The organism is Comamonas endophytica (genome assembly GCF_023634805.2).
GTDB classification, from domain to species: Bacteria; Pseudomonadota; Gammaproteobacteria; order Burkholderiales; family Burkholderiaceae_C; genus Comamonas; species Comamonas endophytica.
The window spans coordinates 1967080-2023869 of the sequence record NZ_CP106881.1 but is presented as its reverse complement, the minus strand read 5'-3'; the positions used below and the strand labels follow the sequence as shown (position 1 = coordinate 2023869).

Annotated in this window: 49 protein-coding genes (2 of these 49 cut by a window edge); 26 read left to right on the top strand and 23 right to left on the bottom strand. The window is 67.6% G+C overall.

The features are described 5' to 3' along the window. The 4 genes from M9799_RS09040 to M9799_RS09025 form a co-directional block, all read right to left on the bottom strand. Positions 1–326: the beginning of an acyltransferase family protein gene (locus M9799_RS09040; RefSeq protein WP_231042780.1), read on the bottom strand. It extends 748 nt beyond the left edge of the window; only the first 326 of its 1074 coding nucleotides appear in the window; the start codon lies at positions 324–326; its stop codon lies off the left edge, out of view. Between the two features lie 546 nt (positions 327–872). Next, positions 873–1124 (bottom strand): hypothetical protein, encoded by a 252-nt coding sequence (locus M9799_RS09035; protein ID WP_231042781.1) that lies wholly within the window; start codon positions 1122–1124, stop codon positions 873–875. Positions 1125–1231: 107 nt separating this feature from the next. Continuing rightward, positions 1232–1999, bottom strand: coding sequence for a tRNA-uridine aminocarboxypropyltransferase (locus M9799_RS09030; RefSeq protein WP_250621330.1), 768 nt, complete (start codon positions 1997–1999; stop codon positions 1232–1234). Continuing rightward, positions 1984–2589 carry a class I SAM-dependent methyltransferase gene (locus tag M9799_RS09025; protein ID WP_231042783.1) on the bottom strand — a complete coding sequence of 202 codons (606 nt, stop codon included), beginning with the start codon at positions 2587–2589 and terminating at the stop codon, positions 1984–1986. The genes M9799_RS09030 and M9799_RS09025 overlap by 16 nt, the downstream gene beginning before the upstream one ends. Positions 2590–2762: 173 nt before the next feature. Between M9799_RS09025 and M9799_RS09020 the strand changes: the two genes are divergently transcribed. From M9799_RS09020 to putP, 3 genes are all read left to right on the top strand, one after another. Further along, the gene (locus tag M9799_RS09020; protein ID WP_231042784.1) at positions 2763–3356 is read left to right on the top strand and encodes a ferritin-like domain-containing protein; all 594 of its coding nucleotides are present in this window, start codon (positions 2763–2765) and stop codon (positions 3354–3356) included. Positions 3357–3479: 123 nt separating this feature from the next. Further along, entirely contained in the window at positions 3480–5912 is a 2433-nt protein-coding gene (locus M9799_RS09015) for a penicillin-binding protein 1A (protein WP_231043223.1), read from the top strand. A gap of 120 nt (positions 5913–6032) precedes the next feature. Next, a complete protein-coding gene (gene putP / locus M9799_RS09010; RefSeq protein WP_231042785.1) occupies positions 6033–7565 on the top strand; it encodes a sodium/proline symporter PutP in 1533 nt (510 codons plus the stop codon). Between the two features lie 384 nt (positions 7566–7949). Here the strand turns inward: putP and M9799_RS09005 are convergent, their stop codons facing one another. After that, positions 7950–8723 (bottom strand): tyrosine-protein phosphatase, encoded by a 774-nt coding sequence (locus M9799_RS09005; RefSeq protein ID WP_231042786.1) that lies wholly within the window; start codon positions 8721–8723, stop codon positions 7950–7952. Between the two features lie 58 nt (positions 8724–8781). After that, complete coding sequence (locus M9799_RS09000; protein WP_231042787.1) at positions 8782–11706, bottom strand: DNA topoisomerase III; 2925 nt, start codon at positions 11704–11706, stop codon at positions 8782–8784. 114 nt (positions 11707–11820) lie between these two features. Here M9799_RS09000 and M9799_RS08995 point away from each other — a divergent pair, with 114 nt between their 5' ends. From M9799_RS08995 to M9799_RS08985, 3 genes are read left to right on the top strand one after another with little or no spacing between them, the layout of a single operon-like run. Continuing rightward, positions 11821–12327 (top strand): SET domain-containing protein, encoded by a 507-nt coding sequence (locus M9799_RS08995; protein WP_231042788.1) that lies wholly within the window; start codon positions 11821–11823, stop codon positions 12325–12327. Next, positions 12324–13145, top strand: a complete 822-nt coding sequence (locus tag M9799_RS08990; RefSeq protein ID WP_231042789.1) for a biotin--[acetyl-CoA-carboxylase] ligase — start codon at positions 12324–12326, stop codon at positions 13143–13145. The genes M9799_RS08995 and M9799_RS08990 overlap by 4 nt, the downstream gene beginning before the upstream one ends. A gap of 12 nt (positions 13146–13157) precedes the next feature. Then, positions 13158–13877: an SPOR domain-containing protein gene (locus M9799_RS08985; RefSeq protein WP_231042790.1), complete on the top strand. Its 720-nt coding sequence runs from the start codon at positions 13158–13160 to the stop codon at positions 13875–13877. 222 nt (positions 13878–14099) lie between these two features. Here M9799_RS08985 and M9799_RS08980 read toward each other — a convergent pair whose 3' ends face one another. Both M9799_RS08980 and M9799_RS08975 read right to left on the bottom strand, forming a co-directional pair. Further along, the gene (locus M9799_RS08980; RefSeq protein ID WP_231042791.1) at positions 14100–15029 is read right to left on the bottom strand and encodes an N-formylglutamate amidohydrolase; all 930 of its coding nucleotides are present in this window, start codon (positions 15027–15029) and stop codon (positions 14100–14102) included. A 23-nt stretch (positions 15030–15052) separates the two neighbouring features. Beyond that, positions 15053–16018: a Bug family tripartite tricarboxylate transporter substrate binding protein gene (locus M9799_RS08975; RefSeq protein ID WP_231042792.1), complete on the bottom strand. Its 966-nt coding sequence runs from the start codon at positions 16016–16018 to the stop codon at positions 15053–15055. Between the two features lie 138 nt (positions 16019–16156). Here M9799_RS08975 and M9799_RS08970 point away from each other — a divergent pair, with 138 nt between their 5' ends. Continuing rightward, entirely contained in the window at positions 16157–17176 is a 1020-nt protein-coding gene (locus tag M9799_RS08970) for a LysR substrate-binding domain-containing protein (RefSeq protein ID WP_231042793.1), read from the top strand. On the opposite strand, the gene M9799_RS08965 is transcribed toward M9799_RS08970, so the two are convergent. The 3 genes from M9799_RS08965 to M9799_RS08955 form a co-directional block, all read right to left on the bottom strand. Then, a complete protein-coding gene (locus tag M9799_RS08965; RefSeq protein WP_231042794.1) occupies positions 17130–18569 on the bottom strand; it encodes a sensor histidine kinase in 1440 nt (479 codons plus the stop codon). The genes M9799_RS08970 and M9799_RS08965 overlap by 47 nt on opposite strands. Positions 18570–18678: 109 nt before the next feature. Beyond that, a complete protein-coding gene (locus M9799_RS08960; protein WP_231042795.1) occupies positions 18679–19353 on the bottom strand; it encodes a response regulator in 675 nt (224 codons plus the stop codon). Between the two features lie 154 nt (positions 19354–19507). Further along, the gene (locus M9799_RS08955; protein ID WP_231042796.1) at positions 19508–20032 is read right to left on the bottom strand and encodes a MarR family winged helix-turn-helix transcriptional regulator; all 525 of its coding nucleotides are present in this window, start codon (positions 20030–20032) and stop codon (positions 19508–19510) included. A 139-nt stretch (positions 20033–20171) separates the two neighbouring features. On the opposite strand from M9799_RS08955, the gene recA reads away from it, so the two are divergent. Both recA and recX read left to right on the top strand, forming a co-directional pair. Then, a complete protein-coding gene (recA, locus tag M9799_RS08950; RefSeq protein WP_231042797.1) occupies positions 20172–21326 on the top strand; it encodes a recombinase RecA in 1155 nt (384 codons plus the stop codon). 59 nt (positions 21327–21385) lie between these two features. Further along, positions 21386–21847 carry a recombination regulator RecX gene (gene recX, locus M9799_RS08945; protein WP_231042798.1) on the top strand — a complete coding sequence of 154 codons (462 nt, stop codon included), beginning with the start codon at positions 21386–21388 and terminating at the stop codon, positions 21845–21847. Positions 21848–21927: 80 nt separating this feature from the next. Here recX and argC read toward each other — a convergent pair whose 3' ends face one another. Further along, the gene (gene argC, locus M9799_RS08940; protein WP_231042799.1) at positions 21928–22860 is read right to left on the bottom strand and encodes an N-acetyl-gamma-glutamyl-phosphate reductase; all 933 of its coding nucleotides are present in this window, start codon (positions 22858–22860) and stop codon (positions 21928–21930) included. A 193-nt stretch (positions 22861–23053) separates the two neighbouring features. On the opposite strand from argC, the gene sucC reads away from it, so the two are divergent. The 6 genes from sucC to M9799_RS08905 all read left to right on the top strand — a co-directional run bounded on the left by sucC (position 23054) and on the right by M9799_RS08905 (position 28363). Beyond that, positions 23054–24214, top strand: coding sequence for an ADP-forming succinate--CoA ligase subunit beta (gene sucC / locus M9799_RS08935; RefSeq protein ID WP_231042800.1), 1161 nt, complete (start codon positions 23054–23056; stop codon positions 24212–24214). A gap of 20 nt (positions 24215–24234) precedes the next feature. Further along, a complete protein-coding gene (gene sucD / locus M9799_RS08930; RefSeq protein WP_231042801.1) occupies positions 24235–25128 on the top strand; it encodes a succinate--CoA ligase subunit alpha in 894 nt (297 codons plus the stop codon). 315 nt (positions 25129–25443) lie between these two features. Beyond that, complete coding sequence (locus tag M9799_RS08925; protein WP_250621331.1) at positions 25444–26208, top strand: Stp1/IreP family PP2C-type Ser/Thr phosphatase; 765 nt, start codon at positions 25444–25446, stop codon at positions 26206–26208. Positions 26209–26283: 75 nt separating this feature from the next. Next, complete coding sequence (locus tag M9799_RS08920) at positions 26284–26874, top strand: FHA domain-containing protein (protein ID WP_231042803.1); 591 nt, start codon at positions 26284–26286, stop codon at positions 26872–26874. Positions 26875–26897: 23 nt separating this feature from the next. After that, a complete protein-coding gene (locus M9799_RS08915) occupies positions 26898–27635 on the top strand; it encodes a pilin (RefSeq protein ID WP_318530276.1) in 738 nt (245 codons plus the stop codon). A gap of 179 nt (positions 27636–27814) precedes the next feature. Next, a complete protein-coding gene (locus M9799_RS08905; RefSeq protein WP_304505202.1) occupies positions 27815–28363 on the top strand; it encodes a pilin in 549 nt (182 codons plus the stop codon). A 128-nt stretch (positions 28364–28491) separates the two neighbouring features. Here the strand turns inward: M9799_RS08905 and moaC are convergent, their stop codons facing one another. Continuing rightward, entirely contained in the window at positions 28492–28968 is a 477-nt protein-coding gene (gene moaC, locus M9799_RS08900; protein ID WP_231043226.1) for a cyclic pyranopterin monophosphate synthase MoaC, read from the bottom strand. A 127-nt stretch (positions 28969–29095) separates the two neighbouring features. On the opposite strand from moaC, the gene M9799_RS08895 reads away from it, so the two are divergent. Continuing rightward, positions 29096–30646 (top strand): M48 family metalloprotease, encoded by a 1551-nt coding sequence (locus M9799_RS08895; RefSeq protein ID WP_231042804.1) that lies wholly within the window; start codon positions 29096–29098, stop codon positions 30644–30646. Here the strand turns inward: M9799_RS08895 and M9799_RS08890 are convergent. The 3 genes from M9799_RS08890 to M9799_RS08880 form a co-directional block, all read right to left on the bottom strand. Then, positions 30608–30955 carry a phage holin family protein gene (locus M9799_RS08890; protein WP_231042805.1) on the bottom strand — a complete coding sequence of 116 codons (348 nt, stop codon included), beginning with the start codon at positions 30953–30955 and terminating at the stop codon, positions 30608–30610. The genes M9799_RS08895 and M9799_RS08890 overlap by 39 nt on opposite strands. A gap of 89 nt (positions 30956–31044) precedes the next feature. After that, positions 31045–31503, bottom strand: a complete 459-nt coding sequence (locus M9799_RS08885; RefSeq protein ID WP_231042806.1) for a P-loop NTPase family protein — start codon at positions 31501–31503, stop codon at positions 31045–31047. Between the two features lie 102 nt (positions 31504–31605). Then, positions 31606–32337, bottom strand: coding sequence for a TerC family protein (locus M9799_RS08880; protein ID WP_231042807.1), 732 nt, complete (start codon positions 32335–32337; stop codon positions 31606–31608). Positions 32338–32778: 441 nt separating this feature from the next. Between M9799_RS08880 and M9799_RS08875 the strand changes: the two genes are divergently transcribed. Continuing rightward, a complete protein-coding gene (locus tag M9799_RS08875) occupies positions 32779–33204 on the top strand; it encodes a DUF3717 domain-containing protein (protein ID WP_231042808.1) in 426 nt (141 codons plus the stop codon). Positions 33205–33214: 10 nt separating this feature from the next. Here M9799_RS08875 and M9799_RS08870 read toward each other — a convergent pair whose 3' ends face one another. Continuing rightward, the gene (locus M9799_RS08870; RefSeq protein ID WP_231042809.1) at positions 33215–33775 is read right to left on the bottom strand and encodes a YaeQ family protein; all 561 of its coding nucleotides are present in this window, start codon (positions 33773–33775) and stop codon (positions 33215–33217) included. 268 nt (positions 33776–34043) lie between these two features. Further along, positions 34044–35423 (bottom strand): adenylosuccinate lyase, encoded by a 1380-nt coding sequence (gene purB, locus M9799_RS08865; protein ID WP_231042810.1) that lies wholly within the window; start codon positions 35421–35423, stop codon positions 34044–34046. Positions 35424–35527: 104 nt separating this feature from the next. Between purB and M9799_RS08860 the strand changes: the two genes are divergently transcribed. Continuing rightward, positions 35528–36145, top strand: coding sequence for a glutathione S-transferase family protein (locus M9799_RS08860; RefSeq protein WP_231042811.1), 618 nt, complete (start codon positions 35528–35530; stop codon positions 36143–36145). A 406-nt stretch (positions 36146–36551) separates the two neighbouring features. On the opposite strand, the gene glnE is transcribed toward M9799_RS08860, so the two are convergent. After that, on the bottom strand, positions 36552–39347 hold the full coding sequence (gene glnE, locus M9799_RS08855) for a bifunctional [glutamate--ammonia ligase]-adenylyl-L-tyrosine phosphorylase/[glutamate--ammonia-ligase] adenylyltransferase (RefSeq protein WP_231042812.1): 2796 nt from the start codon (positions 39345–39347) through the stop codon (positions 36552–36554). A 91-nt stretch (positions 39348–39438) separates the two neighbouring features. Between glnE and M9799_RS08850 the strand changes: the two genes are divergently transcribed. The 4 genes from M9799_RS08850 to M9799_RS08835 are packed head-to-tail and all read left to right on the top strand — an operon-like array spanning position 39439 to position 47113. Further along, positions 39439–43533, top strand: a complete 4095-nt coding sequence (locus M9799_RS08850) for a YhdP family protein (protein WP_231042813.1) — start codon at positions 39439–39441, stop codon at positions 43531–43533. Beyond that, positions 43530–44345 (top strand): carbon-nitrogen hydrolase family protein, encoded by an 816-nt coding sequence (locus M9799_RS08845; protein ID WP_231042814.1) that lies wholly within the window; start codon positions 43530–43532, stop codon positions 44343–44345. The genes M9799_RS08850 and M9799_RS08845 overlap by 4 nt, the downstream gene beginning before the upstream one ends. A 58-nt stretch (positions 44346–44403) precedes the next feature. Then, positions 44404–46476 carry a PAS domain S-box protein gene (locus M9799_RS08840; RefSeq protein ID WP_231043227.1) on the top strand — a complete coding sequence of 691 codons (2073 nt, stop codon included), beginning with the start codon at positions 44404–44406 and terminating at the stop codon, positions 46474–46476. A 4-nt stretch (positions 46477–46480) separates the two neighbouring features. After that, positions 46481–47113, top strand: coding sequence for a response regulator transcription factor (locus tag M9799_RS08835; RefSeq protein WP_231042815.1), 633 nt, complete (start codon positions 46481–46483; stop codon positions 47111–47113). A 260-nt stretch (positions 47114–47373) separates the two neighbouring features. Here the strand turns inward: M9799_RS08835 and M9799_RS08830 are convergent, their stop codons facing one another. Together M9799_RS08830 and M9799_RS08825 are read right to left on the bottom strand one after the other, a co-directional pair. Continuing rightward, positions 47374–48036, bottom strand: coding sequence for a YiaD family glycine zipper/OmpA-like lipoprotein (locus M9799_RS08830; protein ID WP_231042816.1), 663 nt, complete (start codon positions 48034–48036; stop codon positions 47374–47376). A 133-nt stretch (positions 48037–48169) separates the two neighbouring features. Then, complete coding sequence (locus M9799_RS08825; protein ID WP_231042817.1) at positions 48170–48307, bottom strand: hypothetical protein; 138 nt, start codon at positions 48305–48307, stop codon at positions 48170–48172. Here M9799_RS08825 and mltA point away from each other — a divergent pair. Then, complete coding sequence (mltA, locus tag M9799_RS08820; RefSeq protein WP_231042818.1) at positions 48306–49481, top strand: murein transglycosylase A; 1176 nt, start codon at positions 48306–48308, stop codon at positions 49479–49481. The genes M9799_RS08825 and mltA overlap by 2 nt on opposite strands. Positions 49482–49635: 154 nt before the next feature. Here the strand turns inward: mltA and M9799_RS08815 are convergent, their stop codons facing one another. Then, a complete protein-coding gene (locus M9799_RS08815) occupies positions 49636–51399 on the bottom strand; it encodes an MFS transporter (protein WP_422688824.1) in 1764 nt (587 codons plus the stop codon). Between the two features lie 54 nt (positions 51400–51453). Continuing rightward, a complete protein-coding gene (locus tag M9799_RS08810) occupies positions 51454–51948 on the bottom strand; it encodes an Lrp/AsnC family transcriptional regulator (protein WP_231042820.1) in 495 nt (164 codons plus the stop codon). 155 nt (positions 51949–52103) lie between these two features. Between M9799_RS08810 and M9799_RS08805 the strand changes: the two genes are divergently transcribed. The 3 genes from M9799_RS08805 to secD form a co-directional block, all read left to right on the top strand. Beyond that, positions 52104–55751 (top strand): indolepyruvate ferredoxin oxidoreductase family protein, encoded by a 3648-nt coding sequence (locus M9799_RS08805; RefSeq protein ID WP_231042821.1) that lies wholly within the window; start codon positions 52104–52106, stop codon positions 55749–55751. Between the two features lie 315 nt (positions 55752–56066). Then, positions 56067–56402: a preprotein translocase subunit YajC gene (yajC, locus tag M9799_RS08800; protein ID WP_231042822.1), complete on the top strand. Its 336-nt coding sequence runs from the start codon at positions 56067–56069 to the stop codon at positions 56400–56402. Positions 56403–56494: 92 nt separating this feature from the next. Further along, a protein-coding gene (secD, locus tag M9799_RS08795; RefSeq protein WP_231042823.1) for a protein translocase subunit SecD crosses the window boundary here: on the top strand, positions 56495–56790 show its start. 1597 nt of this gene lie beyond the right edge of the window; 296 of the gene's 1893 nt are visible here — the first part of the coding sequence; it begins with the start codon at positions 56495–56497; its stop codon lies beyond the right edge, outside the window.

Genomic DNA, 56790 nt, shown 5'->3' with positions numbered 1-56790 from the left:
GCGTCCTGATGGATGTCGTCCAGGTCCGGCCACAGCAGCGGCGCGATCAGGCAATAGGCCGCGAGGAACAGCAGCAGCGCGGGCATCAGCCGGAAGAAACGGCGGCGGTAGAAGCGCCAGTAATCGAGGCGTTCGTTTTCCTGGAACTCCTGCAGCAGCAGCGAGGTGATCAGGAATCCGCTGAGCACGAAGAACAGGTCCACACCCAGGAATGCGCCCTCGAACATCGGGACATGTGCATGGGACAGAAGCACCAGCACGATGGCCACGCCCCGCAAGCCATCGAGGGCGGGGTTGTAGCGCAGTTTGAAGTCTTGCAGAGCCAAACCCGGAGAACCTTTCCATCTTCGGGCACGGCCCGGGACAATCAATGATCAGGGAGCACAACCGGGCAGCAACAGCACTTTGCACGGACAGGCCCGGCCCGCGCTGCCGCCAGTGGAAGGGGCAGTGCAGGAAACTACGGCACAGACGGATAGCGGGTGGGAATTTGCTTCTGTCTCACAGGTCTTGCAGATGTTGCGGCCCGCGGAGGCGGTGGCACAACGTTGCTGTCTGGCGAGAGGTCCGGCCGGCTGAAATGATCAGCTGTTTCATTCTAACCACGGTTCTGTCTCAGTTCCGTGCTATGAAATTTAAAGCCAGCCGAATCCCGCAACAAGGGAAAAATGCCTACAACGCTTGTAAGCATTAGTAGGAAGTGTGGTGGTCCCTACCCTCTGGGAAGGCAGGAATTCCATGCACCGCCAGGCGCAATGGCGGCGCGAACTGTATCGAATGAAAGATGATGCAACGCGCCCGAGGGGCCGTGCGGGCGGCCCTGTGGACGCCAGGGAAATGCGGCATGGACTGCGCGGTCCACGCATCCCGGCTCAGCGCTTGACCATGGACCAGCCCGCATGCTGGTTCTGCTTGTCGTTCTCGTAATCCCAGACCGTGCCGCACTGGTCGCACTGGTAGCGCGTGATGGTCACCAGCCCCGAGGCGCGCTCCTCCTTGCGGTTGCCGCGCTGCTGCAGCTCCACGTGGCCGGGCGCGCGGCGCCAGTTGCGCTGGATGCCGGCGCAGGAGGCGCAGAGGTGCGCAGGGGTGGGTTCGGGCTTGGAGGAGCGGGCTTCGGTCATGGGATGGGGCTCGAATTTTCAGGCATGGCGGCCAAAGACCGCAGGGGGCGTGATTGTGCCGCAACCCCCGCGGCACAGCGCCTTGCAAGGGGAAAGCGCGCAGAGCCTCAGCCCGCGGGCGCGGCCGGGCGCAACGCGCGCAGCTGCCGGTGCGCGGCGCTGTCGAGGTCGGGCGGCAGCTGGTGCTTGGCCTGCAGGTAATGGTGGGTGAAGGCGTCGAAATAGGCTTCGAGCGTCTGCGCGGCGCGCGTGTCGCCGCCCAGCTCCAGGCACAGGGCCGCGACCTCGGCGGTGCAGAAGTGGTCGCCGCGGGTGGAGCGCCGCAGCTGGTAGCGCGAGACCTGCTCGGCCAGCAGGCTCAGCACCGGAAAGCGGTCGAGATACGGGCTCTTGCGAAACATCTTGCGCGCCTCGGACCAGGTTGCGTCCAGCAGCACGTACAGCGGCCGCCGTCCGGACTGCGCCGCCGGCGCCACCGCGTGCACGGCGCGCCCCTCGGCCGCATATTCACCAGGAAACACCACGTAGGGCTGCCACTGCGGATCGGCCAGCAGCGCCAGCAGGCCCGGGTCGACTTCGGTGCGCGCCCAGCCAAAGGCAAAACTGTCCTGCACGACATCCGCCACCAGCCAGCCGGTGTTGCTCGGCTTGAGCGGCTCGGTGTCGGCCATCAGCAGGCAGACGCCGGCGCGCGTCGGCTGCGTCGGGCGCAGCGCGCACAGGCAGTGGCTCGGGCGCAGCCGGCAGCCGGCGCAGCGCTCGCCGCGCGGGCCGCCGCGCGCCAGGAAGGGCTTGACGCTGCGCGCCAGGCGCGCCGCGCGCAGGCGCGCCACGGCGTGGGGAGTGGGGTCCTGGGCCATCAGCGCCCCGCGCATTCCAGCTCGAACAGCGGCACCTCGGCATCGCGGTGCAGCCAGATGCCGCCACCCATCTCGATGAAGCTCTGCGACAGACCGCGCCGGTACAGCTGCGCGCGGTGGCGGAACAGGCGCGGATCGGTCAGCGTCTCGTCGAGGATGTCGCGCTCCCAGTCCTCGTGCGACACCGCCTCGATGTACAGCGCGCCCCGGCCCAGCGCGGCGAAATTGTGCAGCGCCTGCTTGAGGTCGGCGGCGCTCAGATAGGGCAGCACGCCCTGGCAGATGACGAAATCGAAGGCTTCGCTGGCGCGGTAGTCGACCACGGAGCCGCGCTCCCAGCCAAAGCGCTCGCACAGGTAGGCGCTGTATTCGACGCCATGGAAGCTGGCCTGCGGAAAGTGCTGCGCGATGATGCCGCGCCACAGGCCGATGCCGCAGCCCACATCGAGCACCCGGCGCACCGGCACGCGCAGGTACTTGAGGTAGCTGCAGACGAAGTTGCCCAGGCGCTCCATGTGCTGGGGATCGACCACGCTGGTTTTCTTGTCGAAATAGTAGCGCTGGTAATACGCCTCGTCGAACCAGCTGTCGCTTGCAGATTTCACGCCCACTCCTCCCTCGATACCGGCATTCGAGTATCGCCCAGGGCCAGGCCGCGCGCCCGTGCCGGGTCTTTGCATCGGCGTATCGCGGTTTTTTCAGGGTTGGTCATGCGCGCTTTTCTCACAGGCGCCGCGCGCACGCGCGCCTACCCTCGAGGCAATAGCGGAGACCCGACATGAAACCGTCCAGCGCAGTGCCTCGCGCCTCCAGGTCGCACCACGGCGGCGCTGCAGCCTCGGCAGTGCGCGAGCGCCTGGCCCTGGACCCGGCGGGCATCGAGGCTGCCAGGAGCGACCTGCATGACGGCGCCGTGACCCCGCATTTCGGCCCCTGGCGCGAGGAGATCATCGGCCTGCTCAATGACGCGCTGGCCACCCAGTGGATCTGCGCGATGCGCTACCGGCGCCACCACTTCACCGCCACCGGCCTGGGCGCAGCCGCCATTGCCGGCGCATTCCTGGTGCATGCCGACGCCGAGGCACGCCATGCCGACCAGCTGGCGCGGCGCATCGTGGAGCTCGGCGGCGAGCCCGACCTCAACCCCGACACCCTGAGCCAGCGCAGCCATGCCAGCTACAGCCCGGTGCGCGAGCTGCAGGCCATGCTGCGCGCCAACCTGATCGCCGAGCGCGTGACCATCGAGGCCTGCAGCCAGATGGTGGCGCTGATCGGCAGCAAGGACCCGACCACGCGCTGCCTGCTGGAATCCATCCTGGCGCAGGAGCAGCGCCACGCCCGCGCGCTGGCCGACTGGCTGGTCCCGGCATAACGCCGCGCGGCACAGGGCCCGAGGCCTTGCGCCAGAGGCCAGACAGCCGCGGCGCAGCAGCCTTGCGTTTTTTCGGCCACACTGCGCGCTTTGGATTTCCAGCAGCCTGGCCTGCTCAGCACCGTGCGTCCTCCCGTGAATGACTTGAAGCTGCCCGCCCGCTTGGCCGCCGCGTGGCAACATGCGCAGACCCTGTCCTACTGGCCCACGCGCGAGCGCCTGGTGGCTCTGCGCGGATCCATGCGCCGTCCCACGCGGCGGCAACTGGCCTGGGGCGTGGCCGCGCTGCCGGCGCTGGGCGTGCTGTATGTGCTGGTGCTGATTCCCTTCACGCCCGGCATCCGCGACATCCGCAAGGCGCGCCTCGAGCAGCCGGCGCAGATCCTGAGCCAGGACGGCAAGGAGCTGGCCGTGTTCAAGCGCAGCAACCGCGACTGGGTGGCGCTGGACCAGATCGCCCCGGCCGTGGTCAAGGCGCTGATCGCCACCGAGGACCACCGCTTCTACCAGCACCACGGACTGGACTGGCGGCGCACCGCCTCGTCGCTGGTCTACACGCTGGCCGGCGACCGCCAGGGCGGCTCGACCCTGACCCAGCAGCTCGCGCGCAACCTCTACCCCACCGAGATCGGCCGCGCGCCCACGCTCACGCGCAAGCTCAAGGAGGCCATCACCGCCTTCAAGATCGAGGCGCTCTACACCAAGGACGAGATCCTCGAGACCTACCTCAACACCGTGCCCTTCCTCTACAACGCCTACGGCATCGAGATGGCGGCGCGCACCTATTTCGACAAGTCCGCGCGCCGGCTGAGCGTGCTGGAGTCGGCAACGCTGGTGGGCATGCTCAAGGGCACGAGCTACTACAACCCGGTGCTCAACCCCGAGCGCTCGGTGGCGCGGCGCAACACCGTGCTGTCGCAGATGGTCAAGCGCGAGGAACTGGACGCGGCCACGTTCGAGCAACTGAAGAAGCGCCCGCTGCGCATCGACTTCGAGCGCCAGGAGGAACCCACGGGCCCGGCCCCGCACTTCACGCAGCAGCTGCGCAAGTGGCTCATTGCCTGGGCTGACAGCAACGGCTACGACATCCACACCGACGGCCTGGTCGTGCACACCACGCTGGACTCGCGGCTGCAGACGTGGGCCAGCCAGGCCGTGGCGCGCCAGGGCCGCACGCTGCAGGGCATTGCCGACAGCGGCTGGAACCGGCGCGACGGCTGGAACGCCGACAACCCGCTGGTGCAGACGCTGGTGCGCGAATCCGCCGAGTACCGCCGTTCCACGCTCGACCCCGACCCGGCGCTGCAGGCGCTGCTGAGCGACAAGGCCTTCATGCGCCGCCTGCGCGCCGACAAGCTGCGGCTCGAGGCCGGCCTGCTGGCCCTGGACCCGGCCACGGGCGCGGTGCGCGCCTGGGTCGGCAGCCGCGATTTCAGCCTGGACGGCTACGACCATGTGCAGCAGGCGCGGCGCCAGCCGGGCTCGACCTTCAAGCCCTTCGTCTATGGCGCGGCGCTGCAGCAGGGCCTGCAGGCCGATGACAAGCGCCCCGACCAGGCGGTGGAAATCGCGCTGGCGGGCGGCGAGGTGTGGCGCCCGAGCGATGCCGGCCCGCCCAGCGGCAAGGACATGACGCTGGCCGATGCGCTGGCCTATTCGAAGAACACCATTACCGCGGCGCTGGCGCAGGAGGTCGGCGTGAACCGCGTGGTGCAGGTGGCGCGCGCGCTGGGCGTGCGCCAGAGCCCGCTCGAGGCGGTGCCGGCGTTGGCGCTGGGCAGCAGCCCGGTCACGCTCAAGGAAATGGTCAGCGCCTATGGCACGCTGGCCAATGGCGGCAGCTACCGCGAGCCGATGTGGGTCACGCGCATCGAGAACCGCGCGGGCGAGGTGCTGGCGGAATTCACGCCCACGAAGCCGGAGCAGGTGTTCGACGGGCAACTGAGCTACGCGCTGGTCGACATGCTGCGCGGCGTGGTCGACAAGGGCACGGCGCGCGCCATCCGCCAGCAGTACGGCATCCGCGGCGACGTGGCAGGCAAGACCGGCACCACGCAGGCCAATACCGATGGCTGGTTCATCCTCATGCACCCCGAGCTGGTGGTCGGCGCGTGGACCGGCTTCAACGACAGCCGCATCAACCTGCGCAGCGACCACTGGGGCCAGGGCGCGCGCAGCGCCCTGCCGATGGTCGGCGACTTCACCTCGCGCGCGCTGCGTGCCCGCGTGATCGACGCCAAGGCGAAATTCAGCGCGCCCGAGGAGCACCACTGGTGGAGTGGGTTGGGCGCGGCCTGGCAGCGCCGCTGGGAAAGCTGGTGGGCACCGGCGCCGCCACAGGCCGCGTCCAGGCCCCGCGCCGCGCCGCCGCAGCCCGAGCCCGAACCCGTGCCGCAGGAGCCGCGTGCGCCGCAGCCCGTCACCGTGGTGCCTGCCACGGGCCTGCCGATGCCCGGAGAGGCCATCGAGGAAAGCACGCCGCTGCTGCCGCTGACGCGCGGCAGCCTGTATTCGGTGCCGGCGGATGCGCCGCAGGAGGTCTGGATCGCACCCTAGGCCTGCCCTGCTTGCAGCCCTGCTGCGGAAGTGGCCTGCACCGGAATTGAATGTGAGTGCCTACAATCGTTTCGCACACCCACTGCCCGGCGGTACATGCCGCGCAGGCCAGGAGACGCCATGAACGCCGATCTGCCCACCACCATCACCTTTGCCATCTACCTGCTGGCCATGCTGCTCATCGGCTGGCTCGGCTGGCGCGCCACGTCCAACCTGTCCGACTACATCCTCGGCGGGCGCAGCCTGGGCAGCGTGGTCACGGCGCTGTCCGCGGGCGCCTCCGACATGAGCGGCTGGCTGCTGATGGGCCTGCCGGGCGCGGTCTTCCTCTCGGGACTGTCGGCGTCGTGGATCGCCATCGGCCTGTGCATCGGCGCCTGGCTCAACTGGCGCTTCGTCGCGGCACGGCTGCGCATCTACACCGAGAAGGTCGGCAACGCATTGACCCTGCCCGACTACTTCACCAACCGCTTCGAGGACCGCAGCCACCTGCTGCGCATCGTCACGGCGCTGGTCATCCTGGTGTTCTTCACCATCTACTGCGCCTCGGGCGTGGTGGCGGGCGCGCGGCTGTTCGAGAGCATGTTCGGCATGGATTACCGCCTTGCGCTGTGGGTCGGCGCCTTCGCCACCATGGCCTATGTGTTCATCGGCGGCTTCCTGGCCGTGAGCTGGACCGACACCCTGCAGGCCTCGCTGATGATCACCGCGCTGATCCTTGCGCCGCTGATGGTCATCCACGCCGACGGCGGCGTGGCCGCCAGCAGCGCCGCCATCGATGCCGCGCGGCCGGGCGCCTTCGACATGCTGGCCTCGCTCGACACCATCGCCATCGTCTCGCTGCTGGCCTGGGGGCTGGGCTATTTCGGCCAGCCGCACATCCTGGTGCGCTTCATGGCCGCCCAGTCGGCGCGGACGATCCCCACCGCGCGGCGCATCGGCATGACCTGGATGGTGCTGTGCCTGGGCGGCGCGGTGGCCGTGGGCCTGTTCGGCATCTCCTATTTCGGCCAGCGCCCCGAGCTGGCCGCGGGCGTGGCCGGCAACGCCGAAACCGTGTTCCTCGAAGTCGCCAAGCTGCTGTTCAACCCCTGGATCGGCGGCATCCTGCTGGCGGCGGTCCTGGCCGCGATCATGAGCACGCTGTCATGCCAGCTGCTGGTCTGCTCCAGCGCGCTGACGCAGGACCTGTACAAGGCCTTCCTGCGCCGCGACGCGGGCCAGCGCGAACTGGTCTGGTTCGGCCGCGCCATGGTCCTCGCCGTTACCGTGGTCGCCATTCTCATTGCCCGCGACCCGGACAGCCGCGTGCTGAGCATGGTCAGCTACGCCTGGGCCGGCTTCGGCGCCGCCTTTGGTCCCCTGGTCCTCCTGAGCCTGGTCTGGCCCCGCATGACCCGCAACGGCGCGCTGGCCGGCATGGTGGTCGGCGCGGCCACGGTGCTGGTGTGGCAGCACTACCAGTGGTTCAAGCTCTACGAAATGGTGCCGGGCTTCCTGCTTGCCACGCTGGCCATCGTGGTGGTGAGCCTGCTGGGCAAGCCGCCTTCGGCGAGGCAGTTGGAGATCCACGAGGAAGTGGATCGGGAGATCGGGGGGCTTGGGGGACCAGGGGTGCGTGAAGATGCGGCAGCCAATGCGGCAGGGATATGAAATGCTCAATCTGTCGCGGGGCCGTCCATCCTTCGACAGGCTCAGGACGAACGGTCAATAAACAGCCGCTGCGAGCAGGGTGTTGAAATGAGCGCTGAGGGTTTTAACCCGTTCGCCCTGAGCCTGTCGAAGGGTGTAAGGGGCCAAGGGTCCGCAAAGGAAAATTCATCGCACCCGCCCTACCCCGACATCGACTTCGCCAAACACCGTCACCCCGCTGCCACTGCTGCCGCCTTGCACGGCGTTTCCCCCCGCACAGCCCGCCAGCCCCGCCACCAGCGCCACGGCCGCAAAAACCTGCATGCAAATCTTCATAAGGACTCCCGTAAACAAGCTTCGATGCTACCGGTCGCGCAAGGAGCCAGGTAACCGGATGTGCCCCGTCTATTCGAGATAGCGCCGAGCCAGCTCCGCACGCGCCGCGCGGTCCATCCCCAACACCTCCGCCAGATACCGATCCATCCCCCCATGCTCGCGCTCGACGAGGTCGAACGCGCAGTCGAGAAACGGCGCCTGCACGCGCCACAACACCTCCAGCACCTCCTCGGGCAGGCGCCCTGCCCCCGCGGCGACGGGCCGCCGGTAGTGCGCGTTGGTCAGCAGATAGTCTTCCATGATCTGCTCGCGGGGCACTCCCAGGGCATGCAGGATCAGCGCCGCGGCCCAGCCGGTGCGGTCCTTGCCCGCGGTGCAGTGGAACACCAGCGGCGCCTCGCTGCGCAGCAGCAGCTGGAACAGCCGCGCGAAGCGGTCGGCGTTGTCGCGCACGAAGCTCAGGTAGGTTTCCTGCATCAGCCCCACGGTATCGGCGGCCGTGAGCCGGTGCCCGGCCGCCAGCAGCGACTGGGTGCGCTGCACCACCGTCGGCTCGACCATGAACGCATGGCGCGTGAACTGCGGCCAGGCATAGCCCTGCACCGTGCATTCGTTGGCGCCGCGGAAGTCGACGCTGTGGGCGATCTTCAGATCGGCCAGCGTCTGCAGATCGGCCGCCGACAGCCCCGCCAGATGGTCCGAGCGGAAGATGCGCCGCCACTGCAGGCGGCGCCCGTCGGCGGTGCCGTAGCCGCCAAGGTCGCGGAAATTGCTGCTGCCCTCGAGGCGCAGCACACGGTCCGGCAGCGCGGTGCCGGGCGAAAGCAGTTGAGTGGAGGCCATGCCACAGCGTAGCGCATCGGGCGCCGCGCCGTGTGTACCTCAGATGACAACCGCCTTGTCAGGCGAGATGCTTGCCGACGATGCCGGCCAGCTCGAACATCGTGATCTGGTCCTTGCCGAACACCGGCTTCAGCCGGGCATCGGCATTGATCGCACGCTTGTTGCTCGCGTCCTGCAGGTTGTTGGCCTTCACGTAGTCCCAGATCTTCTTGATGACCTCAGTGCGCGCGACCTGCCCGTCGCCGATCACCGCGGCCAGCGCGGGGCTGGGCGTCAGATTGGAGGCGACCTTGCGCGGCGCCTTGGGCACGGCCGCGGACGCGGCCTTGGCCACCGCCGTCTTGGCAGCGGGCACCTTCCTGGCCGCCGTCTTCTTCGCGGCCGGCGCCTTTTTCGCCGGCGCACCCGCGGTCTTACGCGCCGGGAATTTCGAATCGCGCTTCTCGAACTCGAAATTCACCTTGCCCTCCGCGGCGTCCCAGACCAGGAAGGCCTTGAACGCGCGGCGCGTGCGGTTGGAGACGAACTTCTCCAGCAGGTCGGTCTTGCCGGTGGCCAGCAGCTTGGCCATCTGCTCGCGCTCGATGGGCTGCTGCAGGATGATCTGGCCGCTCTTGAAGTCGCAGCTGGGCACGGGATGGGCGGGCGTGGGCACCGCCCTGGAGCAGACATAGTTGCTGCCATGCTGGAATACCGGCGCGCCGCACTTGGGGCAGGGGCCGAGCGGCTGCTGGGCCGAGAAATCGACGATCTCGCCCGTGTCCTCGGCATTCGCGTCGTCGCCGAAGTCGAACTCGAGCTTGTAGTTGTCGTTCTCCTCGTCGCGCACGATGGCGACTTCGGCCACGAAGGGCCAGCCGGCCTTGGAACGGAAGCCCTCGAGCGGGCCGATGCGCCGATCGCGCAGCAGGGCTTCGGCCTCGTGCGTCTCGAAGGTGCGCCCGGCCGGCGATTTGGTGAACGAGAAGCCGCAGCCGCTGCTCTTGCCGTCGGCACCCGTGCAGGCGTAGCGGCGGTAGTTTTCCTTGACCACGCCTGAACAATTGGGACAGGGGGTCTGGAGCGTCGCGTAGTCGCCGGGAATGGTGTCGCGGTCGTATTCCTTGGCCTTCTTGACCAGGCGCTCGGTCATGGACGCGATTTCCTGCATGAAAGCCTCGCGCGAGAGCTGGCCCTTTTCCATCTGCGAGAGCTTGTACTCCCACTCCCCCGTCAGGTCGGCGCGCGACAGCTCCTCGACGCCCAGGCCGCGCAGCAGCGTCATCAGCTGGAAGGCCTTGGCCGTGGGAATCAGCTCCCGGCCCTCGCGCATGATGTATTTCTCGGTCAGCAGCCCTTCGATGATGGCGGCGCGCGTCGCGGGCGTGCCCAGGCCCTTTTCCTGCATCGCCGAGCGCAGTTCCTCGTCCTCGACCTGCTTGCCGGCGCTTTCCATCGCGCCCAGCAGCGTGGCTTCGGAGTAGCGCGCCGGCGGCTTGGTCTTCAGGCCCTTGGGCTCGACAGCGCGCGCCAGCGGCTGCTCGCCGGGCTGCACGGGCACCAGGTTCTGGCCCTTGTCGCCTTCCTTGGCGTCCTCGACCTCGTGCGCGGCTTCCTTGCCGTAGATCGCCAGCCAGCCCGGCTTGACCAGCACCTTGCCCTCGGTCTTGAAGTGGTGGGTCTCGACGCGGCTGATGCGCGTCGTCACCTGGTGCTCGGCGCTCGGGAAGAACACCGCCATGAAGCGGCGCACCACGAGGTCATAGAGCTTTTGCTCGGCCTCGCTCAGGCCGCTCGGCGCCTGCGTGGTGGGGATGATGGCGAAGTGGTCCGACACCTTGGCGTTGTCGAAGATGCGCTTGCTCGGGCGCACGTAGTTGTTCTTCAGCGCCTGCTGTGCAAAGGGCTCGAGGTGGCGCAGGCCGCTCTTGGCGAGCATCTCGAAGGTCTGCTGGGCGACGGGCAGGTAGTCCTCGGGCAGCGCGCGCGAATCGGTACGCGGATAGGTCAACGCCTTGTGGCGCTCGTACAGGCTCTGGGCGATGGACAGCGTGGTCTTGGCCGAGAAGCCGAACTTGCCGTTGGCCTCGCGCTGCAGGCTGGTCAGGTCGAACAGCAGCGGCGAGGCCTGGGTCGTGGGCTTGCTTTCCTCGGTCACCACGGCGGGCTTGCCGCGCGCCGCCTGGGCGATGGCCTGGGCTTCGGCCAGGCTCCAGACGCGGTCGGCGCGCAGCTCAACGTCTTCGCTTTTCTTCCATTGCGGGTTGAACCACTTGCCCAGGTACTCGCCGGCCTGCGCGCCGAAGGTGCCGTGGATTTCCCAGTAGTCACGGCTGACGAACTTGCGGATCTTCTCCTCGCGCTCGACCACCACCGACAGCGTCGGGGTCTGGACCCGGCCGACGGTGGTCAGGAAGAAGCCGCCATCGCGCGAATTGAAGGCCGTCATGGCGCGCGTGCCGTTGATGCCGACCAGCCAGTCGGCCTCGGAGCGGCTGCGCGCGGCGTCCGCCAGGCCCTGCATCTGCTCGTCGCTGCGCAGGCTCTCGAAGCCCGCGCGGATGGCCTGCGGCGTCATCGACTGCAGCCACAGGCGCTGCACCGGCTTGGCCAGCGGCTTGGCGCCGCCTGCGTACTGCTCGATCAGACGGAAGATCAGCTCGCCCTCGCGGCCCGCGTCGCAGGCGTTGACCAGGCGCGTGACGTCCTTGCGCTTGGCCAGCCGCACCACGGCGTTCAGGCGGCTCTTGGTCTTGTCGACGGGTTTCAGGTCGAAGAAGGGCGGAATGACCGGCAGATTGGCAAAGCTCCACTTGCCGCGCTTGACGTCGAACTGCTCGGGCGCCTGGATTTCCACCAGATGGCCGACGGCGCTGGTCACCAGATGGGTGTCGTTCTCGAAATGGTCCTCGTGCTTCTCGAACTTCCCCACGACCGGGGTCAGCGCACGGACAATGTCCTGCGCCACGGAAGGCTTCTCGGCAATCACCAGTGTTTTTGTCATTGTGTGTTCTCGTCAATTCAAGCGCCGGCCCGGGCCGGCGCTCCTACAATCCGTTCTCACGCGTGTACGCGCACGCACGCGCATGTGTGCATATTCAAAGTATCAGAGATTCCAATGCCCCGCACCCAGTCCACTTCGCCGGCCGCGCGCCGCATCCAGACCCGGCGCTCCGGCGTACATGGCAAGGGGGTCTTTGCCGTGCAGGATATTGCCGAGGGCGAAGTCCTCATCGAATACACGGGTGAAATCATTTCCTGGCAGCAGGCCCAGGACCGCCACCCGCACGATCCGCTGCAGCCCAACCACACCTTCTACTTCCACGTCGATGAAGACCGCGTGATCGACGCCAACTTCGGCGGCAATTCCTCGCGCTGGATCAACCACAGCTGCAACCCCAACTGCTATGCCGACGAGCGGGACGGCCGCATCTTCATCACCGCGCTGCGCAACATCGCCGCGGGCGAGGAACTGAACTACGACTACGGCCTGATGCTCGAGGAGCGCTACACGGCCAAGCTCAAGGCCGAGTACCCCTGCTACTGCGGCGCGGCCAACTGCCGCGGCACGCTGCTGGCGCCCAAGCGCGGCTGGCGCCCGCCGATGCCCGGGGACAAGGCATGAGCCTGACTCCTATTCGCTGGCCTGCCGAAGCCCTGTGGCAGGCCGTCAGCCCGCTGCTCGAAGGCTTCACGGTCGAGATCCTGCCCGAGGTCGATTCCACCAATACCGAGCTGATGCGCCGCGCGCGCACGGGCCGCTGCGAACCGATCCTGCTGGTCACCGAGCACCAGACCGCGGGCCGCGGGCGGCTGGGCCGCCAGTGGGTCAGCGGCATCGGCGATTCGCTGACCTTTTCGCTCGGCCTGCCGATGTCGCCGGCCGACTGGTCTGGATTGTCGCTGGCCGTCGGCGTGAGCCTGGCGCAGAGCCTGCAGCCGCAGCTGCCCGCCGCTGGCGAGGACCGCGCGCGCCTGGGCCTGAAGTGGCCCAACGACCTCTGGCTCGAAGGCGACCGCAAGCTCGGCGGCATCCTGATTGAAACCGCCAGCGGCGTCGGCCCCGGCGGCCCGTCGCGCTATGTCGTCATCGGCGTGGGCCTGAACGTGCGCGCGCCCGCGGGCGAGGGCCTGTCCACCACGCCGGCGGGCCTGCGCGACATCGATCCGGCACTGGATGCGCCCACGGCGCTGGGTCGCATCGTGCCACCGCTGGTGCAGGCCCTGCTGGCTTTCGAGCAGCACGGCTTCGCGCCCGTGCGTGCGCGCTTTGCCGAGCGCGACCTGCTGCAGGGCCGCATCGTCAACCTGAGCGACGGCCTGAGCGGCCTGGCCCAGGGCGTGGGCCCCGATGGCGCGCTGCGCGTGCAGACCCCCGGGGGCCTGCGCGCCGTGACCAGCTCGGACATCAGCGTGCGGCCCCAGGCCGAGCCCATCTCCTAACAGAAAGACTCCATGCTGCGCATTGCCCTGTTGATCCTGCTGCTGGCCAATGCCGGCTATTTCGCCTGGAGCCAGGGCGCGCTGGCCAGCCTGGGCTGGGCGCCCACGCAGCACAGCGAGCCCGAGCGGCTGCGCCAGCAACTGCAGCCCGAGGCGCTGCAATTGCTGCCACCGGCGAGCACGGCAGAGACAGTGGCTGCCGCCACTCCAGCGCCCGCAGTGGCTGCCGAACCCACTGTATCCGCCGAACCGCCGCCGGCCGAGGTGCAGGCGCCAGTGGGGCCAACGCAATGCCTGCAGGCCGGCATCTACGACGACAACGCCGCGGACACGCTGCGCCGCGCACTGCTGTTGCAAGTGCCCGAGGGCAGCTGGAACCTGGCGCCGATCACCCAGCCGGGCCGCTGGATGGTCTACATGGGCAAGTTTGCCGACAGCCAGGCGCTGGAGAAGAAGCGTGCCGAACTGGTGGCGCGCAAGCTCGACCATGACCGCGCGGGCGGAGCGCTCGAGCCCGGCCTGTCGCTGGGCCGCTTCAGCAGCGAGGAGGCCGCCACGCGCGAGCTGACCCAGCTGGTGCGCCAGGGCGTGCGCAGCGCCCGCGTGGTGCAGGAGCGGCCTGACCGGCATGGTTTCATCCTACGCCTGCCTGCGGCCACCCCTTCGCTGCGGGCGCAGGTGGAGGCGCTGCCGGCGTTCGGGGGGAAGGCGTTGCGGGGATGTGGTGCTTAGGAGAGGGTCAGGGTTCCTCTTGAGGTGGGGCCGTCCACCCTTCGACAGGCTCAGGGCGAACGGGGATTGGCGGCGAGGCGTATCGATTTATCCGTTCGTGCTGAGCCTGTCGAAGCATGGACGGCCCCACGTCGAAAAGGACCTCTGACCCTCTTAGCACCCGAATCTTGAAACAAAAACGGCCCGGAAACCCGGGCCGTTTTGCATTCGCGACAGAATCGCTCAGGCGCGCGGATCGAAAGCCATCAAGTCCTCCACCAGCGCCTGCAGATCCTTCGTCAGCCGCAGATACCCCGCCTGATCCAGCTCCAGCGTCTGCTCGTCCATATAGATCTTGCGGTTGATCTCGATCTGGATGCTGTGGCGGTTGTCCGCCGGGTTGCCGTAGCGGCGCACCAGCTCCACGCCCTTGTAGGGGTGGTTGTAGTCGACGCTGTAGCCGCGCGCCCGCAGGAAGTCGCAGATGCGCTGCGACAGGCGCGGGTCGGCCGTCGTGCCGTCGCGGTCGCCGATGACGAAATCCGCATGCGCCAGGCCCGGATGCAGCGTGGCATGGCTGGCGGCCACCGCCGGCATCGAATGGCAGTTGATATGGATGCTGTAGCCATGGCGCGCGTGCGCCGCATCGATCGCCTTGGCCACGGCCGCGTGGTAGGGCTTCCAGCAGCGCTCGATGCGCGCCAGCAGTTCGTCCACCGTCAGCGCGCGATCGTAGATCGGCACGCCGGCATCGGTGAACTTCCAGATCAGCCCCTTGCCCAGCCGCACCTTCTGCAGCACCACCTGGTCCTCGGTGACCGGCAGCGGCCATTCGCCGTCGATCATGCCGCAGTCCACTTCCGTGGTGTCGCGATTGGCGTCCAGATAGATGCGCGGGAAATGCGCCTCGATCCAGCTCACGCCCAGCGCCGGTGCAAACGCGTAGATCTTCTCGACATGCGTGTCCTCGGCCTGGCGCAGGGTGGCCAGCGGCAGGCACGAGCCGAAATCCTCGGGATACCAGGTGCCGCTGTGCGGCGAGTCCAGCACCACGGCACTGGTGCCGGGAATGCTGGTCACCATCTGCGCCGGCGCGGGCGCATGGGCCACGCCCGCCACTCCTGGCTGGGCATGCTGGAAACGTTGGCTGATCAATTGCAATACGGGATGCATAGGCAGACTGGAAGTTAGGAGGTTCAGTCGAGTTGGATCTTGGCGTAGGCGGCGACCTGCTTCATCTTGGCGATCTCGGTCTCGATCTGCTTGCTGAAGGCAGCGGTCGAAGTGCCCGTGGGGTACAGGCCCTGGGCCGCCATGCGCTGCTTGACCACATCTTCCTTGAGTGCGTCGGCCACGGCCTTCTGGATGCGTGCGACCTGGGCCGCGGGCATCGACTTGGGTGCCACCAGACCGAACCACGAGGGATCGTTGATGTCCTTGTAGCCCAGCTCGGCATAGGTCGGCACATCGGGGAGCACGTCCAGGCGCTGGGGCCAGCTCACGGCAATGGCGCGCACCTTGCCGGACTTGATCTGCGGCAGCGACGAGGCCACCTGGTCGAAATACACGGGCACCTGGCCACCCAGCACATCATTGATGGCCGGGCCGGCGCCGCGGTAGGGAATATGCAGCATGTCGGTGCCGGTGGCGCGCTTGAACAGCTCGCCCCACATGTGGCCGATGGTGCCGTTGCCGGGCGTCGCGTAGCTGACCTTGCCGGGATTGGCCTTCAGGTAGGCGACCAGTTCGGCCATGTTCTTGACCGGCAGGGCCGTGGGGTTGACCACGATCACGCCCGGCGCCTTGACCATCTCGGTCACGCCGACGAAGTCCTTGAGCGCGTCATAGGGCAGCTTGTTCAGCACGGCGGGGTTCACGCCATGGGTCGACAGCGTGGCCACGCCCAGCGTCAGGTTGTCGGTGGCGCGCGCCACTTCGGACATGCCGATCGAGCCGCCGGCACCGGCGCGGTTCTCGATGACCACGGGCTGGTTCAGCAGGCGGCCGAGCACGTCCTGCAGGTTGCGCACGACCATGTCGGTCGAGCCGCCCGGAGGAAAAGGCACGACGATGCGCAGGGGCCGGCTATTGTCCTGCGCAAAAGACATTCCAGGAACGACAGTTGTAGCGGCAAGGGAGGCAATGAAATGACGACGTTGCATGTGTTTTTTCCTTTTCGAACAGAAAGATTAACGGAATTCGGTACAGGGACAAAGCAATACCTGTGCCTGTTATTATTCCAAATCGGAATATATTGAAGCTTTTCAAGCATCCTTGCACCACCTCCGTGATTGAACGCCATGTCCAGTTTGCGTCGCCTCAACCCTCCCGTGCACCTGTTGCGGGCTTTCTCCACCGTGGTGCGTTTCGGGGGTGTGTCGCGCGCGGCAGAGGCGCTGCACCTGACGCAAAGCGCCGTCAGCAAGCAGGTGCAGGAGCTGGAGAAATGGGTCGGCGTGACGCTGTTCGAGCGCAACCGAAAGCGCCTGACGCTGACCCCCGCCGGCGAGCGCTACGAACGCGCGGTGCGCGCGCTGCTGTCGCAACTCGAGGCGGCGACGCTGGAGCTGATCACCAGCGATGACCGCAGCGGTGCGCTCTACCTGTCGGTGCTGCCCACTTTTGGTGCGAAGTGGCTGATTCCGCGGCTGCCGCAGTTCCAGCAGCGCGAGCCGCAGGTCACGCTGCATTTCGTGCCCTATGTGCATGGCTATGATTTCGAGAGTCCCACGCTCGACTGCTCGATCCTGTTCGGCGACGGCCACTGGCCCGGCGCGCGCGCGCACTATCTGGTGGGACAGCAGGTGGCGCTGATCGCTCCGCCCAGGGGCAGCCCTGGTGCGCTCGAATTGCGCAAGCCCAAAGACCTGATCGCCTGCACCCGGCTGCGCCATGTGACCATTCCCGACGCCTGGGCGCAATGGAGCCAGGCGCATGGCGTGGAAGGCATGCGCGCCCTCGACGGCCCGCAGTTCGACCAGTTCCAGAGCATCATCCGCGCGGTGATGGCCGGCATGGGCGTGGCGCTGGTGCCGCGCTGCCTGGTGCAGGACGAGATTGCCTCGGGCATGGTCACCGAGCCCCTGCCCGGCTACACCAGCCACCTCGGCTACTGGTTCCTCTACCCCGAGGGCCGCGCCCACCATGGCGCGCTGGTCTCGCTGCGCGACTGGCTGCTGGAATCGGCCGCGCAATCGAGCGCCGAAATGCTTGCCGCCAGCCAGGCGGCGCTGGCTGCCGCCGCGCAGTCCGCACCGCCCGGCCTGGGTCGATTCAGCTCGACGCAGGCGGCACCTGGAGCCCCGCGAAACGCACGCTGAAGCGCGCGCCCGGCGGCATCTGCCCAGGGCGTGCCGGCTCGAGCGTGACCTGGGCGCCATGCTGGCGCGCGATCTCCTGCACGATAGGCAGGCCCAGGCCCGAGCCGTCGACCGGCGTGCCCAGCGCGCGGTAGAAAGGCTGGAACACCAGTGCCCGCTCGGCCTCGGGCACGCCCGGCCCGGTGTCCTCGACCTGCAGCAGCAGCGTCCGCGCGCGGCTGTCGGCCGACAGCCGCACCGTGACCACACCGGGCTGCTCGGGTGTCGAAGGCATGTAGTTGATGGCGTTGTCGACCAGGTTGCGCACCAGCTCGGTCAGCAGCGTCGGGTTGCCCTCCATCCAGACTCCGGGAGCGCCAGGCTCGGCGCCGTCATAGCCCAGGTCCACATGGCGCTCGAGCGCGCGCGGTACCGAATCGCGCACCACGTCGATCACCAGCCGCGCCAGGTCGCAGCGCTGCTTGGCCAGCGCCGTGCCCGTGCCTTCGACGCGCGCCAATGCCAGCAGCTGGTTGACGGTGTGGCTGGCGCGCATGCTGGCGTGCCCGATCTGCTGCAGCGAGCGCTTGAGCTCCTGCGTGCTCGTGCCCTCGCGCTGCGCCAGGTCGGCCTGCATGCGCAGGCCCGCCAGCGGCGTCTTGAGCTGGTGCGCGGCATCGGCCAGGAAACGCTTTTGCGTGGCCAGCGATTCATTGAGCCGGCACAGCAGGTCGTCGACGGCATTGACCAGCGGCGCGACTTCCAGCGGCACCTCCTGGAAATTGAGCGGCGACAGATCGTCTGGCTTGCGCGCACGGATGCGCTCCTCCAGCCGGTGCAGCGGCGTGATGCCGCGCGCCAGCGCCATCCACACCAGCATCACCGCCAGCGGCAGCACGACGAATTGCGGCAGCATCACGCCGCGGATGATTTCGCCCGCCAGCGCGTTGCGCTGGTCGCGGGTCTCGGCCACCTGCACCAGCGCCAGCGGCTGGTCCGGCCCCGCCAGCGGCACCCAGACCGCCGCCAGCCGCAGGTCCACGCCATGCAGCTCCGCGTCATGCAGCTGCACTGCGCCATCGCGCCGCTCGGCATCGGTCCATGGCGGCCGCGGCAGGGCCGGCTGGCCCGCCAGCAGCCGGCCCTGCGGGTCCAGCACCTGGTAATGGATGGTGTCCTTGGCGCCGGTGCGCAGCGGGTGCTCCGGGCCCGATGGCAGCTGGCCCTGCTGCACCTGCCGCGCCAGCAGGCGCGCGTCGTATTCCAGCGCCCGGTCATAGGGCTGGTTGGCCAGCCCCTGTGCCACCAGCCAGGTCAATCCCAGGCTCACGGGCCACAGCAGCAGCAAGGGCGTCAGCATCCAGTCGAGAATGCCGCCGAACAGGGAATATTGTTCGCGCTGGAAGAGTTTCATGGGTTTCGCCAGGAGCCTTCCTCCCTTGTTTTGGGCGCACGACCAGCAACCCCTCTACCGTTCGCCCTGGGCTTGTCGAAGGGCATTTCAGGGCGGTTGTTTGTCAGAGTCAATCGCGGATTTTCTCCAGGCAGTACCCCAGCCCCCTGACCGTCGCGATCCGTATCGGCCCGTGCTCGATCTTCTTGCGCAGCCGATGGATATAGACCTCGATCGCGTTGTTGCTCAGCTCCTCGCCCCACTCGCACAGGCGCTCGACCAGCTGGTCCTTGCTGACCAGGCGGCCGGCGCGCTGCAGCAGCACCTCCAGCAGGCCCAGTTCGCGCGCCGACAGCTCCACCATCCTGCCGTCGATCGTCGCCACGCGCCCCGATTGGTCATAGACCAGCGGCCCATGCCTGATGGTGCTGCTCGCGCCGCCCATGCCGCGGCGCGTCAGCGCGCGCACGCGCGCTTCGAGTTCCTGCAGGCTGAAGGGCTTGGCCATGTAGTCGTCGGCGCCGAAATCCAGCCCCTTGACGCGCTCCTCGACGCTGTCGGCTGCGGTGAGTATCAGCACCGGCAGGCCGTCGCCGCGCCCGCGCAGCCGGCGCAGCACTTCCAGGCCATGCATCTTCGGCAGGCCCAGGTCGAGGATCAGCAGGTCGAACTCGCTGCAGGTCATCAGCACCGATTCGGCCTCGCTGCCGCTGGCCACATGGCTGACGACCGCGCCCGAACCGCGCAGGCTGCGCAGCAGGCCATCGGCAAAGACCTGGTCGTCTTCGGCAATCAAGATGCGCATGCGGATGGGTCCCTCGGTGAAGCGCGGCGGTGCACGAGCGCCGGATGTTTGGTCCATTCTAGAGAGGGATGCCAAGGCACGACCTGGGGTTTTCGCGCTGTTTTGCCGCCAGGCCGCCCCAAGGCAAGACGCGGTGGGCGAACTGGGGGCTACTTCATGCCGGCTTGCCGCTGCTGGCCGAATAAGCCTCGAGCCCCAGCGCCACCACGGTCGCCACGTCGTCCCCGACTTCGGCGCGGAATTCGGCCTCGGCCTGGGCCACGGCGGCCTCGAAGGCCTGCAGCCAGCCCAGCCCTGTGGGCGTGAAGCGTATCCAGCGCGTGCGCCGGTCGCGCGCATCGGGCTCGCGCGTGACCAGCCCCCAGGCCAGGCACTGCTCGACCAGATCGGCCATGGCCTGCTTGCTCATGCCCGCGCGCTCGGCCAGGTCCGTCAACCGGTCGCCGCCCAGCGACAGATGGCGCGTGATGTGGATATGCGCGGCGCTGACCTGGTCGCGTGCCGCGAGGTTGGACAGCGCCAGCGGCACCTCGACCGCATGCGCCATCAACTGCATGACGCGCGCATCGAAACGCCGCATCGAATGCCCGAGCAGCCGGCCCAGATGGATCTGGCGCCAGGCATCGGAATAGTCCGAAGGCATGACTGCCGAAGGTATGGAAGGAGGAAAAGAAGCCATGGCAAATTGTCAGGCAAACTGACTAAAAATCATCTATACACGCAAACACAACCCTCATAAACTACTGTTCAAGCATCCAGCCTGGCAGTATGCACAGACCGTCGGTGCTATCCAAAATCATTGCTTTCTAGGAGTTTTCATGGACGTCACCACTGTCAAGGGCAACAACCCCGCCGCCGCTGCCAACACCGAAAAGGCCAAGGCACTGCAGGCTGCGCTGGCCCAGATCGAAAAGCAGTTCGGCAAGGGCACCATCATGCGCCTGGGCGAAGGCGAAGTCATCGAAGACATCCAGGTCGTGTCCACCGGCTCGCTGGGCCTGGACATCGCACTGGGCGTCGGCGGCCTGCCGCGCGGCCGCGTGGTCGAGATCTACGGCCCTGAATCCTCGGGCAAGACCACGCTCACGCTGCAGGTCATTGCCGAGATGCAGAAACAGGGCGGCCAGTGCGCGTTCGTCGACGCCGAGCACGCGCTGGACGTGCAATACGCCCAGAAACTGGGCGTGCAGCTGTCCGACCTGCTGATCAGCCAGCCCGACACCGGCGAGCAGGCGCTCGAGATCGTCGACAGCCTGGTGCGCTCGGGCGCCGTGGACCTGATCGTCGTCGACTCGGTGGCGGCGCTCACGCCCAAGGCCGAAATCGAGGGCGAGATGGGCGACGCGCTGCCCGGCCTGCAGGCCCGACTGATGAGCCAGGCGCTGCGCAAGCTGACCGCGACGATCAAGAAGACCAACTGCATGGTCATCTTCATCAACCAGATCCGCATGAAGATCGGTGTCATGTTCGGCTCGCCCGAAACCACCACCGGCGGCAATGCGCTGAAGTTCTACGCCTCCGTGCGCCTGGACATCCGCCGCACCGGCACGATCAAGAAGGGCGACAACGCCATCGGCAACGAAACCCGCGTCAAGGTGGTCAAGAACAAGGTCAGCCCGCCGTTCAAGACCGCCGAGTTCGACATCCTGTTCGGCGAGGGCATCTCGCGCGAAGGCGAGATCATCGACATGGGCGTCGAAGCCAAGATCCTCGACAAGTCGGGCGCCTGGTACGCCTACCGCGGCGAGAAGATCGGCCAGGGCCGCGACAACGCGCGTGAATTCCTGCGCGAGAACCCGGACCTGGCGTTCGAGATCGAGAACCGCGTGCGCGAAAGCCTGGGCGTCTCGCTGCTGGCCGGCGCCACGCCCGCCCCGGCCGCTGGCAAGCCTGCCAAGGCCGACAAGGCCGCGGAAAAAGCCGAGAAGGCCGACAAGGCGGCTGCGGCAAGCGCTGAACCCGCAGGCGAATAAGCACTGACGGCCCTGCCGCGCAGCTCTGCGCGGCAGGGCCGTTTTGCTTTTGCACTCACATGGTTTTTTCCACCCTCTCCCTCAAGGGCCGCGCGCTGCGCCTGCTGGCACAGCGCGAGCATTCAAGGCTCGAACTCGAACGCAAGCTCGCCAGCCATGTCGCCGAAGGCGAGGACCTGGCGGCCGTGCTGGACGAACTCGAATCCAAGGATTTCATCAACCCCGAACGCGTCGCCCAGTCCGTGGCCTACCGCCGCGGCAGCAGGCTGGGCACGGCGCGCGTGGTCCAGGAAATGCGCAGCAAGGGCCTGGACGACGACACCGTGCGCGCCGCCACGCTGGAACTGCGCGCCACCGAATGGCAGCGCGCGCATGCGATCTGGCGCCAGCGCTTCGGCGCCCCGGCCGAAACGCCGCAGGAAAAACTCAAGCAGATGCGTTTTCTGGCGAGCCGCGGTTTTTCGGGCGAGGTCGTGCGCAAGGTAGTGGGGGGGCAGGCGCCGGAGGAGGCATCGGGCTGAAGCCCTCTTGCCCACCCACATCCAGTCCTCAGCTCAGGGCGAACGGATAAAAACCCTCCGCGCCTGATTGGCCGCGCGCCTCAAACTCCAAGCATCAACTGCAGATTCTGCACCGCCGCCCCGCTCGCGCCCTTGCCCAGATTGTCCAGCCGCGCCATCAGCACCGCATGGCGGTATTGCTCGTTGGCGAACACGCGCAGCTCGAGCTTGTTGGTGTTGGCCAGCGTGTCGGCGGCCATCTTGCCGTCTTCGGTCGGCGGCAGCACCGAAACCCATTGCTCGGGCGTGGCGGTGCGCGCGTAGTGGCTGGCCAGCGCGTCGTGCAGGTCGGCGGCCTTCGGGGCGCCGGGCAGCAGGTCGAGGTGCAGCGGCAGCTGTACCAGCATGCCCTGGGGGAAGTTGCCCACCGCCGGCATGAACAGCGGACGGCGCGTGAGGCCGGTGTAGCGCTGGATCTCGGCGATGTGCTTGTGCGCCAGGCCCAGCGCATAGGCTTCGAAGGGCGCGGCGGTGCCGGCCTCGTAGGCTTCGATCATCGGGCGGCCGCCGCCGGTGTAGCCCGACACCGAGGGCAGGCTGACGGCGAAGTCGGCGGGCAGCAGGCCGGCGTCGACCAGCGGGCGCAGCAGCGCGATCGCGCCGGTCGCATAGCAGCCGGGGTTGGACACGCGCGACGCGCCCTTGACGGCTTCAAGCTGGCCCTCGGCGAGTTCGGGAAAGCCATAGACCCAGCCCGGCGCGGTGCGGTGGGCGGTGGAGGCATCGATGATCTTGATGCTGCGGCCGGTCTCGGCAGTGATGGCATCGACCACGGCCACGGTCTCGCGCGCCGCGTCGTCGTGCAGGCACAGGATGACCAGGTCCACGCCCTCGATCAGTGCGCGCTTGGCAGCCGCATCCTTGCGCAGTTCGGGTGCAATGCTGACCAGCTCGATCGCAGGCATGGACTGCAGCCGCTCGCGGATCTGCAGGCCCGTGGTACCGGCTTCGCCGTCGATGAACACTTTGGACATGGAAAAACTCCTGCAATCGTTCCCGGCCCTTTGCTACACGCGCAGCTCAAAAGCCAGTATATGGGTTAGTAGTTTTACACCGGGGATGGTGCATCGCAGCATGATACATTTCCGGGCTGCCATGTCCCATGCCCGCGGCCAGACAACATTATGGCGACCGGGTGAACCACCATTCCTGAGAGAGAGACAGCTCATGAAGATTCATGAATACCAAGGCAAGGAAATCTTGCGTACGTTCGGCGTGCCCGTTCCGCGCGGCATCCCTGCATTCACCGTACAAGAAGCCGTCGAAGCGGCCCAGAAGCTCGGCGGCCCGGTCTGGGTCGTGAAGGCCCAGATCCACGCGGGCGGCCGCGGCAAGGGCGGCGGCGTCAAGGTTGCCAAGAGCATCGACGACGTCAAGCGCCTGGCTGGCGAGATCCTCGGCATGCAGCTGATCACGCACCAGACCGGTGCCGAAGGCCAGAAGGTCCGCCGCCTGTACATCGAAGACGGCGCCGACATCCAGCAGGAATATTACCTGTCGGCCGTGACCGACCGCGCCACGCAGAAGGTGGCGTTCATTGCCTCCAGCGAAGGCGGCATGGACATCGAGGAAGTGGCGCACTCCACGCCCGAGAAGATCATCACCGTCATGGTCGATCCCCTGCAGGGCTTCACCCAGGCCAACGGCGAAGAGCTGGCCAAGGGCATCGGCATGCCTGAAGACTCGGTGGCGCAGTTCATCGACATCTGCCAGAAGATCTACAAGTGCTACATGGACACCGACGCGTCGCTGGTTGAGATCAACCCGCTGAACCGCGACGGCAAGGGCAACGTCACCGCCCTGGACGCCAAGTTCAACTTCGACTCCAACGCGCTGTTCCGCCACCCCGAAATCGTTGCCTTCCGCGACCTGGACGAAGAAGATCCGGCCGAAGTCGAAGCCTCGAAGTTCGACCTGGCCTACATCTCGCTGGACGGCAACATCGGCTGCCTGGTCAACGGCGCCGGCCTGGCCATGGCCACCATGGACACCATCAAGCTGTTCGGCGGCGAGCCGGCCAACTTCCTGGACGTGGGCGGCGGTGCCACCCCCGAGAAGGTCACCGAAGCCTTCAAGATCATGCTGAAGAACCCCAAGGTCGAAGGCATCCTGGTCAACATCTTCGGCGGCATCATGAAGTGCGACACCATCGCCACCGGCGTGATCACCGCCTGCAAGGCCGTGAACCTGCAGGTGCCGCTGGTCGTGCGCATGAAGGGCACGAACGAGGAACTGGGCAAGAAGATGCTGGCCGAATCCGGTCTGCCCATCATCTCGGCCGACACCATGGCTGAAGCCGCCACCAAGATTGTCGAAGCCGTCAAGTAACAGACCCTGGAGAGAGCAACATGTCGATCTATATCAACAAAGACACCAAAGTCATCACCCAGGGCATCACCGGCAAGACGGGCCAGTTCCACACCGAGAAGTGCCAGGAATACGCGAACGGCAAGAACTGCTTCGTCGCGGGCGTGAACCCGAAGAAGGCCGGCGAGTCGATCTTCAACATCCCCATCTACGGTTCGGTCAAGGAAGCCGCCCAGCAGACCGGCGCCACCGTGTCGGTGATCTACGTGCCGCCCGCAGGCGCTGCCGCCGCGATCTGGGAAGCCGTCGAAGCCGACCTGGACATGGCGATCTGCATCACCGAAGGCATTCCCGTCCGTGACATGCTGGAAGTGCGCAACCGCATGAAGGCCAAGGAAGCCGCCGGCGGCAAGAAGACCCTGCTGCTGGGCCCCAACTGCCCCGGCCTGATCACGCCCGACGAGATCAAGATCGGCATCATGCCCGGCCACATCCACAAGAAGGGCCGCATCGGCGTGGTCTCGCGCTCCGGCACGCTGACCTATGAAGCCGTGGCCCAGCTGACCGAACTGGGCATCGGCCAGTCGTCGGCCGTCGGCATCGGTGGCGACCCGATCAACGGCCTGAAGCACATCGACGTGATGAAGGCGTTCAACGATGACCCGGACACCGACGCCGTGATCATGATCGGCGAAATCGGCGGCCCCGACGAAGCCGAAGCCGCACAGTGGTGCAAGGCCAACATGAAGAAGCCCATCGTCGGCTTCATCGCTGGCGTCACCGCGCCTCCGGGCAAGCGCATGGGCCACGCCGGCGCGCTGATCTCCGGCGGCGCCGACACGGCCGATGCCAAGCTCGCCATCATGGAAGAGTGCGGCTTCACGATCACCCGCAACCCGTCGGAAATGGCGCGTCTGCTCAAGGGCCTGATCTGATCCACGGCGGCTGACGCCCTCTCCCGGGCCGCGCCGCATGGCGAGCCCGGGAAACCCAAGGATGGATGCTTCGTGCGCTGCAACGGCGCGCAGGCGCCATCCTTTTTTTGCGCCCGCATGGCGGCAGATACCTACAGCGCAAGATGCGTTACGCTCTCATGCTGCGATGCGCTGCCGCATACAGACTGCAGGGCCATCCCATCCCCCGGACAATTTGCCTTGCGCGCTTGCGCATCGCCCTACCCTGCCTACCCTGCCGTGCTTCTGAGTTTCCGCCGATCTCCCCTGCCTGCCCCCCAGTGGCGCTACGCTTGCGTGCAGCGCACCGACCCCGGCCTGGTGCGCGCCAACAATGAGGATGCGGTGCATGCCGGGGCCTGCGGCGACTGGTCCGTGGCGGTGCTGGCCGACGGCATGGGCGGCTACCGGGCCGGCGAGGTGGCGAGCGCCCTGGCGGTGCAATGCATCGTGCAGTGCCTGCAGCACAGCGCCATGCAGCTGCCGCCGCAGACCCTGCCGGCGCGCATGGCGGCCGTGCACCGGGCGCTCGAGCACTGCGTGCACAAGTCCAACGCCGCCGTGCTTGCGCATGCGGACCGCCATGCCGAATGCACCGGCATGGGCACCACGGTGGTGGCCGCCGTCTTCACGCAGGACCGGCTGGTGGTGGCGCACCTGGGCGATTCGCGCGCCTATCTGTGGCGCCGCGGAACGCTGCGCCAGCTCACCCGCGACCATTCCTGGCTGCAGGAGCAGATGGACGCCGGCCTGCTCACCGCCGAAGCCGCGGCCCGGTCCGGACAGGGCCATCTGATCACGCGCGCGCTGGGCGTCGCCGCGCGCGCCCAGCCCACGCTGCACGAGGAGCCGCTCGAAGCCGGCGACCGGGTGCTGCTGTGCTCCGACGGCCTCAGCGACATGCTGGAAGCGCACGAGATCGCCGCGCTGCTGGCCCTGCCCCAGCCGCTGAGCCTGCAGGCCGACCAGCTGATCGCCCAGGCCAATGCCATGGGCGGCAACGACAACATCAGCGTCATCCTGGTGGCCGTCGAGCCCGCGCCCGACATCTGCGAAGGCTGATGGCACGCTCCATTCCTTGCGGCTAAACTCACGCTCGCGCGATAGCGCCGATACATCATCCGCAGGAGTCCGTGCATGCCCCGTCTGGTCATTTCAATTGATGGCGCCATCATCAAGGAAGTCGAGCTGACCAAGGAGCGCACCACGCTCGGGCGCCGTCCGTACAACGACATCGTGATCAGCAATCTCGCCGTGAGCGGCGAGCACGCGCTGCTGCATTGCGACAATGGCCGCGTGAGCGTCGAGGACCTGCAGAGCACCAATGGCACCTTCGTCAACCGGCAGCGCGTCACGCACCAGGACCTGCACCACGGCGACGTGCTGCAGGTGGGCCAATACCAGCTGCGCGTGGAACTCACGCCCGAGGAATACGAGGCATGGGGCGCCGCCGCATCGGCTGCGCAGCCGGCCTGCCTGCGGCTCGAGGGTCAGATGACGCGCGAAGTGGCGTTGGTCAAACCGGTGACCACGCTGGGCAAGCCGGGCGTGGCCGTGGCGTCGATCACACGCAGCGCCACGGGCTTCACGCTGGCGCGTGTCGAGGGGCCGGAAGGCAGCCTGCGCCTGAACGGCCAGGGCGTGGGGACCGAGGCGCAGGTACTGCGGCATGAGGACCGGATCGAGGTGGCGGGGAGCCGGCTGCAGTTTCTGCTTTTGCCGGTCTAGCTGAGCTCTAGCTTGTGACAGGTTTGGCGATTGCTGCAGAGCTTCTGACAACTTTGTCAGACAAGCTTGGCAAACTTGTCATGAAATATTTCAATCTCGCGACGATTGCAACCAGATTTTGCATGAGCGAGGGGTTGCTCCGTCAAGATGGTCATGGCACAACAATTGCTAATGTGGGTCACCTAATTTTTCCTCAGGAGCTTTCTATGAAGCGCAATATGCAGCAAGGTTTTACCTTGATCGAGCTGATGATCGTCGTGGCGATCATTGGTATTTTGGCGGCTGTGGCGTTGCCGGCGTATCAGGATTATTCCAAGCGTGCGCAGGTGTCGGAAGTGATCATGCAAGGTTCCAACTGCCGTACTACGATTACTGAAACATTCCAAGCAGGACGGACTGGCGCGACCATTGCAGCCAACGGCTGGGGATGCGAAAGAAATACGACTGCAAGCGCCACTGCAGCAGATGCCGCTAGCAGATTTGTTCTTTCTGTGACGACCACTGAACTGGCTAACCCGCCCGTCAATGGCAATGCTGTCGTGACAGTGACGTCGCAAGGCATCGCCAACAAGGCCGACAATACCACTGGCGGTCAGATTCGTTTTGCTCCTTGCGCTGACCCTTCTGCTACCACTTTTGCAGCATGCACTCCACCGGCCATCGGTAGCAGCATTGGTACTTGGTTGTGTGGCCCTACGGCTACCAACGGTATTGCGCCTAAATTCCTCCCAGCTACTTGCCGCGCCACCGCAGGCACATAATGATGTGGGTTTTCAAATTTGAAGTAATACCAAATGAATTACCTATAGTTTGAAAACTATATCTCATGCATTTATCAAGGCCCTTTTGGGCCTTGATCTTTATTGGAAATTCCAGAAAATCTAAAATTCAGTTTTTGATATTTTCGTCTATCCTTAGGGACTTGCTTTAGGAGCTTTCAATGAAGTGCGTTCTCCAGCAAGGTTTTACCCTGATCGAAATAATCCTTGTCGTCGCAATCCTTGGTGTCTTGACAGCCATGGCATTGCCCGCCTATCAGGATTACACAATCCGCGCCCGGGTCATTGAAGGATTGAATCTGGCAGCCGCCGCCAAGGTCGCTGTCGAAGACATATTTTCTACTGTCGGCACAACGGGTGTTGCCAGCTATGGCGGCACCGCATCCACGACCGCCGCAAGCTCAGGCCAGACATCGTATGCCTACGAATATGCTGCTGGCTCCAATGTGGCGTCGATCACCATTGCTGCAATTCCTGTTCTGGCAACTCCTGCAATGGAGGACGGGCAAATCGCGATTACCTATGCGGCAAACGTAGGCTCGGCACTGGGCGCGCCTCTTTTGCTGACGCCTGGCAGTGGTGGCGTGACCGATTCCGCATTTCCTGCCGCTCCCATGCGTTTATCACAGCCCATCGTGTGGGGTTGTGGTATTGCCAATGCGGCAGCGCTCAAATATCTACCAGCAAACTGCCGGTATGTTGTACCTTGAAATCCAACTCAAGTACTGGCCGTTCATCCTTCGACAAGCTCAGGACAAACAGTGATAGAGGATATGGGCCTGCCTAGCTAGCCCCCTCGCAGCGTAGAAAATTTCAAGAAGAACTGAAAACCTATGCCTCACCCCACCTGCCAGCTCCCCGACTTCCCCCCATGCTTCTCCAGCACCCGCACCCCATTGATCGTCATCCCCCGATCCACGGCCTTGCACATATCGTAGATCGTCAGCAATGCCACCTGTACGGCCGTCAGCGCTTCCATCTCCACGCCCGTCGGACCCACGGTTTCCACCGTGGCGCGGCACGCGACGGCGTTGCCGGCTTGCAGCAATTCGAACTCCACGGCCACGCGCGTCAACGCCAGCGGATGGCATAGCGGAATCAGCTCGCTGGTCTTTTTCGCGGCCATGATGCCCGCGATCCGGGCGACCCCCAGCACATCGCCTTTTTTGGAATTGCCCGAGGCGATCAGCGCCAGCGTGGCCGGCAGCATCTCGATGCGGCCCTCGGCGATGGCGACGCGGTGGGTGGCGGGCTTGGCGGCGACGTCGACCATGTGGGCCTGGCCCTGGGCGTCGAAATGGGTGAGCGGAGAGATCATGGTGGTGAGGACGGGCACAGCGCAACGCGGGTGTCCGACGGAACGTTGAAGCAATCAGGGCATCATAGTGGGATGTGCCACTGCCGGCGCCGGCCCGGCCGGCGTTGTTTCCCGGGTTGCCAATATGCCTTCCTTGCGACGAAACCCTTTGAGCGCGCTGCTTGCGGCGGCGCTGGCCTGCGCGGCCCTGACTCCTCCTCCGGTCGCGGCCCAGCTGCAGTTGCCGACGCTGGGCGATGGCGCGTCCATCACCACCAGCGACGAGCGGCGCATGGGCGACCGCATCATCCGCTCGCTGTACCGCGATCCCGACTATCTCGAGGATGCGCCGCTGCAGGAATATATCGAGGGCATCTGGAAGCCGCTGCTGGCCGCGGCGCGCGCGCGTGGGGAGCTTTCGCCCGAGCTGGACGAGCGCTTCGCCTGGCAGATCCTGCTGGGGCGCGACCGCTCGGTCAATGCGTTCGCCCTGCCCGGCGGCTACTTCGGCGTGCACCTGGGGCTGGTGGGCGTGGTCGGCACGCGCGACGAGCTGGCCTCGGTACTGGCGCACGAGCTCAGCCACGTGAGCCAGCGGCATATCGCACGCATGATTTCCCAGCAGAGCCGGCATACGCCGCTGATGATGGCCTCGATGATCCTGGGCGCGCTGGCCGCGGCCAAGAGCCCCAATGCCGGGCAGGCGCTGATGATCGGCGGGCAGGCGCTGACGGCGCAGAACCAGCTCAATTTCTCGCGCGACATGGAGCGCGAAGCCGACCGCCTGGGCTATGGCCTGATGGCGCCCGCGGGCTTCGCGCCCCAGGGGGCGGTTGGCATGTTCGACCGGCTGCAGCAGGCCAACCGGCTCAACGATAACGGCAGCTGGCCCTATCTGCGCAGCCACCCGCTGACCAGCGAGCGTATTGCCGACATGCAGTCGCGCATCCCCGCGGGGCAGTCTTCGGCGCAGCCCACGCCTTCGCTCGAGCACCTGATGATGGCGGCGCGCGCGCGCGTGCTGTCGCGGCCCGGTGTCGACGTACTGCGCCAATGGGCGCGCCTGCCCGACTCCGGGGGATTTGCCGAGAAGGCGCAGGGCCAGCGCGTGGCGGCGCTGTATGCGGCGGTGCTGGCGCACATGCAGCTGCAGGACTGGGGCCCGGCGCGCGCCGGAATGCCGGCGCTGCTGGAGGCTCTGGGCAGCGATGCCGCAGGGCTGCGCCAGGCGGCGCTGCTGGCGGCCGAGCTGGAGCTGGCCGCGGGGCAGCCGCAGGCGGCGCTGGATGCGCTGGCACCGCTGGCGCAGGCCGAGGACAAGGCCGGCAAGCCCTCCAGGCCGGTGCTGATGCTGCGCACGCAGACCCTGCTGCGCCTGGGGCAGGCCCAGGGCATGGCCCAGCCGCTGCAGACCTGGGTCACGCTGTATCCGCGCGACGCGGCGGCCTGGCAGCTGCTGGCGCAGCTATGGCAGGCGCAGGGACAGCCGCTGCGCGCGCTGCGCGCCGAGGGCGAGGCCCAGGCGGCGCATTACGACTATGCGGCGGCGGTGGACCGCTTCCGCGCGGGCCAGGAACTGGCGCGCAAGAGCAGCGCGCAGAACGACCACTTCGAGGCCTCGATCATCGACACGCGGCTGCGCGCGACCGAAGAGCTGCTACGGGAACAGGCGGCGCAGCGCCGAATCGATGATTAGGCCCAGCGCCGAGTAGATCAGCGAGCCCAGGAAGGCCGCGCCGAAGCCGTTGACCTGTATGCCCTGGAGCACGCTGGCCGCGGCCCAGAACATCAGCGCATTGACGACGAACAGGAACAGGCCAAGCGTGAGCAGCGTCACGGGCAGGGTCAGCACGACCAGCACCGGCCGCACCACGGCGTTGAGCAGGCCGATGACCAGCGCCGCGATCAGCGCCGAGCCGAAACCGCTGATCTGCACGCCGGGATAGATCGCCGCCACCAGCAGCAGCGCGGCCGCATAGAGGAACCATTGAAGCAGGAGTTTCATGGGGGCAGCATAGCAGCGGGGAACGGCAGTAACCGAGAGGGCGGACCCAGCCGGGCGTCGATTGCGCCCGCATGGGCCTGCCCGGACCCTCAGACCATGGCCTCTTCCATCATCCACGCCAACAGGCTGCCCATGCCGGCAATGAGGCCCGAGGGGCCCCAGCGTTGTTGCTGCTGCGGCGCGGGCGCCTCGCGCTTGGGGCGGCGCGCGTCGACGACCTGGACCTGGCCGTAGGCCTGCTGCAGTTCGGCCAGCAGCTCGGGCAGGGGCTGGCGCGCGAGCAGCTGGGTCACATCGGCGGGTGCCGGTGCATTGGCGCACTGCAGGCTCGGCGCAAGCTGGGCGAACAGCTTGTCGGCCCACTGGTTGCGCCAGTTTTCCCGGGTCCGGTGGCTGGCCCACTTGCTGGCGCGGTGGGTCACGCGCGGTGCGCAGGCGACCAGCAGCCAGCGCGGGCCGGTGGCTTCGAAAGAGGTGGCCAGGGACGCGAGCAGCGGCGAGGCATGCTCCGCGTCATCCACATAGACAATGAAGGTGGGACGGTTCAAGAGATCTCCGATGAGGCTGCGCCAATGAAAAAGGCAGGCCCGAAGGGCCTGCCTCGGCAAGCAGGAAGGCCTGCGCCGGCATGCGCCGCAAGCTCTGCCGGCTTATACGTGGGCCGCGGGCTTGGGACGGCGCGAGGCAATGAACTTGCCGATCGCCAGCACCAGCAGTGCACCGAAGATCTGCGCACCATATTTCAGGGCGGTGGTCTGCTCCAGCTTGGGCATCCACAGCCACTTCTCGGTGTTGGCGAAGACCGGGTCGGACACCAGCATGCCGCCCGCGATCCAGCCCAGGAGCATGCCGCCGATGACGATGATGATCGGGAAGCGCTCCATCAGCTTGATGACCAGCTGCGAGCCCCAGACGATGATCGGGATCGAGATCAGCAGGCCCAGCACGACCAGCAGCAGCTGGTGTTCGCCAGAGCTCTGCGCGGCGCCGGCGATGGCGATCACGTTGTCCACGCTCATCACCAGGTCGGCAACGATGATGGTCTTGATCGCGGCAAACAGCTTGTCGCTGCCCTGGATGTTGTCGTGGCCTTCTTCGTCCGGAGCAATCAGCTTGACGCCGATCCAGACCAGCAGCAGCGCGCCGACGAACTTCAGGAACGGCAGGGCCAGCAGCGTCATGGCGAACGCGATCAGGATCACGCGCAGGATGATGGCACCCGCCGTGCCCCAGATGATGCCCTTGCGGCGCTGCTCCGGCGGCAGCTTGCGGCAGGCCAGTGCGATCACCACCGCGTTGTCACCACCGAGCAGGATGTCGATGATGATGATCTGCCCCAATGCTATCCAGAAGGGCGTATGCGTGAGGAAGTCCAAATCCATAAAAACCTCTTTGTCGAATGCCAAAAAGCAGCAGGCACCGGAAGGTGTCAAAGGCGCCTGCGCATCGGTTGGAAGCGGGTGTATGGACTCTCAAGCATCTCCCTGCGGCAGCCGCAGGCTGGAAGCCGGGCCGAAGGGAAATGCTTTGACAGACCATGACACCGGTCTCTCAAAGGTCTTGCTCGGCCCCGTATTGCACGGAACCCGGGAGGCCGGAAGCTTGCGCTTCGTATTGACGACCTCGACGCACAGCGATTTGCCGGCGCCGCCGGACATCGCATGAGAGCTACTCCCCTTCGAAGCTCGCGATTTAAACACATTTGGCAATGTTTTCGGCATAAAACCGTTTTTTTTGCCGGCCGACCACATTGCCTAAAGCCACAGCGGCATTGCGCCAGCGGGGCGGCGCTATCATCCGGGGCCGCATTGTTCGCACCTCCCATGGCAGGCATCCACATCACCGACATCGAGGCAGCCATCAACTACTGGCGCCGCAAGAAGCCCTCGCCCGACGGCGTGCTGCTGGCACCCGAAGCCCGGGCGCTGGCCGATGTCTACGCGCTGATGATCTACGCCCATGCCAGCGAGATCGACGCGGGCGAGGTCCCCGCGCATGCGCTGGCCGCCTGGCTCGCCTGGTACGACACTACGCCCGACACGCCCTGCATCGCCATCTGCTCGACCAGCCAGGGCGACGACCTGTGCAAGGGCTGCGGGCGCAGCTTCGAGGAAGTGCAGCGGTGGCCGGAGTTCGATCCGGTGAGAAAGCGCGCCGTCTGGCGGCGCATCATGCTCGAGAACAATGCCTGGCGTTTCAACCGCTATTCCGAGCGCGCGGCGGAGAACCGCTCGGGCAACGGCGGCTGAGGCGGCCGGATCACTTCCAGCGGATCGGCTCCACCACCACGCTGCCGAGCTTGCTGCTGAGCGTGATGCCGCCTTCCTGGATCGTCGCCTGCAGCTGCATGCTGCGCTCGGCCAGCTGGGCCAGCTCGGGGCCGGCTTCGGAGGGCAGGCGCCAGACTTCGAGCTTGGGCAGGCGGCTGAGCTTGCTTTCCATGCCGCGCCACCACACGTCGGCCGAATAGGCGAACGGATAGAGCAGCACCTGGTCCGACTTGCTGCAGGCCTTGGCAATGGGCTTGTCCTCGGGCTGGCCGACCTCGATCCACAGGCGCTTGCGGCCGGTGAAGTCGGTCAGCGAGACATCGGGGTCCTCTGGGTCGGACAGGCCGGCGCCGAAGCCCAGCGTCGCGTCGCCATGGCACAGGTCGTTGAGCTGATGCGCGTTGAGCGCCAGCGCGACCAGGCGCACCATCATGCGCTCGTCGGTCTCGCTCGGGTGGCGGGCCAGCGTCAGCGCATGGTCGGCGTAGTAGCCGTGGTCGATGTCGGCAATCTGCAGATTTGCCTTGAAGATGGTGGATTTGAGGGCCATGCGGGCGGGGCAGAAAAAAGAAATGATCCAGCTTGGATCAAAAGAAGGCTCTGCCCTGAAACGCCCTTCGACGGGGCCGCTGAGGCAGGCTCAGGGCGAACGGCGGGGAAGCGCGAGGCTTTCCTGACCGTTTGCTTGGCGAATGAAGGGAGCGCGCGCGGGGCGTTTTCCCAACCGTTCGTCCTGAGCCTGTCGAAGGATGGACGGGCATGTCGATGGTGGAACTCGGAGCTTACCCTTCTCGGGCCTATGCTCCGGATCAGGTCACTCAGACCCGGCGCGCCAGCTCCGCCGCCTTGCCTACGTAAGAGCCCGGCGTCATCGCCAGCAACCGGTCCTTGTCCGCCTGCGGAATCTCCAGCCCGTTGATCAGGCGATGCAGATCCTGCGCCTGCACGGTCTTGCCGCGCGTGACCTCCTTGAGCTTCTCATAGGCGCCCTGCACGCCATAGCGGCGCATGACGGTCTGGATCGGCTCGGCCAGCACTTCCCAGGCGTTGTCCAGGTCCTCGGCGAGCCGTTCCTCGTTCAGTTCGAGCTTGTTCAGGCCGGTTATCAGCGAGGTGTAGGCGAGCGTGGCGTAGCCCAGCGCCACGCCGATGTTGCGCAGCACCGTGGAGTCGGTCAGGTCGCGCTGCCAGCGGCTCACGGGCAGCTTCTCGGACAGGTGCTTGAGCAGCGCGTTGGCCAGGCCCAGGTTGCCTTCGGCGTTCTCGAAGTCGATGGGGTTGACCTTGTGCGGCATGGTCGACGAGCCGATCTCGCCGGCCTTCAGGCGCTGCTTGAAGTAGCCCAGCGAGACATAGCCCCAGATGTCGCGTGCCAGGTCGATCAGGATGGTGTCGGCGCGCGCCACGGCGTCGAACAGCTCGGCCATGTAGTCGTGCGGCTCGATCTGGATCGAATAGGGCTGGAAGGTCAGGCCCAGGCCGTTCGGCTCGGGGGTCTCGATGACCTTCTTGCTGAAGGCTTCCCAGTCGAATTCGGGCCAGGCCGACAGGTGGGCGTTGTAGTTGCCCACGGCGCCGTTCATCTTGCCCAGGATCCTGACGTTGGCGATGCGCTCGACGGCGGCCTGCAGGCGCACCACGACGTTGGCGATCTCCTTGCCGACGGTGGTCGGGCTGGCGGTCTGGCCGTGCGTGCGGCTGAGCATCGGCACGTCGGCGTACTGGTGCGCCATCTCGCGCAGCTTGAGCACGATGCGGTCGAGTGCCGGCAGCACGACCATGTCGCGGCCGACGCGCAGCTGCAGTGCGTGGCTGGTGTTGTTGATGTCTTCGCTGGTGCAGGCGAAGTGCACGAACTCGGCGGCCTTTTCCAGCTCGGGACGGGCTTCGAACTTCGACTTGATCCAGTACTCCACGGCCTTGACGTCGTGGTTGGTGGTCTTCTCGATTTCCTTAATGGCCTCGGCATCGGCTTCGCTGAAGTTCTTCACCAGGCCCAGCAGATAGGCGCGCGCGCCGGCGGACAGCGGCTTGAATTCCTCGAACCCGGCATCGGACAGCGCGATGAACCAGGCGATCTCCACCTGCACGCGGCGGTGCATGTAGCCTTGTTCGCTCATGATCGGGCGCAGGGCAGAGAGTTTGGCGGCGTAGCGGCCGTCGAGCGGGGAAAGGGCGGAGATAGTGGTCAGGCTCATGGGCCGCCATTGTAGGTGCCCGTACAAATCCCATGCGCGCATGGCTGCCGATAGAATCGTCCGACCGGCAGTTGCCCTGTCCCGAGCCATGGAAGTCGTCCCCTATGAAATTGATCGGCAGCACCACCAGCCCCTACGTGCGCAAGGTTCGCATCGTGATGGCGGAAAAGAAACTCGATTACCAGTTCGAGACCGAGGACGTCTGGGCCGCCGATGCCAGCGTCGGCGCGGCCAACCCGCTGGGCAAGGTACCGCGCCTGATGATCGAGGGCCATGAAACGCCGCTGTACGATTCGCGCGTGATCGTCGAATACCTGGACACGCTGTCGCCCGTGGGCAAGCTGCTGCCCCCGAGCGGGCGCGAGCGCGCCGACGTCAAGACCTGGGAGGCGCTGGCCGATGGCGTGCTCGACGCGGCCGTGCTGGCGCGGCTGGAGGCCACCTGGCCCGGGCGCGGCGAGGGCGAGCGCAGCCAGGCCTGGATCGGGCGCCAGATGGGCAAGGTCGAGGCCGGCCTGCAGGCCATGTCCAAGGCCCTGGGCGAAAAGCCCTTTTGCTGTGGCATCCACATGTCGCTGGCCGACATCGCCACGGGCTGCGCGCTGGGCTGGCTGGCCTTCCGCTTTCCGCAGCTGACCTGGCGCGAGGACCACCCGAACCTGGCGCGGCTTTCGGACAAGCTGGCCCAGCGGCCCAGCTTCAAGGACACCATGCCCGGCTGAAAGCACCGCAAAGGCAAGAAAAATGGCCACCTTGCGGTGGCCATTTCTCATGGCATAAAAAAGTTGCGAAGCATCCCGAAACGAATAAAGAGAGGGAGGGAGGAGAAGCGCTTCAGGGGGTCGATATGGATCGCGTCCAACAAAGGCTTCGCAACAGTAAACGGTTCATGGCTTTCGGGCATTGACCCGGACAAGTGCATGGATTGAGGATCAGTCTGAGGCAAAGTCCAAGGCTGTGCATTCCCAAAATGTAAGCAACTGCTTGCTGCCGCCAACAATCGTGCGCTCCTTCGCCCGCCTGCCCACCTCTCGCGTTTCAATGCCTTGCGAGCGGAATCCCCCCGGGTCCGGAGCCCTGGAAGGCGTAGCGCCCCCAAGGCATTTGTTGAATTTCTAACGTTTGTTTTCAAATATGCGCGCTCAGCCCCGGGGTCGGGCAGGGTTCGACGGCGCCGGGCACCCCGAAAACCGCGCGCCACAGCGCCAGTACCGCATCGCGGTGGGGCGCGGCCTTGAGCGCATCGATCTTGCCGCTGGCCTCGTCCAGCCGCGCGTTGTGCTGGATGCGGCGCAGCGCGCGGTAGGCATCGGCCGCGGCCTGGCCCACCCCCTCGGGCAGCAGGCCGCATTGCTCCGCATGCCGCAGCAGCGCGATATTGCCGGCGTTGCACATCAGCTGCGGATGCTCGCCCGAGCACAGCAGCACCAGGTACTGCACCGCGAATTCCACGTCCACCATGCCGCCCGGGCTGTGCTTGACGTCGAACAGCTCGCCGCGCGCCGGGTGCGCGGCGCGCAGGCGCGCGCGCATGGCGACGATCTCGGCGCGCAGCAGCTCGGAGTTGCGCGGCGCCGAAATGACCGCCTCGCGCACGGCGTCGAAACGCGCGCGCAGCATGGCGCTGCCGAGCACGAAGCGCGCGCGCGTCATGGCTTGGTGTTCCCAGGTCCAGGCGGTGTTGCTGCCGCGCTGCTGCTGGTATTTGGCATAGGCATCGAAGCTCGTGACCAGCAGGCCCGAGCTGCCGTTGGGGCGCAGCGCGGTGTCGATCTCGAACAGGTCGCCCTCGCCGGTCTTCACCGTGAGCCAGTTGATCAGCTTGCGCACCAGCGCGGCGTAGACCTCGGGGGCGCGCTCGTCGTCGTCATCGAACACGAACACGATGTCCAGGTCGCTGCCATAGCCCAGCTCCTTGCCGCCGAGCTTGCCGTAGCCGATGATGCCGAATTCCGGCTGCTCGCGGTGGCGGCCCTTGAGGCGCTCCCAGCACCATTGCACGGTGACGCGCAGCACGCTGTCGGCCAGCGCGCTCAGGTCGTCGGCCACCTGCTCGACGCTGATCCGGCCCTCGACGTCGCGCGCCAGGGTGCGGAAGATCTCCGCGTGGTGGGCGCGGCGCAGCAGGTTCAGCAGGGTTTCGTCGTCGTCCTCGCCGGTGGTCTGCAGCGAAGCCAGGCGCAGCGCCAGCTCGCGCTCGAAGTCGGCGGCGACGAAGCGGTCGGTCAGCAGCGCATCGCCGGCCAGCTCGTCGATGACGCCCGGATGCTGCAGCAGGTAGCGCGCCGGCCAGCGCGCCGCGCCCAGCAGGTGCAGCAGGCGCTCGTGCACCGCGGGCCGCTCGAGCAGCAGCGCCAGGTAGCTCTCGCGGCGCATCAGCGGCTCGAGCCAGTTGATCAGGCGCACCGCCGCTTCCTCGCCGACGCTGCCGTCGGCCACCCACTGCGAGGTGCGCTGCACCAGGCGGAACAGCCGCGCGCGGGTTTCGTCGCGCAGGCTGGTCAGGCGCGGGTGGTCGCGCCACTCGGCCACGCGTGCCGCCATGCGGGCCGGCATCTGCGCGATCAGGTCGTCGACCTCCTGCGGAGAAGCCACGGTGAGCGCGCGCGGGCCGTTGCACTGGCCGCTGCTGCACCGGGGCGCGTTGCCGCCGAGCAGGGTGTCGAATTCCTCGGCCACGAGCTCGCGGTGGGCATCGAGCTGGTGCAGGAAGGGGCTGCAGTCGGGGTAGCCCATGGTCTGGGCGATCCACAGCAGGTCGTCGTCGCGCGTGGGCAGCACATGGGTCTGCTGGTCGTCGAGGTACTGGATGCGGTGCTCGACCTGGCGCAGGAAGGTATAGGCCTGGGCCAGCGCCGCGGCCGTTTCGTCAGACATCAGCCCGGCGCGCGACAGCCGCTGCAGCGCCTCCAGCGTGGGCCGGCAGCGCAGCTCGGGAAACTGCCCGCCGCGCACCACCTGCAGCAGCTGCACCGTGAATTCGATCTCGCGGATGCCGCCGCGCGAGAGCTTGACGTCGTTGGCGCGGCCCGGGTGCCCGGCGCTGCGCTTGGCCGCGTGCTCGCGGATCTGGCGGTGCAGCGAGCGCAGCGCGTCGAACACGCTGTAGTCGAGATAGCGGCGAAAGACGAAGGGCAGGATCACGGCGCGCAGCCCCTGGACCTCGGGCGCGCGCACCGCCTCGCGCGGCGCCACCACGCGGCTCTTGAGCCAGGCGAAGCGCTCCCATTCGCGGCCCTGGGTCTGCAGGTAGTCCTCGAGCGCGGCCAGCGACACCGCCGGCGGGCCGGAATTGCCGTTGGGCCGCAGCGCCAGGTCGACGCGGAACACGAAGCCATGCTCGGTGACCTCGCCGATCAGCCCATAGATGATCTTGACCGCGCGGGTGAAGTATTCATGGTTGGAGATGCGTCCGCGCCCGTCGGGCTGGCCGGTGGTCTCGCCCTCGTGCTCATAGACATAGATCAGGTCGATGTCGCTGGACACGTTGAGCTCGCGCGCGCCGAACTTGCCCATGCCGACGATCCACAGCGGCACCGGCTGGCCCTCGGGGCCGGTGGGCGCGCCGTGGCGCTCGTCCAGTTCCCTGCGCGCCTGGATGCAGGCGCGGTCCAGCGCCACTTCGGCCAGCCAGGTCACGGTCTGCGTGACCACCGCCAGCGGCGCCTGCTGCGCGCAATCGAGCTGCATCAGCCGCTCCATGACCAGCTGGCGCAGCACGCGCAGCGCCGCGCCCGGATCCATCCCCTGGCGGCTCAGCGCATCGAGCGCCTGTTCCATGCCGGCGCGCGACGGCACGCCCGCGGGAAACAACGCCAGCTCCGCTTCGTAGCGCCGATGTAAGCGTTGGTAAAAGCGCGAGTGCGCCAGGCGCGAAACGGCTTCGGGAGCCGGCTGGGAAGGAGAATAGTCTACGGTCTGCATGCGCAATACAGGAATAGCGGCGGACGGGGTGCCAACCGACGCCGCACTTGGCGACCGCGGGTGATAATTCCCGGCATTGACCTGCCCACCAATGATCGAACCTCAACCGCACCCCTCACGCCTCATCCACTGGATGGCGCGCGTTGCGCGGTGGTCACTGGGATTGCTGCTGGCCTTCTGGCTGCTGCTGGCCACCGTGTGGGGGGTGCTCCATTGGGTCATTGTGCCGAAAATCGGCGAGTACCGTCCGCAGCTTGAAACCCTGGCCGCGCAGACCCTGGGGATACCGGTGCGCATCGGCAGCCTGACGGCGCGCAGCGACGGGCTGATGCCGGTCATCGAGCTGGGCCAGGTGGCCCTGCTCGACGCGCAGGGCCGCATGGCGCTGTCGCTGCCGCGCGTGGTGGCGGCGGTGTCCCCGCGCTCGCTGCTGCGCCTGGGCGTGGAGCAGCTGTACATCGATGCCCCCCGGCTCGAGGCGCGGCGCGATGCGGCGGGCCGGCTGTGGATCGCCGGCCTGGCGCTGCCCGATGCCGGCGAAAGCGACAGTCCCGCCGCCGACTGGCTGTTTTCCCAGAACGAGATCGCCATCCGCGGCGGCGCGCTGCAGTGGACCGACGAGCTGCGCCAGGCGCCGCCGCTGGCGCTGCGCGATGTCGATCTGGTGGTGCGCAACCGCGGCTGGCGCCACCATCTGCGGCTCGATGCCACGCCCGACAGCGACTGGGGCGCGCGCTTCAAGCTGATGGCGCGGCTGCGCGAGCCGCTGCTGTCCACCCACGAGGGCAACTGGCGCCACTGGAGCGGGCAGGCCTATGCCGACTTCACGCAGCTCGACGTGGCGCGGCTCGGCCAGTACATCGATCTGCAGGGCGCAAGCGTCTCCCAGGGCCGCGGCGCGCTGCGCGCCTGGATCGACCTGCAGCGCGGCCAGGTCGCGAAGCTCACCACCGACCTGCTGCTGGACCAGGTGGAGACCCGATTGCGAGCCGACCTGGCGCCGCTGGCGCTGCGCGCGCTGCACGGCCGGCTGAGCCTGGAGCGGCTGCCCGGCGGCTTTGCGCTGCACGGCCAGTCGCTGGGCTTCGAGACCGGCGACGGCCTGCGCTGGCCCGCGGGCCAGTTCACGCTGCGCCACAGCCGGGCCGACGCCGCCGCGGCCGAACTCGGGCCACTGGGCGAACAGGGCGAGTTGCGCTTCGAGCAACTCGATCTGGCCATTGCCGCGCAGCTGGCCAGCCGCCTGCCGCTGGAGGACGCGGCGCGGCGCCAGCTGCTGGCGCTGGCGCCGCGCGGCCAGGTGAAGGCGCTGCAGGCGAGCTGGCGCGGGCCGATGGCCAAGCCGCTGCAGTACCAGGTCAGCGGCGAGATCAAGGACCTGGCGCTGGCGCCGCAGCCCGCGGCCGCGGGCGCGGGTGTTCCCGGCGTCGAGGGCCTGCAGGCGCAGTTCACGCTCGACCAGTCGGGCGGCTCGGCGCAGCTCGGCATGGCCGGGGGCAGGCTGCATTTTCCCGGGGTGTTCGAGCAGCCGGCGCTGCCGCTGAACCATCTGAGCACGGCGCTGCACTGGCAGTTGCAGGGCGAGCAGATCGAAGTCCAGGCGCGCGGGCTGCGCTTCGGCAACGCCGACACCGAAGGCGAGGCCGAGGCCCGCTGGTACACGGGCCGGGAACCGGGGGCGCGCTTTCCCGGCGTGCTGGCGCTCAGCGGCACGCTGCGCAACGCCGACGGCAGCCGCGTGCACCGCTACCTCCCGCTGGAGATCCCCGCCAGCGCGCGCCACTACGTGCGCGACAGCGTGCAGAGCGGGCGTGCCAGCCGGGTGCGCTTCAAGGTCGAGGGCGACCTGGACAAGCTGCCATTCAAGGAGCCGGGCACGGGCGAATTCCACATTGCCGCCGATCTGCATGACGTGACCTATGACTATGTGCCGGCCTCGGTGCAGTCGGCGCAAGCCAAGCCCTGGCCGGCGCTGACCGGGCTGTCCGGCACGCTGGTGTTCGACCGCGCCTCGATGGCCGTGCGCGATGCCCAGGCGCGCGTCGCCGGCCACCCGCGGCTGCAGCTGCAGCAGATCCAGGCGCGCATTCCCGATCTGGCCCACACCCGCGTCGACGTACAGGCGCAGGGCCGCGGCGAGCTGGCCGAGATGCTGGGCTTCGTGGCCGGCTCGCCGGTGGCCGGATTCACCGAGCATGTGATGGACAACGCCCAGGCCAGCGGCGCGGCGCAGCTGCAGCTGCGGCTGGACCTGCCCATCGACCATCTGGAGCAGTCGAAGGTGCAGGGCAGCGTGGCGCTGGCCGGCAACAGCCTGCGGCTGATGCCCGAGGTGCCGCTGCTGAGCCAGATGCGCGGCAGCGTGCAGTTCTCGGACACCGGTTTTTCCGTCTCCGGCCTGCAGGCCCAGGCGCTGGGCGGGCCGGTGCGCTTCGATGGCGGCCTGCAGCTGCTGCCCGACTCGGCGCCCGCGACGCAATCGCCCCTGGCGCTGCATGCCAGCGGCACGGCCAGCGCCGAAGGGCTGCGCGAAGCGGCGGAGCTGGGCGTGCTGGCAAGCATCGCGCAGGTGGCGCAGGGGCAGGCGGAATATGCGCTGGACCTGGGCCTGCGCCGCGGCACGCCCGAAGTCATCGTCACCAGCAACCTGCAGGGCCTGGCACTGGACCTGCCGCGCCCGCTGGGCAAGCCCGCGGCGCAGGCGCTGCCGCTGCGCTTCGCGCACACGGTGGCGGCTTCGGCGCTGGTGCCTGCCAGTGGCGGCGAGCTGCCGGCGCTGCAGGATGAAATCGCGCTGCAGTGGGGCGATGTCGCCAGCGTGCGCTACCTGCGCGAGGCGGACAAGGTGCTGCGCGGCGCGCTGGCCGTCGGCAGCCCGGTGCCGCCGCTGGCGCTGCCCGCGCGCGGCGTGCATGCCCAGGTGGCGCTGGCCGACATCGATACCGGCGCCTGGCAGCAGGCGCTGCAGCGCATGCGGCCGGACGATGCGGCGGCCCCGGTGGCCACGGACGCCGAAGCGCAGGCCGCGCTGCAATCCTATCTGCCCGACACCGCCAGCCTCAGCGCCAGGAGCCTGAGCGCCGGCGGCCGCACGCTGCATGCGCTCAGCGCCAGCGGCACGCGCCACGGCGGGCTGTGGACGGCAAAGGTCGATGCGCAGGAGCTCAGCGGCTTCATCGAGTACCGCGAAGGCCATCCGGCCGATCCCGCGGGCCAGGTCTATGCGCGGCTCGCGCGGCTGTCGATACCGGAAGGCGCGGCCAGCAGCGATGCCGAGCCGCTGCTGAGCCAGCAGCCGCGCAGCCTGCCGGCGCTGGACATCGCGGTCGAGGCGCTGGAGCTGTTCGGCCGGCCCATGGGACGCTTCGAGGTCCAGGCACGCAACCGCGAAAGCCCCGCCGACCCCGCGCGGCGCGAATGGCAGCTGACGCAGTTCAACATCACCGCCCCCGAGGCGCGGCTGCATGCCACCGGCAGCTGGTCGCTGCAGCCGGGCGTGCCGGCGCGGCCGCGCACGGCGCTGCGCTTCGCGCTGGAGATCGGCGACGCGGGCGCGCTGCTGACGCGCCTTTCCATGCCCGGCGTCATAAGCAACGGGCGCGGCCGGCTCGACGGCGAGATGGCCTGGCGCGGCTCGCCGCTGGCGCCCGACTACCACACGCTCAACGGCCAGATGCACCTGGACATGGCCTCGGGCCAGTTCCTGCAGGCCGAGCCCGGCCTGGCCAAGCTGCTGGGCGTGCTGAGCCTGCAGGCGCTGCCGCGGCGCCTGACGCTGGACTTCCGCGATGTCTTCAGCAAGGGCTTCAGCTTCGACTTCGTGCGCGGCGACGTGCAGATCGCGCAGGGCATCGCGCGCACCAACAACCTGCAGATGAAGGGCGTCAACGCCGCGGTGCTGATGGAGGGCGAGGCCGATATGCACCATGAGACGCAGAACCTGCATGTCGTGGTGGTGCCCGAGATCAACGCCGGCACCGCCTCGCTGGTGGCCACGGCCATCAACCCGGTCGTGGGCGTGGGCACCTTCCTGGCGCAGATGCTGCTGCGCGGGCCGCTGATCGCGGCCACCACCAAGGAGTTCCGCATCGACGGCTCCTGGACCGACCCCCAGGTCAACGCCATTCCCGGCACATCCCGGCTGCGTGCAGCAGGCGCGGCCACCGACCCAGGAGACAAGCCATGAAAGTCGCCGCCCTGCAGATGGTGTCCACGCCCGACGTGGCGCAGAACCTCGCCGCCGCGCGGGAGCTGCTGCGGCAGGCGCAGGGCGCGGGCGCGGAGCTTGCCGCCCTGCCCGAATACTTCTGCGCCATGGGCCTGCGCGACACCGACAAGCTCGGCTACATGGAAGCCATCGGCCGCGGCCCGATCCAGGAGTTCCTGGCGCAATCCGCGCGCGAATTGGGCCTGTGGATCGTCGGCGGCACGCTGCCCCTCGAAGCCGGGGATGCGCAGCACGTGCGCAACGCCACGCTGGTGTTCTCGCCCGCGGGCGAATGCGTCACGCGCTACGACAAGATCCACCTGTTCCGCTACGACAACGGCCGCGAGCGTTACGACGAGGCGCAGGTGATCGCGGCCGGCCAGGCGCCGGTGCATGTGGACATGACCGACCGCAGCGGCACGTCCTGGCGCCTGGGGCTGAGCATCTGCTACGACCTGCGCTTTCCCGAGCTGTACCGCGCGCATGCGCAGCAGGGCTGCGACCTGCTGCTGGTGCCCAGCGCCTTCACCCACACGACGGGCGAGGCGCACTGGGAAGTGCTGCTGCGCGCCCGCGCCATCGAGAACCAGGCCTATGTGCTGGCGCCCGCGCAGGGCGGCCGGCACCCCAACGGGCGCCATACCTGGGGCCACAGCATGCTGGTCGACCCCTGGGGCCAGGTGCTGGGCGTGCGCGATCAAGGCCCGGGCCTGGTGCTGGGCGAACTCGAGCGCGGGCGCCTGGCGCAGGTGCGCGCGCAGCTGCCCGCGCTGCAGCACCGCATCCTGTGACGCATAGACGATGAGCTTCCTTGGATCCTCCCCCGGCGCGGCCTCCGCGGCCGACACCATGGGTTTTCCCGACAGCACCCTGGCGGGCCACGAACCCGCGGCGCAGCGCTGGCCCTGGCGCCGCTGGCGCAGCGCCTGGCGCCGCTGGTCGCTGTGGACCGTGCTGGTGCTGCTGGTCGTGAGCATGCTGATCACGCTGGTCTGGCTGGCCGGCCGCTACGAGGCGGTGCAGGTGCAGGACCGGCTCGAGCGCGACGCGGCCAATGCCGTGGCCGACATCCGCACCGCGCTCAACCGCAACCTGCAGGACCTGCAGGCGCTGAGCAGCCAGATCGACGACCCGCTGGAGTGGCGCGCGCGCGCCGCCGAGGTGCTGCAGGTGCGCCGCGAGATCCTGCGCATCGAATGGCGCGACGCGCGCGTGCGGCTGCAGTCGTATGCCGAAACGCCCTACCGGCCCATGCAATGGGAGGACGGCCAGCGCGACGACAGCCAGTCGCATGCGCAGCTGACCTGCGCCAACGCGCGGCGCATCAACGGCCCGGCCTACTCCGCCAGCTATTTCCAGCTGCTCAGCGAAGGCATGGGCTCGGAGATGATGGAGGTCTGCCTGCCGCTGGCGCACAACGGCCGCTACGACGGCTTCATCGTCGCCACCTATTCGCTGCAGAGCATCCTGGTCAACCAGGTGAGCAAGAACCTGTCACATAGCCAGGAGGTCTCGTTCACCGAACCCGACGGCACGCGGCTGGCGCTGGTCGGCGCGGCCTGGCGCGGCACGCGCGTCTTCACCGCGCAGCAGATCCTCGACCTGCCGGGCAACATGCTGGTGCTGCGCCTGGACCACTGGCACCGCGCGCCCAGCGTGTTTCCCAACGTGCTGACGGCGCTGGTCACGACCATGTCGATCGCGCTGGGCACGGTGCTGGTGATCCTGGTGCGCGACAACCGTCGGCGCCTGCGCGCCGAGCGCGACCTGGGCGAGGCGCTGGCCTTCCGCAAGGCGATGGAGGACTCGCTGATCACCGGCCTGCGTGCGCGCGACCTCAAGGGCCGCATCAGCTACGTCAACCCGGCGTTCTGCGAGATGGTGGGCTTCACCTCCGAGGAGCTGCTGGGGCTGAATTTCGCGCCCTACTGGCCGCCCGAGCTGTCGCAGGAGTACCACCAGCGCCAGCTCAAGCGCCTGGCCGGCAAGGCGCCGCCATCGCGCGAGGGCTACGAGTCGGTGTTCATGCGCAAGGACGGCACGCGCTTTCCGGTGCTGATCTTCGAGGCCCCGCTGATCAGCGCCCAGGGCCGGCACACCGGCTGGATGAGCGCGTTCCTCGACATCAGCCAGCAGCGCCGCATGGAGGAGCTGTCGCGTGCCTCGCAGGAGCGGCTGCAGGCCACGGCGCGGCTGGCCACCGTCGGCGAGATGGCCTCGCTGCTGAGCCACGAGATGACGCAGCCGCTGATGACCATCGCCAGCTACGCCGCGGGCTCGCTCAACATGCTGGCCCAGCACGATCCGGTCAACGACGGCCCGGGCGCGCTGCGCCAGCAGCTGCAGGACCTGCGCACCGCGATGCAGCGCATCGCCAACCAGGCCGAGCGCGCGGGCCGGGTGATCAAGAGCGTGCGCGACTTCGTGCGCCGGCGCGACCAGTCGCGCGAGCTGGTGCATGCCAGCGAGCTGATCGACGCGGTGCTGCCGCTGGTGCGCATGCAGGCGCGCAAGCTCGGCGTGCGCGTCATCACCCAGATCGACAACGACCTGCCGCCGGTGCTGTGCGACCCGACGATGATTGAGCAGGTGCTGCTCAACCTCGCGCGCAACGGCACCCAGGCCATGGAAGGCGTGGACACGCAACCGCGCGAGCTCACGCTGCGGGTGCGCCACACCACGACCAGCGCGCATGCCAGCTGGCTGGAATTCTCCGTGATCGACTGCGGCAGCGGCATCGACGAAAGCGTCGCCGAGCAGCTGTTCACGCCCTTCTTCACCACGCGCGAGGAAGGCATGGGCCTGGGGCTGAGCCTGTGCCGCACGGTGATCGAGCAGCATGGAGGGACGTTGCGCCACAGCCCCAACCTGCCGCGTGGTACGGTATTTGATTTCACCCTGCCCGTTCCACCGCAGAATTGACCCCATGGAACCCGTACAAAACGCCACCGTCTACATCGTGGATGACGACGCCGATGTGCGCGAGGCCCTGGCCTGGCTGCTGCGCTCGCGCCGCCTGCTCAGCGAGTCCTTCGACAGCGCCGAATCCTTCCTGGCCATGCTGCAGGCGCAGTCGCTGCCGGCGCGCCATCCCAGCTGCCTGCTGCTGGACATGCGCATGTCCGGCATGAGCGGGCTGGCACTGTTCAACCAGTTGCTGGCCGAGGAGAAGCTCGCGGCCATGCCGGTGATCTTCCTGACGGGCCACGCCGACGTGCCCACCGCCGTCGACACCGTCAAGCGCGGCGCCTTCGATTTCTGCGAGAAGCCCTTTTCCGACAATGCCCTGGTCGACCGCATCATGCAGGCGCTGGCCGTTTCCGACCAGCACATCGCGCGCATGCGCGAGCGCGACGCACTGCAGACCCGGCTGACGGACCTCACGGAGCGCGAGCGCGACGTGATGCGGCTGGTGGTCGAGGGCATTCCCAACAAGCTGATTGCCGACCAGCTCGATATCAGCGTGCGCACGGTCGAGGTGCACCGGTCGAGGGTGTTCGACAAGATGCAGGTCAAATCGGCGGTCGAGCTGGCGAATCTGTTGCGGCACGACGGGTGAAACCGTTAGCCCTGCCTCTCTTCCCCCCGTTCGTGGTGAGCCTCCCTGGGCGGGCCCGTCGAACCATGGACGGCCCCGCCTCTATCTAGAGAATGGGCCGTCCATCCTTCGACAAGCTCAGGACGAACGGTTTTTTGCCAGCTCTGCCCCTTACCCGGTTCGTCCTGAGCATCCCTGAACCCCGTCGAGAGCCAAAAAAAAGGCCCCTCGCGGGGCCTCTTACATGAACCGGGGATGGCGCCTCGGCTCACAGCCTGGGCTTAGCGCTGGCGCTCGCCGACGTAGATTTCCACGCGGCGGTTGCGCGCGCGGCCTTCATTGGTGTTGTTCGAGGCAATGGGCTCGTAGGAGCCGCGGCCGTCGGTCTGGATGCGGGTGCCGCCCACGCCGCGCGAGGTCAGGTAGTTGCGCGTGCTGTTGGCGCGCTGCAGCGACAGCGGGTTGTTGATGGCGTCGGTGCCGGTGCTGTCGGTGTGGCCGACGATGCGCACATCGGTGTTCACGTTGTTGCGCAGGCCATCGGCGAAGCGGTCGAGCACGGGAGCGAAATTGCTCTTGATGTCCGCGCGGCCGGTGTCGAAGGAGATGTCGCTGGGGATGTCGAGCTTGAGCTGGTTGTCGGCGGTCTGCGACACGGCGATGCCCGTGCCCTGCGTCGCGGCTTCCATTTCGCGCTTTTGCTTTTCCATGTTGTTCGACCAGATGTAGGTGCCCAGGGCACCCACGCCCGCGCCGACCAGTGCGCCCGTGCCGGCCTTGCCGCCGGTGGCCGAGCCCAGCACGGCGCCCGCCAGCGCGCCCACGCCCGCGCCGGTCGCGGTGCGGCGCTGGGTGTCGGTCATGCCGCCCATGCCGCCGGTATTGGCGCAGCCGGTGATCAACAGAACTGCTGCGGTCGTGGCCACCAGGATATTTTTGCGCATAGGAACTCCTTATTGAAATGATTCGGGCCGCTTGCCGGTGAACAGGCTGCCCAGGGCGTAAATGATGGGGGCCAGCGTAGCAGGCGCGCATCCCTGCCTCCGTAGGACAGGCACCACAAGAGACGCCCTCCGATCAGAGGTGCGGCGGGCCTTTTTCATCCTCGGATTGCGGGGGAAGTTCCCCGCGCCGGCGCCCGGAAAACATGGTCCACCAGACAATCGCGATCAAAACCACCAATGCCAGCAGCGCTTCAAGCAAAATCAGCCCCATGAATCTCAACCTCCTGCGCCTTGCGTCAATGGCGTTGATTGTAGGAACGCTTGCCGCGTGTTCCACCCGACCGGTTGCCACCGTCGATTCCTCGCCCATTCCGGAGCTGCGGCCCGCTCCCGGCATTCCCGCCGCCGCGCCCACCGTCACCGGTGCGCCGGTCGCGTTTCCCAAGAGCCGCTGGCTGCCCGTGGCATGGAGCGATCTGCCGGGCTTCGAGAGCGATGCGCTGCACGAGGCCTGGAATGCCTGGCTCAAGAACTGCGAGCGCCCGACGCCGGCCTTTGCCGGCCTGTGCAGCGAGGTGCGCCGCCTGAGCATCGCCACCGGCGAGGAGCAGCGCGCCTGGATGCAGGCCAAGTTCCAGCCCTACCGCGTCGAGGCCGGCGACGGCAACGCCGACGGGCTGCTGACCGCCTACTACGAACCCCAGCTCGATGCGGCGCGCCTGCCGGGCAACGGCTACAACGTGCCGCTGTACCGTCTGCCTGCGGGCTTCGGCGCGCGCAAGCCCTGGTACACGCGCCAGCAGATCGACACCCTGCCCGAAGCCCAGGCGGCGCTGGCCGGCCGCGCCATCGCCTGGCTGCGCGATCCGGTCGATGCGCTGATCCTGCACATCCAGGGCTCGGGCCGGCTGCGCCTGACCGAGGCCAACGGGCAGGTGCGCCAGGTGCGTGTGGCCTTTGCCGGCACCAACGACCATCCGTACAAGAGCGTGGGCCGCTGGCTGCTCGACCAGGGCCTGGTGCGCGACGCCACCTGGCCCGGCATCAGCGCCTGGATCGCGGCCAACCCGGGGCGCGTCAACGAGATGCTGTGGAGCAATCCGCGCTATGTGTTCTTCCGCGAGGAGCCGCTCGAAGGCCTGGATGCGGAATTCGGCCCCAGGGGCGCTTTAGGCGTGCCGCTGACCCCGGGCCGCTCGATCGCCGTGGACCGCCAGAGCATTCCCTATGGCACCCCGGTCTGGATGTGGACCCCCGGCCCCACCGTCGCGCTCAACCGCATGGTGTTCGCGCAGGACACGGGCAGCGCCATCCTGGGCGCGGTGCGCGCCGATTACTTCACGGGGTGGGGCGCGGAGGCCGGGGAGATCGCCGGGCGGCTGAAGCAAAACCTGCGGCTGTGGGCCTTCTGGCCGAGGCATTTGACGCCGGGGACGGGGCGCTAGCTGCGGGCTGCGGATTCCAGGGCCGTTTTGTGTCGATTGGCCCGTCATCCTTCGACAAGCTCAGGACGAACGGATAACCCCGTTCGCCCTGAGCGTGGCGCAGGGCAGCCTGTCGAAGGGCGTTTCAGGGCGCAGTACTTGACGCCCCCCGCCCTCAGGGCGTCTCGGCGAAGTAACGCGTCACCCGCGGCGGCCCCTCGCCCACGTGGAAGGCCAGCTTGCGGTCGCGCAGCGAGACGTCGTAGGCCGTCACGCGGTCGAAGCGGCGCAGGTGCTCGGTCCATGATTCGTCGATGATCTGCTCGACGAAGCGCTCGGGCTGGCTCATGCTGTGCAGCAGGCTCCAGCCGCGCGCGCCCTGGCGCATGCGGCTGCGGCGGCTTTCCTGCATCAGCTGGCGGAATTCCTGCGTGCGCGATGGCTGGATGATGTATTCGATGGTCACCACCACGCGCCCGGCCTCGGGCGCCATCGTCGCCTCGGGCGCCTTCATGGCCTGCGAGGGGCTCAGATCCTCCTCGATCTGCCGGTCGGTCGACAGGCGCTGCACCAGCCCCATGGCGACCACGCCGCTGACGGCGGCGACGATCAGGCTGGTCGAGACCGTGGTGATCGACGCCACCTGGCCCCACAGCGCCGCGCCCAGCGCCGTGCCGCCCATGATCGACATCTGGTAGATCGACATGCCGCGCGCGCGCACCCAGTTGGGCAGCGACATCTGCGCCGCCACGCCCAGCGTGTTGGCGGTGGAGATCAGCGCCATGCCGGCCAGCAGCATGGCCGCAACGGCCACCGCCAGGTGCGGCGCCAGCGCCACGGTGATGGTCGCCAGCGCCTGCACGCTGACGCCGGTGATGATCAGCTTCTCGCGCGGCAGCGCCTGGCGCAGCCGCGGCAGCAGCGTCGCGCCGATGATCGCGCCCGCGCCCATCGAGGCCAGCAGCAGCGTGAAGGTGTTGGCGCCGCCCTCGTCGCCCACGTGCAGGCGCTGCGCCACCAGCGGCATCAGCGCCATGATGGCCGTGGACTGGAAGAAGAAGCACACCGTGCGCAGCAGCACGGCGCGCATGCGCGGCGACTCGCGCACGAACTGCACGCCCACGCGCATCGCGCTGGGCAGGCGCTCGCGGCCCAGCGGGCTGTCAGTGTGCTGGCGCTTCCAGCGGATCAGCACCATGCCCGAGATGACCGACAGCGTGGCATTGAGCACGAACACCCAGGCGCTGCCCAGGCTGGCGATGATCGCGCCGGCGACCAGCGGGCCGATGATGCGCGAGGCGTTCATCGCCACCGCGTTCAGTGCCATGGCCGAAGGCAGTTGCGGCTTGGACACCAGCTCGGGGATCAGCGCCGAGAACACCGGCCAGCGCATGGCCAGCCCGATGCCGTTGGCAAAGGTGAGCGCCAGCAGCAGATAGGGTGTCATGTACCCCGACAGCACCACCAGGCACAGCACCACGGCCACCGCCGCGACCCAGAACTGGGTGACGATGAAATAGCGTCGCCGGTCGAGGATGTCGGCCAGCGCGCCGCTGGGCAGGCCCAGCAGGAACACCGGCAGCGTCGAGGCCGACTGCACCAGCGCCACCAGCACCGGCGAGGTGGTCAACGAGGTCATGAGCCAGGCGGCGGCCACGTCGTTCATCCACATGCAGGTGTTGGCCGCCACCCAGATCAGCCACAGCATGCGGAAGGTGGGCTGCGTGAGCGGCGCCCAGACCGTCTGCGCCGCCTTCGTCTGCGCCGCCTGCCCGGCCGCGGCCTGGGCGCTGGCGCGGTCGGCATGCGCCATGCCCGAGGGGTCCTCCAGCAGCGCTCCGGCGCGTGCACCCGCCGGGGGACCGGCAGGAGGCCCGCCGGCGTGGCCGGGCTGCGGTTGCGGGACGGGGGGCAGTGGGGTCGGTATCTCTTCTGGCATGTGCCGTGATTCTGCGACCAAATCCGGCATCCTGCCAGCCGGCCGGCGTTTCATTTAGTAGCTTCCCGCGCCCTGGCGCAGCAGATGCGCCAGCGGCAGCGCCGCGCTGGCCTTGATCTCTCCCAGCGAGAAGCTGGTCTGCACGTCCTTGACGTTGGGCAGGTTCAACAGCACGTTGCGCGCGAACTGCGCGAAGCTGTCGAGGTCGCGCGTCACGACCTGCAGCTCGAAGGTGCCCGAGCCGCTGATGTAGTGGCAGGACACCACCTCGGGGATCTTGCGTATCGCCTCCTCGGTCTCGAGCGTCAGCGGCCCCGAGGTGCGCACCACGTCGAGGCGCACGAAGGCCAGCACGCCCAGGCCGATCTTGTGGCGGTCGATCTCGGCGTGGTAGCCCTTGATGTATCCCGCCTCCTCGAGCGCGCGCACGCGGCGCCAGCAGGGCGCGGCCGACAGGCCCACGCGCTGCGCGAGCTCGGCATTGGTCAGGCGCGCATCCGCCTGGAGCTGCGCGAGGATGGCCACGTCGAATTTGTCCAGATTGTTCAAAATCACCCCATCGAGAGCAAGGATCTTTCCAAGAATAGCCAAAACGGCGCAAACAACGCAACCACTTATCCGCGGCTCAGGCATACACTGGCTTTTCATAAGAGCCATAACGAGATGCCCGAAGGCACTCATTCCACACCGATGGAGACAAGACGATGAATGCCCCCCTGCCCGAGCACCTGCGGCGTGCACTGGAAACCGTCACCCTCGACGACAAATACGCGCTGGCCGAAGGCCGCGCCTTCATGAGCGGAGTGCAGGCGCTGGTGCGCCTGCCGATGCTGCAGCAGCAGCGCGATGCCGCCGCAGGGCTGCGCACCGCGGGTTTCATCAGCGGCTACCGCGGCTCGCCTCTGGGCACCTACGACCAGTCGCTGTGGGCCGCGAAGAAGCACCTGGCGCAGCACGACATCGTGTTCCAGCCCGGAGTCAACGAGGAGCTGGCCGCGACCGCGGTCTGGGGCACGCAGCAGCTCGACCTCTATCCCGACACGAAGAAGTTCGACGGCGTGTTCGGCATCTGGTACGGCAAGGGTCCGGGCGTGGACCGCTGCTCCGACGTGTTCAAGCACGCGAACATGGCGGGCACGGCGCGCCATGGCGGCGTGCTGGCCATCGCCGGCGACGACCACATCAGCAAGAGCAGCACCGCCGCGCACCAGAGCGACCACATCTTCAAGGCCTGCAGCACGCCGGTGTTCTTCCCCAGCAGCGTGCAGGACATCCTGGACATGGGGCTGCACGGCATCGCCATGAGCCGCTTCTCGGGCCTGTGGTCGGGCGTGAAGACCATCCAGGAGGTGGTCGAGTCCTCGTCCAGCATCTCCATCGACCCGGATCGCGTGAAGATCGTGCTCCCGGAGGACTTCGCCATGCCGCCCGGCGGCCTGCACATCCGCTGGCCCGACCCGCCGCTCGAGCAGGAAGCGCGGCTCATGGACTACAAGTGGTACGCGGCGCTGGCCTATGTGCGCGCCAACCGCCTGAACCACAACGTGGTCGAGGGGCCGAGCGATCGCTTCGGCCTGATCGCCAGCGGCAAGGCCTACAACGACATGCGCCAGGCGCTGGTCGACCTGGGCCTGGAAGACGACGTCTGCCGCCAGCTCGGCATCCGCGTGCACAAGGTCAACGTGGTCTGGCCGCTCGAGGCCACCATCACGCGCGAGTTCGCGCGCGGCCTGCAGGAAATCCTGGTCGTCGAGGAAAAGCGCCAGGTCATCGAATACCAGATCAAGGAAGAGCTCTACAACTGGCGCAGCGACGTGCGCCCGAACGTGCTGGGCAAGTTCGACGAGGGCGAGGGCGATGCCTCGGGCGGCGAATGGAGCCAGCCCAACCCCAGCCAGAACTGGCTGCTGCGCGCCAAGGCCGACCTCACGCCGGCGATCATCGCCAAGGCCATCGCCAAGCGGCTGAAGAAGCTGGGCGTGCCGGCCGACATCGTCGCGCGCATGGACCAGCGCCTGGCCGTCATCGAGGCGCGCGAGCGGGCGCTGGCCACGGCGGCGCAGGACACCGGCGAGCGCCAGCCCTGGTTCTGCAGCGGCTGCCCGCACAACACCAGCACGCGCGTGCCCGAGGGCTCGCGCGCGGTGGCCGGCATCGGCTGCCACTACATGACCACCTGGATGCCCGACCGCAACACCTCGACCTTCACCCAGATGGGCGGCGAGGGCGTGACCTGGGTCGGCCAGCAGGCGTTCACCACCGAGCCGCACGTGTTTGCCAACCTCGGCGACGGCACCTACTTCCACAGCGGCCTGCTGGCCATCCGCCAGAGCATTGCCGCCGGCGTCAACATCACCTACAAGATCCTCTACAACGACGCCGTGGCCATGACCGGCGGCCAGCAGGTCGGCGAGCGCCCCGAGGGCCATTCGGTGGCGCAGATCGCGCACAGCCTGCGCGCCGAGGGCGTGGCCAAGCTGGTGGTGGTCACCGACGAGCCCGGCAAATACGAGGGCCGCACGCACCATGTGAAGGGCAGCGCCGCGCGCAGCGGCCACCCCGAGCTGATCGACGACCTGCCCGCGGGCGTCGAGGTGTTCCACCGCGACGAGCTCGACCGCATCCAGCGCGAGCTGCGCGAAACGCCCGGCTGCACGGTGCTGATCTACGACCAGACCTGCGCCACCGAGAAGCGCCGCCGGCGCAAGCGCGGCACCATGGCCACGCCGGACCGCACGGTGGTCATCAACGAGCTGGTCTGCGAGGGCTGCGGCGACTGCTCGGTGCAATCCAACTGCCTGTCGGTCGAGCCCGTCGAGACCGAGTTCGGCCGCAAGCGCCGCATCAACCAGAACACCTGCAACAAGGACTTCTCCTGCCTCAAGGGCTTCTGCCCGAGCTTCGTCACCGTCGAGGGCGGCACCTTGAAGAAGCCGAAGAAGGAGAAGAAGGGCCAGCTGGAGCTGCTGCCGCCGCTGCCTGAGCCGGTGCTGCCGCTGGCCGAGAGCGCCTGGGGCATCGTGGTCGGCGGCGTGGGCGGCACGGGCGTCATCACCATCGGCTCGCTGCTGGGCATGGCCGCGCACCTCGACGGCAAGGGCGTCGTCACGCAGGACGCGGGCGGCCTGGCGCAAAAGGGTGGCGCGACCTGGAGCCACATCCAGATCGCCCAGCGCCCCGAGGCCATCTACACCACCAAGGTCGATACCGCCAAGGCCGACCTGGTGATCGGCTGCGACCCGATCGTCGCGGCGCACAAGTCCACGCTGGCGGTGATGCAGCCCGGGCGCACCTATGTCGCGCTCAATGACCATGCCACACCGACGGCAGCCTTCGTGCACGACCCGGACTGGCAGTTCCCCGCGGGCAGCTGCGCCAGCGCCATCGAGGGCGCGGTCGGGCCGGGGCTGGTCGGCAGCTTCGACGCCGAGCAGGCCGCGGTGCAGCTGCTGGGCGACAGCATCTACGCCAACCCGCTGCTGCTGGGCTACGCCTGGCAGAAGGGCCGGGTGCCGCTGTCGCACGCGGCGCTGATGCGTTCCATGGAGCTCAACGGCGTGCAGGTCGGGAACAACCAGGCGGCCTTCGAGTGGGGGCGCCGCTGCGCGCATGACCTGGCGGCGGTGCAGGCGCTGTACCAGGCCAAGCAGGTCATCCACTTCGCCAAGAAGCCGGCGCTGGCCGAGATCGTCGGCAAGCGCGTGGAGTTCCTCACCGGCTACCAGAACGCGGCCTATGCCGAGCGCTACCGCGCGCTGGTCGCGCAGGTCGAGGCCGCGGAAAAGCCACTGGGCAAGGGCACGCGCCTGTCCGAGGCGGTGGCGCGCTATCTGTTCAAGCTAATGGCATACAAGGACGAATACGAGGTCGCGCGGCTGCACACCGACCCCTCCTTCACGGCGAAGCTGGGCCAGATGTTCGAGGGCGACTTCAAGCTGGTGCACCACCTCGCGCCGCCGCTGCTGGCGCAAAAGGACGCGCAGGGCCACCTGCGCAAGAAGGCCTTCGGTCCCTGGATGCACCGCGCCTTCGGCACCCTGGCGCGCCTGCGCGGGCTGCGCGGCACGCCCTTCGACGTGTTCGGCTACACCGCGGAGCGCCGCACCGAGCGCGCGCTGATCGAGGAATACCGCGCCGACATCGACGCGCTGCTGCAGGGCCTGAGCGCCGAGCGCCTGGCGCTGGCGGTGGAGATCGCCAGCATTCCCGAGGGCATCCGTGGCTACGGGCATGTGAAGGAGCGGCACCTGGAGGCGGCGCGGGAGAAGCGGGCGCAGCTGATGGAGGCGTGGAAGGCGCCTCTCACGCGGGTTGGCGAAAGCGTGGTGCGGCGCAGCGAGGTGACGCACTGAGGGGTTTGGTGGGCAGGACGTCCATCCTTCGACAGGCTCAGGACGAACGGATGACAAACCATCCGCCTTGAGCCTGTCGAAGGGTAAACGTCCTGCCCTAGCACCGCCGTTCAGGGAACTTGTTCCGCCCGCCAGGCCCAAAGCCTGGCGGGCACATTGTTCTACGGCCACCCCGCCCCGGGCAAATACCCAATCGCCCGCGGGTCGGCGCTGAAGCAGATGAGAAACACCCGCATACAATGTTCCGTTGCCCATCCGGCGCGCAGACTGCGCCCGGAGAGAATTCTTTGACCATCCATCTGTGGAGTCTTCGCCGTGTTTATTTCTTCCGCTATCGCCCAGACCGCACCTGCCGCCACCCCCGAGGGCGCGGGCATGATGGGTTCGCTCACCGGCATGCTGCCGCTGGTGCTGATGTTCGTGGTGCTGTACTTCGTCATGATCCGCCCCCAGATGAAGCGCCAGAAGGAACACCGCGCCATGATCGACGCGCTGGCCAAGGGCGATGAGGTCGCCACCGCCGGCGGCCTGCTGGGCAAGGTCACGGGCCTGTCCGACGGTTTCGTGCAGATCGAGATCTCCCCCGGCGTGGAAGTGCAGATGCAGCGCAGCGCCGTGACGCAGGTGCTGCCCAAGGGCTCGGTCAAGTAATTTTCCTTTCGAAGGCTTCGGCCTTCCCCTGGCCCGGCGCCTGATGGCAGGACGCCGAGCCGTTGTGCTTTCTGAGAGATACGAGCGCGATCATGAACCGATATCCGGTCTGGAAGTACGCGATCATCGTGATCGCGCTGCTGGTGGGTGTGCTCTACACCCTGCCCAATTTTTTCGGTGAGGCGCCTGCGGTGCAGGTGTCTTCGGCCAAGGCCACCGTCAAGGTGGATAGCGCTGTGCTGCAGCGCGTGGAGGAGGTGCTGAAGGCGGCCAACGTGGTGCCCGACACCCTGGCGCTGGACGGCAACTCGGTGCGCGCGCGCTTCGACACCCCCGACGAGCAGCTCAAGGCCAAGGATGCGATCCAGCGCGCGCTGGTGCCCGATGC

What these genes read in the sequence shown, in the direction of transcription:
- M9799_RS08880 (WP_231042807.1), bottom strand. Translation starts at nt 32,337, where the DNA reads ATGGATTTGGACTTCCTCACGCATACGCCCTTCTGGATAGCATTGGGG.
- M9799_RS09035 (WP_231042781.1), bottom strand. Translation starts at nt 1,124, where the DNA reads ATGACCGAAGCCCGCTCCTCCAAGCCCGAACCCACCCCTGCGCACCTC.
- M9799_RS08995 (WP_231042788.1), top strand. Translation starts at nt 11,821, where the DNA reads ATGCCCCGCACCCAGTCCACTTCGCCGGCCGCGCGCCGCATCCAGACC.
- M9799_RS08985 (WP_231042790.1), top strand. Translation starts at nt 13,158, where the DNA reads ATGCTGCGCATTGCCCTGTTGATCCTGCTGCTGGCCAATGCCGGCTAT.
- M9799_RS08835 (WP_231042815.1), top strand. Translation starts at nt 46,481, where the DNA reads ATGGAACCCGTACAAAACGCCACCGTCTACATCGTGGATGACGACGCC.
- sucD (WP_231042801.1), top strand. Translation starts at nt 24,235, where the DNA reads ATGTCGATCTATATCAACAAAGACACCAAAGTCATCACCCAGGGCATC.
- M9799_RS08955 (WP_231042796.1), bottom strand. Translation starts at nt 20,032, where the DNA reads ATGGCTTCTTTTCCTCCTTCCATACCTTCGGCAGTCATGCCTTCGGAC.
- M9799_RS08850 (WP_231042813.1), top strand. Translation starts at nt 39,439, where the DNA reads ATGATCGAACCTCAACCGCACCCCTCACGCCTCATCCACTGGATGGCG.
- M9799_RS09005 (WP_231042786.1), bottom strand. Translation starts at nt 8,723, where the DNA reads ATGGCCTCCACTCAACTGCTTTCGCCCGGCACCGCGCTGCCGGACCGT.
- M9799_RS08875 (WP_231042808.1), top strand. Translation starts at nt 32,779, where the DNA reads ATGGCAGGCATCCACATCACCGACATCGAGGCAGCCATCAACTACTGG.
- M9799_RS08845 (WP_231042814.1), top strand. Translation starts at nt 43,530, where the DNA reads ATGAAAGTCGCCGCCCTGCAGATGGTGTCCACGCCCGACGTGGCGCAG.
- M9799_RS08870 (WP_231042809.1), bottom strand. Translation starts at nt 33,775, where the DNA reads ATGGCCCTCAAATCCACCATCTTCAAGGCAAATCTGCAGATTGCCGAC.
- M9799_RS08805 (WP_231042821.1), top strand. Translation starts at nt 52,104, where the DNA reads ATGAATGCCCCCCTGCCCGAGCACCTGCGGCGTGCACTGGAAACCGTC.
- M9799_RS09020 (WP_231042784.1), top strand. Translation starts at nt 2,763, where the DNA reads ATGAAACCGTCCAGCGCAGTGCCTCGCGCCTCCAGGTCGCACCACGGC.
- mltA (WP_231042818.1), top strand. Translation starts at nt 48,306, where the DNA reads ATGAATCTCAACCTCCTGCGCCTTGCGTCAATGGCGTTGATTGTAGGA.
- M9799_RS08960 (WP_231042795.1), bottom strand. Translation starts at nt 19,353, where the DNA reads ATGCGCATCTTGATTGCCGAAGACGACCAGGTCTTTGCCGATGGCCTG.
- M9799_RS08970 (WP_231042793.1), top strand. Translation starts at nt 16,157, where the DNA reads ATGTCCAGTTTGCGTCGCCTCAACCCTCCCGTGCACCTGTTGCGGGCT.
- recA (WP_231042797.1), top strand. Translation starts at nt 20,172, where the DNA reads ATGGACGTCACCACTGTCAAGGGCAACAACCCCGCCGCCGCTGCCAAC.
- M9799_RS08815 (WP_422688824.1), bottom strand. Translation starts at nt 51,399, where the DNA reads ATGCCAGAAGAGATACCGACCCCACTGCCCCCCGTCCCGCAACCGCAG.
- putP (WP_231042785.1), top strand. Translation starts at nt 6,033, where the DNA reads ATGAACGCCGATCTGCCCACCACCATCACCTTTGCCATCTACCTGCTG.
- purB (WP_231042810.1), bottom strand. Translation starts at nt 35,423, where the DNA reads ATGAGCCTGACCACTATCTCCGCCCTTTCCCCGCTCGACGGCCGCTAC.
- argC (WP_231042799.1), bottom strand. Translation starts at nt 22,860, where the DNA reads ATGTCCAAAGTGTTCATCGACGGCGAAGCCGGTACCACGGGCCTGCAG.
- glnE (WP_231042812.1), bottom strand. Translation starts at nt 39,347, where the DNA reads ATGCAGACCGTAGACTATTCTCCTTCCCAGCCGGCTCCCGAAGCCGTT.
- M9799_RS08920 (WP_231042803.1), top strand. Translation starts at nt 26,284, where the DNA reads ATGCCCCGTCTGGTCATTTCAATTGATGGCGCCATCATCAAGGAAGTC.
- M9799_RS08860 (WP_231042811.1), top strand. Translation starts at nt 35,528, where the DNA reads ATGAAATTGATCGGCAGCACCACCAGCCCCTACGTGCGCAAGGTTCGC.
- M9799_RS08890 (WP_231042805.1), bottom strand. Translation starts at nt 30,955, where the DNA reads ATGAAACTCCTGCTTCAATGGTTCCTCTATGCGGCCGCGCTGCTGCTG.
- M9799_RS08965 (WP_231042794.1), bottom strand. Translation starts at nt 18,569, where the DNA reads ATGAAACTCTTCCAGCGCGAACAATATTCCCTGTTCGGCGGCATTCTC.
- M9799_RS08840 (WP_231043227.1), top strand. Translation starts at nt 44,404, where the DNA reads ATGGGTTTTCCCGACAGCACCCTGGCGGGCCACGAACCCGCGGCGCAG.
- M9799_RS08895 (WP_231042804.1), top strand. Translation starts at nt 29,096, where the DNA reads ATGCCTTCCTTGCGACGAAACCCTTTGAGCGCGCTGCTTGCGGCGGCG.
- M9799_RS08990 (WP_231042789.1), top strand. Translation starts at nt 12,324, where the DNA reads ATGAGCCTGACTCCTATTCGCTGGCCTGCCGAAGCCCTGTGGCAGGCC.
- sucC (WP_231042800.1), top strand. Translation starts at nt 23,054, where the DNA reads ATGAAGATTCATGAATACCAAGGCAAGGAAATCTTGCGTACGTTCGGC.
- M9799_RS08980 (WP_231042791.1), bottom strand. Translation starts at nt 15,029, where the DNA reads ATGCATCCCGTATTGCAATTGATCAGCCAACGTTTCCAGCATGCCCAG.
- recX (WP_231042798.1), top strand. Translation starts at nt 21,386, where the DNA reads ATGGTTTTTTCCACCCTCTCCCTCAAGGGCCGCGCGCTGCGCCTGCTG.
- M9799_RS08830 (WP_231042816.1), bottom strand. Translation starts at nt 48,036, where the DNA reads ATGCGCAAAAATATCCTGGTGGCCACGACCGCAGCAGTTCTGTTGATC.
- M9799_RS08825 (WP_231042817.1), bottom strand. Translation starts at nt 48,307, where the DNA reads ATGGGGCTGATTTTGCTTGAAGCGCTGCTGGCATTGGTGGTTTTGATC.
- M9799_RS09030 (WP_250621330.1), bottom strand. Translation starts at nt 1,999, where the DNA reads ATGCGCGGGGCGCTGATGGCCCAGGACCCCACTCCCCACGCCGTGGCG.
- M9799_RS08905 (WP_304505202.1), top strand. Translation starts at nt 27,815, where the DNA reads ATGAAGTGCGTTCTCCAGCAAGGTTTTACCCTGATCGAAATAATCCTT.
- M9799_RS08975 (WP_231042792.1), bottom strand. Translation starts at nt 16,018, where the DNA reads ATGCAACGTCGTCATTTCATTGCCTCCCTTGCCGCTACAACTGTCGTT.
- M9799_RS09000 (WP_231042787.1), bottom strand. Translation starts at nt 11,706, where the DNA reads ATGACAAAAACACTGGTGATTGCCGAGAAGCCTTCCGTGGCGCAGGAC.